We start from the raw sequence: 57671 nt of genomic DNA, 5'->3' as shown, positions 1-57671 counted from the left end.
CTCAAAAAAGCCATTCGATACATTATCTCTATCCATATTCCCATCATTTTAATCGTGCTTATTCCATTAGCTTTGGGATGGATGTATCCCAACATATTTTCACCGGTCCACATCATTTTCTTAGAAATGATTATGGGCCCAACCTGCTCTATCATTTATGAAAATGAACCAATGGAAGACAATCTGATGACACAAAAACCAAGACCACTGAGTACCACTTTTTTCAGTTGGAGAGAAATCACAATTAGTCTAATTCAAGGACTTTGGATTACCGCAGGATTGTTGTTTATTTACCAATTTGCCATAGCCAATCAGTATAATGAAAGTAGTACCCGAACTATGGTATTTTTAACCTTGATTCTGTCGAATGTGTTCTTGACTTTAGCCAATCGCTCCTTTTATTATTCTGTTTTAACCACTTGGAAATACAAGAATAATCTTGTAGTGCTCATCATCGGAATCACACTTTTCATTACAGCATTGCTGCTTTTTATTCCACCATTATCTAAATTTTTCTTATTCGAAAAAATCACTTTACTTCAAATTGGATGGTGTACTCTGGTAGCTGTAATTGCAGTCTTTTGGATTGAAATTTATAAATTTTTCAAAAGAAGAAAAAGCTAAAAAACACAAATTTCAAGAATAAAAAATCCCAAATTCCAACTATAACTTTGGAATTTGGGATTTACTATATAGGAATCAGGATTTGGGATTTGGGATTTGAACTATTTAATATTCTCCCTCTTTTTTCTCCGCAAAAATAAGATTAAGTCCTAATTGAAAAGAGGCACTTTGCGCCATGGCAACATCTCTAAGTTCTAACAAATTATCTGCCATCAAATAAAAATTGACAGGACCTATTTGTGTTGACAAACCCAAACCAATATTCTTACTCGAAAAAGAATCTACAGTATACGTGGCTTTGGCTTCTAAACCAGTAAAAATTTTCTTTCTATAAAAAGCCGTCAAAGCCATCATTGGAAGTCTTGGTGTAGACATAGCAAAATATTGTAATCCAACGGAATTATTGTACTTTGCTGTTGCATCACTGGATTTACAATTACAACTTTCTTCTTCAGTTTGCCCGAAAGAATATTGTGCAGAAGCATTAAATTTAACCGGTCTCCAAGATGTGTAACTTCCGTAAAGCGTGTCTCTTGGAAACGCTTTGTCAAATTCTTCAGTAACATTATTACCACCAGTACCAGAGAAAAAATCAGGAAGAATTCCTTGATAGTTATAGATGCCTTTAGCAGTGTAGCTTTCTACTTCTTTTGTATGACGAATAAAACCTACATCAAGAATACTAGCGGTAATTTGAATGTCTTTTTTGGGATAATAGGTGATTCCAGCATCAAAACCCAAACCTAGATTTCCACCTAAAAGCGCTCTTTTTTGTATATCTTTAGCAACATCCGAGTCGTCATCTTTGTCATCATATTTTGCAATTCCAGAGGTATTTAACAACATATCTGCCGAGATTACTTGTTCATACATAGTGTTTCCATTTGAAGGAATAGTGTACAAATAGCCTGAATTTTTGGTGGAGCGTGCATCGAAAATACTGGAATAAATCTTTCCTCTCACACCCCAAATCAATTTCTCATTTTCCCGCTTATTGTAGCCTACGTGAAAAACACTCAACATTTCGGCACGAGCATTCAAATCACTTAGATTAAAATATTTTCCTAGGTAATTTTGATTTCCGTCTAAAGCTAAAATTGCTAAATCCTTCGGAACATAACTCAATACATCAAATTCTTGATACATTCCAAAAGAAATATACGCGGTGTTATTCCAATCCCCTACTTTAAATCCTCCCTGAAAAACTTCCAATTGCTGATTCAAACTTACTTTGTCATTTCTTGAAGTAGAAAAAATAACATTACGTAATTTGGTATTAAAATTCACACCATCATCTGCAAATAAGTCATAAGCAGAAAAACCAGTCGAACCAATATTCGCAGAAATTCCAGATAACAAAGGAACACCAGTGTACCATCGATAGGTTACATCAGCCCCTGGGTTTAAAGATAAAGATTGAGGAATTGCCGTAAAATTATACAAAACGGCTTTATTTTGAGCCAAAAGTACACTTCCTAAAAAAAGTAGCACATAAGTAGTAATTTTTCTCATTGAATATCAAAATAGGCGGTTACACTTGAACGCAATTTCAAATTCCCAACACTGCTTGAAGTTAATGGTGGTCCAGGAAGTAAAGAAACAACAAATGCAATTTTTTTGGTTTGTTTCAATGCATCTAGCCTAGCACCTACAAAAGTTTGAGTATTAGTAGTAATATTAGTCGCTCCAGCATAAGCAGGGATATTCATTGGAATTGAAAATAGAGGAGCATTAGAATTATCGAGAAAAACAAGCTGTAAAAAAAAAGCCCTATTTATTGTATTGTCTACTTCAAAAAACAATTCAGCTTTGCTCAAATTATCTTTTAAAAAACTACCATTAAAAACACCAACATCTGGTGTGTCAATCGAAATGGTTTGTTCCGTTCCATTGTTTACAAACTTGTTGGCAGGAGCATCGAAACTTGATAAATTAGCCACAACCACGGGTTGCAACTGAAGGTCATTTACCTGATCAAAATCGAGATCGCTACTACACGACATCGCAAAGAACAATACAAAAAATCCGAGTAGGGTTTGGGTTGCTTTCATTGTTTTATCTTTATTACTACTATTCCAAACGAATAGAATATTACTTTAGTACATCATTCTAATGAAACTCTCCAAACAACTTTGAAGCCTCATTGTAGGCGCTTTCAAAACTCATAGCGCTCAAATTGGTATTTTCTTTTTTAGCAGTAAAATAAGAAAGTAATTTTTCAGTAGGCATATTTCCCGTCAAACGATCAGTAGCCATAGGACAACCACCAAAACCCTGAATCGCTCCATCAAATCGTCTGCAACCCGCATTATAAGCTGCATCAATTTTTTCAAACCATTTATCTGGAGTAGTATGCAAATGAGCTCCAAACTCAATATGAGGATATTTGGGAATCAAATTAGAAAACAAATGCGTAATAACTTCGGGGGTGGAACTTCCAACCGTATCAGACAATGAAAGAATCCTCACTCCCATTTGAGCCAATCGTTCTGTCCATTCGCTCACAATTTCTTCGTTCCAACGATCTCCATAAGGATTTCCAAATCCCATTGAGAGATAGGCTATCACTTCTTTATTCTGCTGGTCAGCAATTTCGAGAATCTCTTGTAGGGTAACCAAAGATTCTGCAATGGTTTTGTGCGTGTTTCGCATTTGAAAATTTTCAGATATTGAAAAGGGAAAACCCAAATATTGAATCGGTTGATGAGCAGCGGCATCTTTGGCTCCTTGCACATTGGCGATTATGGCTAATAGTTTACTCTCTGTTTTCGACAAATCCAGTTGTTCTAAAACCGCAGCCGTATCTTGCATTTGTGGAATTGCCTTTGGAGAAACAAAACTTCCAAAATCGATACTATCAAACCCTACTCGTAATAATGCTTGAATATACGATACTTTTCTAGCGGTAGGAATAAATGTTTTTATTCCTTGCATCGCATCACGTGGGCATTCGATAATTTTTATTGGCTCCATATAATTCAAAGATAAAAAAAGGAATCAAAGTACAAAGCCGAAATATAGAAACTATTTCTGTTTCAAAATAGCTTTATTGATTGCTTTTACCAAAGCAGGACCTTCATAAATAAAACCAGTATACAATTGGATTAGACTAGCACCAGCTTCTAATTTTTCAATAGCATCTTCGGCAGAATGAATACCTCCCACACCAATGATTGGGAAAGCGCGATTGCTTTTTTCGGACAAAAATCGAATCACTTCTGTCGAACGATTCTTCAACGGTTTACCTGACAAACCTCCCGTTTCTCCTTTAGCTTCAGACAAAAGTCCTTCGCGAGAAAGCGTAGTATTAGTCGCAATTAAACCCGCGATTTTAGTTTCTGCCATAATATCAATGATATCTAGTAATTGCTCATCTGTTAAGTCTGGCGCAATTTTTAGCAAAATCGGTTTAGGATTTACTTTAGCTATGTTTTTATTTTGAAGTGTTTGCAGCAATTGAGTTAATGGCTCTTTATCCTGCAATGCTCTTAAATTTGGAGTATTAGGCGAACTTACATTGACCACAAAATAATCCACATAATCGTATAAAGCATCAAAACAAATTTCATAATCCGAAGTAGCTTCTTCGTTGGGTGTCAATTTATTTTTACCAATATTACCACCAATAAGCACATTGGTATTTGACTTTAAACGCTCTACTGCTTCTAAAACACCTCCGTTATTAAATCCCATACGATTGATAATGGCTTGATCTGCCTTCAATCGGAACAAACGTTTTTTAGGATTTCCTTCTTGTCCTTTTGGTGTTAACGTACCAATTTCGATAAATCCATAACCAAAATTAGAAAGTTCTTTATAAAGAGTAGCATCTTTATCAAAACCAGCGGCTAAACCTACAGGATTTTTGAACGTTAAACCAAAAACTTCGGTCTCTAAACGTTTGTCATTTACCACATAAAGTGATCTGAAAATTGCCGTAAATCCTGGGATTTTAGACACTATTCTAATTAACGAAAAGGTGAAATAATGTACTTTTTCTGGGTCAAAACAAAAAAGTATCGGACGAATCAATAATTTATACATAAGTAGTGTAGTTGTGTGGCACAAAAGTAAAGAATTGATTTCAAAAACCAGCAAAAAAGTAAGCCCGAACACTTGCTTTCAGTATAAAAAAAACAACACAAAATGTTTACCTTTGTTCAAAAATAATACCATGCAACACATTATTGATCGTTTTATAAGTTATGTAACTGTTGATACAGAATCTGATCCAAATTCTGACACCACTCCTAGTAGCGCTAAGCAATGGGATCTTGCCCATAAACTAGTCGCGGAACTCCAACAAATTGGACTACAAGATGTGACCATTGATGACAAAGCCTATATTATGGCAACTTTGCCTAGTAACGTTGACAAAAAAGTGCCAACCATTGGTTTTATTGCTCATTTTGACACTACTCCAGATTTTACTGGTGCCAATGTAAAACCTCAAATTGTACCCAATTACGACGGAAAAGACATCGTACTCAACGAGGCACAAAACATCTTTCTGTCTCCAAAATATTTCAAAGATTTGTTGCAATACAAAGGACAAACCTTAATCACCACCGACGGAACTACGCTTCTTGGCGCCGATGATAAAGCCGGAATCACGGAGATTGTTTCGGCAATGGAATTTTTGATTCAAAATCCAGATATTCAACACGGAACCATTAAAGTTGGTTTTACTCCCGATGAAGAAATTGGCCGAGGTGCCCATCATTTTGACGTAGAAAAATTTGGTGCAGATTGGGCTTATACAATGGACGGAAGCCAAGTTGGCGAATTAGAATATGAAAATTTCAATGCCGCAGGAGCTAAAATTACCTTCAAAGGAAAAAGTGTGCATCCGGGTTATGCTAAGGGGAAAATGATCAATTCGATGCTAATCGCCAATGATTTTATTTCGGCTTTGCCAAAAGGGGAAACTCCACAAGAAACCAGAGGATATGAAGGTTTCTTTCACGTGCACCATTTAAAAGGTAGCATAGAAGAAACCGTTTTAGAATTAATCATCAGAGATCATTCAAAGACTAAATTTGAAAAAAGAAAAGAATTGATTGAAAAAATGGTTCAAAAAATCAATAAAAAGTTTGCCAAACAATTTGGTGAGCCTATTGCTACAGCTGAGATTAAAGACCAATACTACAATATGAAGGAAAAAGTGTTACCAGTAAAACACATCGTAGATATTGCAGAAGAAGCCATGAAACAAGTCGGAGTAAAACCGATAATCAAACCTATTCGTGGAGGAACCGATGGCTGTCAATTATCTTACAAAGGATTACCTTGTCCTAATATTTTTGCAGGTGGTCACAACTTTCACGGTAAATACGAATATGTTCCAGTAGAAAGCATGCAAAAAGCAGTGGACGTAATTGTAAAAATTGCTCAACTCACCGCAAGTACCGATTTTGAAAATCCAGCACCTAAATCAAGACGCAAAAGATAAATTAAAACATATCTGTCCAAGATAAAGTTTGTTTTCAAGATTAGACCTCCAAAAAGTTCAACGCCTTTTTGGAGGTTTTTTTATACTTAAATTCTATTTTGACCCAATTAAAAACTTAACATTGGAATTGATTCACGTTCACTACATTTGTTAATAATCAAGAAACAATTCGTTAACATTGATTATTTTATAAAAAATTCACAATATTCAAACTACCCATTAAATAGACCACATTATGATAGAGAAAAAAGATGACACTACCGTTACTGAATCTACACCTTCAGCAGCAACAGAAGCACCTAAAGTTGCAAAAACTGTTGCTCCAAAACGAAGAACTGCAAGAACTACGACTACAAAAACTACAACTGACAAACCTGAAGTAACTAAAACAGTAGTTACAACTCCAAAACCTAGACCAAGCAGAGCAAAAGTTACTACCCAAGAAAACACCAATACTTCCTTTCCAGCAGCCATTACTACTGAAGAAGTAAAAAAAGAAGAACTAGAAATGAGTTCTGAAGAAAAGGCAGAAGAAGAAACTACAGAAAAGTCAAAAGACAAGAAAAAGAAAAAGAAAAAAACCAAAGTAAAAATGAGCGAAAAGAAAAAAGAAAAAGCCAAAAAAGCTAAAGCAAAAGAGAAAGCCAAAGCAAAAGCCAAGAAAGCTAAAAAGGCTAAAAAAGACAAAGCCAAGAAGTCAAAAGTAAAAGCTAAGGCCAAAGAGAAAAAAGCAAAAGCAAAGGCAAAAAAAGCTAAGAAAAACAAAAAGAACAAAAAGAAATAAATCGATTGTTCCCAACAAAAATCCCAAATTCCGACTAATTAGGAATTTGGGATTTTTTTTATGAGTAATAAATGTTACTTTTCTGCAATACTTTCGTGATACTTTATTTGCAAATTTGATTTGTAATAAATCTAATTATATCAATAAAGCCATTTAATTTAATCAAGAACTCTTAACCGAGATTATGAATAGTTCTAAATTATTTATTTTGAAAAATTTCTCTACACTATGAAAAAAATTTTAATGATTGAAGACGACATTTCGATAGTAGGACTTGTTGCCATTCATTTGAAAGATATTTATTGTGATTTAACCAAATCTCATAATGGGCAAGAAGGATTACAACTAGCTGTAAACAATAGGTATGATTTGATAATTTTAGATGTAATGCTACCAGAAATTGACGGCATTGAAATTTGCAAAAGAATACGTGCAAATAAAAATTTCACACCAATTTTAATGCTCACCGCAAGAAATGAAGAAATTGACAAAATTATTGGATTAGAAACTGGTGCAGATGACTATTTAACAAAACCATTCAGTATCAGAGAATTCATTGCTAGAGTAAAAGCATTATTGCGCAGAGCAGAAATGGTAAAAACTGAAGCAACAACTACTCAAGAAACAATTCGTTATCAACAACTTATAATTGACCCCATCAAAAGAAAAGTGACTCGTAATGATGAAAAAATTGAGCTTACACCAAAAGAATTCGATCTTTTATATTTATTTATGTCTAACCCTGGCAAAAACTATTCAAGAGAAAATTTATTAAATCTAGTATGGGGTTACGAATTTTCAGGCTATGAGCATACTGTAAATTCACATATCAATCGTTTACGAACAAAAATAGAAGCTGACATTACAGCACCTAAATACATTTTAACGACATGGGGTATTGGCTATCGTTTCACAGATGAAAACAACTAACATGAAAAATAATTACAATAGTTTATTTTGGAAAATATCAGGTGTCTTTTTTATACTAATTACCATTATTGGCATAACGTACACCTATCTCTCCATTGATTTTTCTTCTAAATATTTAGATGAAATTGACCAAAGATTAAACAGAGATACAGCTAAAAATATAGTTGAAAACTCAGATCCTTTTTATGATGGTAAAGTAATACAACCCAAATTAAAAGAAATGTTTCATCACGTAATGGCCATTAATCCAAATTTGGAAGTATACCTGGTTGACCCAAAAGGAAAAATTATCGCTTGGTACCCTGAGAATAAGCAAATTAAAATCAATAGAGTCGATCTTAAACCCATTTTGTATTTTATCAATGATAAAAACAAAGAATATATTAAAGGAGACGATCCTTTAAACCCAAATATTAAGAAGGTATTTTCTGCATCACCTCTGACTATGAATAATATGCTTTATGCCTATATCTATGTAGTGCTGAATAGTGAACAAAAGCAAGCGGCATCAGCATCGGCATTTAATAGCTATTTTTTAGAAATAAGTGCAAGGACTATGGCAATAACACTACTATTTGCCTTAATTACCGGATTAATCATTATTAGAATCATTACCCGAAATTATTCAAAAATAGTTACGGTAATGGAAAAATTCAAAAAAGGAGATTTACAAGCAAGAGTAGTATGTAAATCAATGGGAGACGAGCAAAGACTCGGTGCAATGTTCAATGAAATGGCCGACATTTTAACTGATAATATTGACAAATTAAAAGAGGTAGAAAATTTACGAAGGGAGCTTATCGCTAATGTTTCTCATGATTTAAGAACTCCAATAGCAATTATAAGAGGTTACATAGAAACCCTACAAATGAAAGAAGATTTCATTACTCCTGAAGAGAGAAAAACCTATACAAACACCGTCAGAGATAGTGCTGAGAAACTGGAACGATTAGTAAATGAATTATTTGATTTATCTAAACTTGAAGCCAATCAAGTAGTGGCAAAAAAAGAAGCATTTATAGTTAGTGAATTAGTTAGCGATATTAGTAATAAATACAAATTAGTTGCGGAAAGCAAAAATATTGTTATTGAAGCCTCCTTATCTAAAGAATTGTCTCCTGTCTTCGCTGACATATCATTAATTGAACGTGTTTTGCAAAACCTCATAGACAATGCTCTTAAATTTACTCCCTCAGGAGGTAAAATTGAAATAAAAACAGAGAAAAGAAACAATAATACGATTGCCATATCCGTAACAGACAATGGGATTGGAATTCCTGAAGAAGAACGCGAGCAAATATTTTCACGTTATTATAAGGCGAATAATTTTACAGCCTTTCAAAACAGTACAGGTCTAGGTTTAGCAATTGCAAAAAAAATACTAGACTTACACCATTCAACTTTAGAACTCACCAGCAAAGAAAAATCGGGCAGTTCGTTTCTTTTTACCTTACAGTGCATATAATCAATTAATTATCAACTTAAAAAATAGCATTATGAAAAATTTTTCGATTCCAACAAGTATTGACGCTTCAAAAAAAATAAGCTTCATTTTAGTAGTATGTTTTTTAGCACTTTCTTTCAAAAGCTGTTCTGGTAGCGATGACGACAACAGTACAACACCACCAAGTTCACAAAATCCAGTAGTTGGCGCTAAAGCACCTGATTTCGCTCTTAACGGAGTAGATGGCAAACAGGTTAAATTGAGCGATTTTAACGGAAAAGTCGTTGTGCTTTTTTTCTTCGGAAACACTTGTCCATCGTGCAAAGCTGCTGCGCCATCCATCCAATCAAAACTTGCTACTCCCTATGCTAGCAATTCCAACTACCAAATTATTGGCTTAGACCAATGGGATGGAAATGTTGCATCAGTCAAATCCTTTCAATCAACTACAGGTGTTACCTTTCCGCTATTAATTAATGCATCAGGAACAGCTGCCGCTTACAAAACTACATATGACAGATTGGTTGTAATTGACAAAAATGGCAATATTGCTTTTTCAGGAACAAAAGGAGCTGCCTCAGATGCTGATACTGCTAGAGCAAAAGTGGATCAATTATTAAAATAAATCTAATTCCCGATCTTTAATAAACTAAAAAAAAAGGACTCATGAAAACGTCATTTAGCATTATCATATTCTTGTTTTTCTTCCATGTACAAGCCCAAAAAGTGGCAGATTTTAGACTGCAAGACAGTCAAAATACAATGAAGTCTTTTCTGGAATTAAAAGGAGAAAAGCTTACTGTAATTGATTTTTGGGCCACCTGGTGTAAACCATGTATTAAAGCAATCCCTGAGCTAAATACGGTATATGAGCAATATAAAAATAAGGGGGTTAATTTTATTAGTATTAATTGTGATGGCCCTAGGAGCATTGCCAAAGCTGTTCCAATGGGCAATTCCCTAAAAATAACCTATCCTCTATTACTTGACATCAATTCTGATGTTAAAAATCAGTTGAATCTAGCTGCCTTTCCAACATTAATAATTGTCAACGAGCAAGGCAAAATTGTCTGGATCCATGAAGGATATGCAGGTGGCTATGCCGAAGAAGTAACCGCAGCTATTGAGAAACACCTTAATGCCAATTAAAATGAGAATACTCCTTAAAATTACGGTAACCATACTTTTACTCTTAACCGGATTTATGGCAATGGCACAGTTTTCTGGAAACAATCTTTTGGAATACCAATATGGAAAAATTCCAACCGATAATTCTGAATTTTCATCCATTTACAATAGATCTTTACTCGCTTATACTTATGATAAATTCAAAGCTGGGCTAACAGTAGAGAACTATTATTCTCCGTTTAATGAAAGGAATTTCACCAAGGCAACACAAGCCTCGTTACAGTACAATTCCAAATGGCTTACGGTAAAATTGGGTAATTATCAGGAAACTATTGGTCGAGGCCTATTATTACGTTCCTTTGAAATTCCTGGCGCAATCCTTGAAGATGTGAGCTATCGCGCAAGAAATTATTTTCAGCGAGATATTTTGGGAGTGAATGCCACACTCAAGCTTAAAAACTCCACCACCAAGCTTATCTACGGTAAACCATTAAACAATGTTTTCCCACCAACCTTAGATCAGGATTTTAGACGCTCCGACGAAATTGTAGCTGTCTATTCGGATTATAATTTCAACAAACAGACAGTTGGTGCGGCTGTATTAAATGTTCGTAATGCATCTGGAGACCAATTGCTAGGAATGGCTACAATTTCAGGCAAACTGTCCCCACTCTTGTCCTACTACTTTGAAGGAGCAAAAGAGATCGATGACTCTAATTTTTCAGATTTTTCATCCACTTCAACACATGCAGTCTATGGGAACTTGAATTTAAATTTTGAAAATTTTGGTATCGCTATTGAAGGAAAACAATACAATGCTTTTTTAATCGGATCAGGAATTAACGAACCGCCTGCATTAATCAAAGAGCACACCTATAGAACTTTAAACAGAAGCACTCACGTGGCGCAACCTTTGAATGAATCTGGTTATCAAATTGAAGGTTTTTATACTTTTGAAAACGGCGGAGTACTAACCGTTAATCATGCCTTAGCAACAAATAAGCTTGCGGATCGAACCTTTTCGTTTCGCGAATATTTTGCAGAATACAGCACTACCCTTTTAGATAAACATGACTTAAAAATCTTTGGTGACTACTCTAACGATCCTCTGAAACAAGAAAAAAATAGGATTGCCATGGGAACTTATGTTGATTGGAAAGCGGACAAGAAGTCTAGCATTAAAACAGAACTGGAGTTTCAAACCTTTGATAGAAACGGAGTAAGTACACAAAATTATATTGCCGTGGCCGGTTACTCCTTCAAATCCAAATGGATTATCAATTTAGTATCAGAATTCAGTAATGATACGTTTTTAACCTCTAAATCGTTAAAATCTTGGCTGGGGACCAATGTAAAATATCAACTTAACAATGCCAACAGCCTAGTTCTTTTTGCGGGCCAACGCCGCGGCGGACCAGCCTGTAATGCTGGAATTTGTTATGAAGTACTAGACTTTCAAGGTGTTGAAGTCCGATGGAATTGTAGATTTTAAAGTAAATAATTTGTTCTAATGCTTGCATAAAAAATCCCAAATTCCGACTAATTAGGAATTTGGGATTTTTTTATTTGATTAGTGAACCTACTATTTCTTAGCCAAAGCAGCACTCATTTCCATAGATATCGCAGAACGCTCCATCTTTAATTTACCTGACATTGTTTCGATAATAACTGTAGTTTCAGACAATTCGGCAACTTTACCGTGTAATCCACTTTTTGTAACAATTTTATCCCCTACTTTCAAACTGCTTTCAAATTCTTTTTCGTTTTTAGCACGTTTTTGTTGTGGTCTAATCATAAAGAAATAAATCACCACAAACATCAATAAAAACGGTAAAAACTGTTGTAATTGTCCCATAATAAAAATCTTAATTTGTTATTTTTTTGTTTTGTTAAATTTAAATGTTGTGCATTATTGATTACATCAAACCGCGACCAACTTTTACCAACTTCTTGCTTTCAGTTAATTCTTTTACCAGGTTATCTAAAATTCCATTGATAAAAATACTACTTTTAGGCGTAGAATATTCTTTTGCAATTTCTAAATATTCATTCAAAGTTACCTTCACAGGAATTGATGGGAATTTCAAAAACTCACAAATAGCCATTTTTAATATAATGGTATCAACTTCAGCAATACGGTCACTGTCCCAATTTGGCGTTTTATCGTCATACGTTTTTGCCAATTCTTTTTCATTCAAAACAGTCTTGCGGAACAAATCCTTTACGAAATCCTTGTCTTCTGTGTCTTTGTATAATTTTGGTACTCTAAAATTATCTTCTTCAAGAGGCTTCAATGCTTTTAACTGTTTCAAAATTTGAGTATTCACCATCGGAATATCATCAATCCAAGTCAATTTATCGTCCTCAAGATATTCGTATAATTTGTCATTCGGAACGATAATTTCTTCAAAGATAGCTGCAATAAATTCTTTATCTTCTTCAAAAGTATTAACTGTATTGCTCATATATTTAGCATACAATTTACTTTCTTTTATCGCATTAAGCAAAATAATAATGTAATCATCGTTCAACGACCAATTATTGATTTTACGATTTTCCATCGCGATACTCAAAGAATTGTTTTCAGCCAAAATCTGAAAAACAGCATTTTTGATAAATTTTTCGTTGGGTTTGCGTTCTTGAGGAGTAGCAAGGTGTTTTTGACTTGATAAGTGTAAAAAAACTTGTTCTTTTTTACAAATTTCTAATAATGATGACACCATTGTAAGGTATAAATCTAGAATGTTATCAATACTGTAAAAAAGAAATCTTTCTTCTTTTTCTAGATTATCAGCACCATTTTGATGCATTGCATAAATGGATTGCATGACTTTAACGCGGATGTGTCTTCTGTTTACCACCTTGTAAGAACTTTTAAAAATTAGTCTGCAAAATTAAGGATTTCATCGCTTAAATGAAAATTTGAACAGTAATTTATTTAATAAATAAAAAAGTGTCCCAATTAATAAAAGATTCGAAAAAACCTTTCTATAATTGAGACGCTAAAAATTTATAAAGCTATTATTTACTATTTGCTAGTTTTCTTTCAGCAATACGTTGTTGCGCAATAGTCAATGCTGCTTGATGTGTCGTCATTTTGTTAGCAATTGCAAAATCAAAAATCTCCAAAGTAGTATTGTAGATATTTTCGGTTTTAGCCATAATTTCTGCTTTACCATAATGTGCTAATTCTGCATATACGTTAATGATTCCACCAGCATTAATCAAGAAATCTGGCGCATACAAAATGCCTCTTTCTTGCAAAATTGCACCGTGAACCACTTCATTAGCCAACTGATTATTAGCAGCTCCTGCAATTACTTTTGCTTTAATTTTATGAATAGTTGTATCATTAATAGTAGCTCCCATTGCACAAGGCGCATAGATATCTACTTCTTCTGCATATACATCTGTTCCAGTATAAACAGTTGCATTGTATTTTTGACCAACTTCATACAAACGCTCTTCATTAATATCAGAAATGGTAACCAAGGCACCTTCTTTAGTCAAATACTCAACCAAAGCTTCACCAACGTGACCAATTCCTTGTACTAAAACTTTTTTACCAGTTAAAACATCTGAACCAAATTGTTGTTTAGCAGCTGCTTTCATTCCCATATAAACTCCAAAAGCAGTTACAGGAGACGGATTTCCTGCTCCACCTCTTTCTTCTGAAATTCCAGTTACATAAGGAGTAACATCTCTCACGATGTCCATATCGGCAGTTTCCATTCCAACATCTTCAGCTGTAATATATCTTCCGCTTAAGGAGTGGACAAATTCACCAAACTTACGCATCAATTCTGGCGTTTTTTGTGTTTTAGCATCACCAATAATTACTGCTTTTCCTCCACCAATATTCAAACCGGTAATTGCTGATTTAAAAGTCATTCCGCGTGACAAACGCAAAACATCATTCAAAGCCTCCCATTCATTGCTATAATTGAACATTCTTGTCCCACCTAAAGCAGGTCCCATTACAGAATTATGAATACCAATTATTGCTTTTAATCCTGTATCTTTGTCGTTGCAAAATACAATTTGTTCGTGGTCATCAAATGACATTTGACCAAAAACAGGATCCATTTTTTGAATTTCCTTAGCGGTTGCTATTGTTGCATTCATAAGCGTGTTGTTTTTATTATTTTACAAAATTGATAAAATTTCAAGTCAAAAATATAAAATAATCAAACATAACCTAATTTTAAATCGTTATTTTGACAATATCATAAAATTTTATTAGACTCAAAAGAACATACACCTTACTTTTTTTAACAAAAAAGTAATAATAGAAAAAGAAACAAGTCCGAATCTCAAAAAAAAATGAAAGAATTACGTTATTTAGATAAATACTTTATAAAATACAAATTCAGTTTCTCTCTTGGTATTTTAATCACAATTATCGCACAAATATTCTCCTTATTTACTCCAAAATTAATTAGCAGTTCTCTCGAAGCTATCGAAAAATTCGACAAACTTTCTAGTGTAGAAAAATCATCTACAATGGTCATTGGTCAATATCGAGAAGAACTCATTCACAACGTTTTATTGATTATTGCTACAACAATTATTGCTGGATTTTTAACTTTTTTGATGCGACAAACATTGATTGTAATGTCCCGTCATATCGAATTTGATTTAAAAAATGAAGTGTTTCGTCAATACGAAAACTTATCGCAAAACTTCTACAAACAAAACCGCACAGGAGACTTAATGAACCGCATTAGCGAAGATGTTTCCAAAGTTCGAATGTACGTGGGACCAGCGGTGATGTATACCATCAACACCTTTATTCGATTTGCGATTGTAATTGCCTATATGTACAATGTGTCACCTAGATTAACCATCTACACTTTGCTTCCGCTACCGATACTATCCTATGCCATTTTCAAACTAAGTTCAGAAATCAACATTCGAAGTACTGTTTTCCAACAATATTTATCAAAAGTTTCAAGTTTTACCCAAGAAATCTTCTCTGGTATTCGTGTGATCAAGGCTTATTCATTAGAAAACCAACAACAAAACAACCTCATCTCACTTGCAGAAGAAAGCAAAAGCAAAAGCCTGAGTCTTGCCAGAGTACAATCTTTATTTGGCCCGTTGATGCTTGCGTTAATTGGAATTAGCAACTTAGTGGTTATCTATTTTGGTGGGATGCTGTACATCAACGGAACCATAAAAAGCATTGGTACCATCGCAGAATTTATTTTGTATGTCAATATGTTAACTTGGCCAGTAGCCTCATTAGGATGGGTTTCATCTATGGTACAAGAAGCAGAAGCGTCCCAAAAACGCTTGAACGAATTCTTAAAAATTGTCCCAGACATCCAAAACAATAACCCTGCATCAAGCAGTATAGATGGAACCATTAGTTTCGAAAATGTAAGCTACACCTACGAAGACACTAATATAGAAGCTCTCAAAAACGTATCTTTTACGGTGAAAAAAGGAGAAACATTGGCTATTCTTGGTAAAACGGGTTCAGGAAAATCAACGCTTTTATCACTCATTTCCAGAATGTATGATGTCACCGAAGGACAAGTAAAAATTGATGGAAAAGAAATCAGTCAATTGAACTTATTCGACTTAAGAAACAGTATCGGAATCGTGCCTCAAGATGCTTTCCTTTTCTCCGATAGCATCAAAAACAACATCAAGTTTGGCAAAGAAAACGCAACCGATGACGAGGTTATCGCCGCTGCCAAAAGCGCTGTGGTTCACGACAATATTGAAGGATTCAACAAAGGTTACGACACCATCTTAGGCGAACGTGGCATCACTTTGTCTGGTGGACAAAAACAACGTGTTTCTATTGCCAGAGCTATCATCAAAAAACCTGAGATTTTACTTTTTGACGACTGTTTATCAGCGGTAGACACAGAAACCGAAGAAGCAATTTTGAATAATCTATTCGAAATTTGTAAAGACAAAACCACCATCATTGTAAGCCATAGAGTTTCCTCTGCAAAAAATGCTGACAAAATCATAATCCTTGAAAATGGACAAATAATTCAGCAAGGCTCTCATAATCAATTAATAAACGAAAGCGGCTATTATTCCGCTCTTTATTTAAAACAACTTTCGGAAAAAGAATTACTATAAATGTTGTTTTATCAATAATTTTTTATGATTTTTGATTGCTATTTATAAAAGGATCGAAAGAATTATGAGAGAAAATGACATGCTAGAAAAAGAAGAAATTTACTCTAAAGTGCTTCGCGCTGGAAGAAGAACGTATTTCTTTGATGTTAGAGCCACAAAGGCGGACGATTACTACATTACCATTACCGAAAGCAAAAAATTTACCGAAGAAGATGGCTCTTTCCACTTTAAAAAACACAAGATTTACTTGTATAAAGAGGATTTTGCAGCTTTCGAAGAAATTTTAAGCGACATGACTTCTTACATTTTAAACCACAAAGGAGAAGAAGTAATCTCGGAAAGACACCAAAAAGATTTCAAAAGAGAATTCTCAAACGAAACAGTAGAAAGCGAAAATACCCCAAAAGTATCTAGCTTTACAGATATCGATTTTGATGACATCTAAAAACAATTAACACTTACATTAGCCCAAAAGTCAACTGATTTTTGGGCTTTTTTTTGGAGCAAAAATCCTTTTTATCCTTCACGCCTCGTCCTGCTGTACGCTATATCTTGCTGAGGCTCTAGAAAAAAAGAGCCCCAGCAAGGATGCCGCTTCCATCAGGGCTAAAAATGACGACTCTTTTTCATAACATGCACCAAATAAAAGTTGAAAAATCATATATTTATGGAATAAAAAACAATCCATGAAAACCACCTATTTTGCCCTTCTACTATTGCTCATAAGTCCTATTCTTTGGGGACAAAAAATAGAATATGTTCAAGAAAACAACATTCCTTATTACAACGAAGCTGTTGCATCAACCGACCCTTACATCAAAGAACGTTGCGTATTAGATATTTACTACCCCAAAAACAGCAAAGGATTTGCCACTATAATTTGGTTTCACGGAGGAGGATTATCAGGAGGAAACAAAGAAATTTTATCTGGATTAAAAGAAAAAGGTTTCGCCATTATTGGAGTAAACTACCGACTTTCGCCTAAGGCAAAAGTAAAAAACTGTATAGAAGATGCCGCTGCCGCAGTAGCATGGACCTTTAAGAACATCGCAAAATACGGAGGTGATTCCTCGTTGCTTTTTGTGTCTGGACATTCTGCTGGTGGCTATCTAGGAATGATGATTGGACTCGATAAAAAATGGCTACAACCTTATGCCGTCGATGCCAATACCATTGCAGGGCTTATCCCTTTGAGCGGACAAGCCATCACTCATTTCGAAATCAGAAAAGAAAGAGGCATTCCCGACACACAACCCATAATTGACGAATTCGCACCTTTGTTTCACGTTCGAGCTGATGCACCACCTTTATTATTAATCACTGGAGATCGCGAACTCGAACTTTTGGGACGCTACGAAGAAAATGCCTATTTGATGCGCATGATGAAAATCAAAGGCCACTCATCAACCACACTTTATGAATTAGAAGGATTTGACCACGGAATGGTAGAACCCGCACTTCCGCTATTGATCAAAGAAGTAAAAAGAATAACAGCATTAAAAAAGAAATTATAATGACACCAAAACTCCTTATTATTCCTGGATTAGGTGACTCAGGCGTGGGGCATTGGCAAAACTTTTGGTTAAATCATTTTCCAAATACCACCAAAGTAACCCAGGATAACTGGGACCAACCATTACTCAGAGACTGGCTCGAACGTTTAGAAGCAACCCTAAAAACCATACAAGAACCTACCATTTTGGTAGCGCATAGTTTAGCCACCATCTTAGTGGCTCATTGGGCAAAGACATCTGAAAATCCTTTTATTAAAGGAGCACTATTAGTAGCACCCGCTGATGTTGATTCCTCTGAACATACCCCAGAGTGCATTTGGAATTTTGCACCAATTCCTATGCAGCCACTGCCTTTTCCTTCCATCGTGGTTGGAAGCGAAAACGACCCTTACATGACTTTGGAAAGAGCCTATGAATTGTCCAAAAACTGGGGAAGTGATTTCATAAATATTGGAAGAAAAGGACACATCAATTCTGAAATGAATCTGGGTCTTTGGGAAGAAGGACAAGACATTTTGAAGCTTTTAATCCAAAAGACAAACTAAGCGACTCTTAATCCGTTTTCAATTTTAAAATCGGGAGACAACAAAACTACATCACCCTGCTTGCCAACAGCGCCAAGCACCAAGCATTCGCTCATAAATTTACCTATTTGCTTTTTAGAAAAATTAACTACTGCTACGATTTGTCGGTCTACTAATTCCTCTTTCGTATAATGCGAAGTTATCTGAGCCGAAGATTTACGAATACCTATAATAGTACCAAAATCAATAGTGAGTTGATACGCTGGTTTTCTGGCTTCAGGAAAATCATTCACTTGTAAAATGGTTCCTACTCGCATCTCTACTCTTTCAAATTGTTCCCAACTTAAAAAAGTCTCATTTTTTATACTCATAGAATTTCTATTTAGTTTCTATTCAATACTTCAAAAAAAATCCCAAAACAGTCAATTAGTCTGTTTTGGGATCTATTTATTGAGTAACGCTTTTTTTATTTTACATCCATTAATTCAACATCAAAAATCAAAGTAGCATGTGGTGGAATTACTCCTCCTGCTCCACTTGGACCATAAGCCAAATCAGATGGGATTACAAAACGGGCTTTATCTCCCACTTGCAACAAAGCAATACCTTCGTCCCAACCTTCAATCACTTGACCTTGTCCTAAACGAAATTCGATTGGTTTTTTTCTTGGGTAAGAAGAATCAAATACTTTTCCGTTTTCAAGAGAACCTTCATAATGTACAGCAACTGTTTTTCCGTTTTCTGCTTTTTTTCCAGAACCTCTTTGGATAAATTGGTAACGTAATCCGCTTTCTGTTTTTTCAAAACCAGCAGCCAATTGTTCCATTTTTGCTTCTGCTTCTGCTTTCAAAGCTGCTTCTCTTTTCATTCTAGCACCTCTTAAACCGATAAAAGCTTCGATAGCATTCCAGTTTTGCGCTTCTTCACCAACACGAATAATTTCTAAAGTCTCCAATTGGTCTCCTTGTGATACAGCATCTACAACCTCTTGTCCTTCGATTACGTTTCCGAAAACAGTGTGTTTGTTATCCAACCAGCTTGTTGGAACGTGAGTGATAAAAAACTGAGATCCATTAGTTCCAGGTCCAGCATTAGCCATAGACAAAACCCCTGGACGATCGTGTTTTAGAGAAGGATGAAACTCATCATCAAATTTGTATCCTGGATCTCCGGTTCCTGTTCCTTTTGGACATCCCCCTTGAATCATAAAATCAGGAATTACTCTGTGAAAAGATAAACCATCATAGTATTTTACACCTTGAGGCTTTACTTTGTTTTCCATATTTCCTTCAGCTAAAGCCACGAAATTCCCAACAGTTCCTGGAGTCAAATCGTGCGTCAATTTTACCAAAATCGATCCTTTAGAGGTATTGAATTTAGCATATATTCCGTTTTCCATGATAAATTATTTTTATTGAGGCGCAAATTTACGAAAATAAATGCGATATCGATTTTTGCTTATAATTAATTTTATTGACTCATAAAATCCTCACGCATGGGACTAAAAACATCAACCAGAAGTCCTGCCTCTAAACAAACTACACCATGAATAGCATGCGGCGGAATATAAAAACTATCTCCTGTTAGAAGAGTTTGGGTTTCACCATCAATAGTTACCTCAAAAATTCCTTCTGCTATATAAGTAACTTGAGTGTGATAGTGCTTATGAAGTACACCAACAGCACCTTTTTCAAATTTTACATTGACGAGCATTACCCGTTCGTCATAAGCCATTATCTGCCGCTGAATTCCCTCTCCTACATTTTCCCATTCTTGCTCTTTGGCTAAAAGAAATTTAGCGCTCGTTGTTGACTGCTTCATTTTTATTTTAAGATAAATTATTTCTGGGTTCTTGCTTTTCCATCGGCAGAAATCGCAAAACTAGAACTACGAGTAAGCGTTTTAATATAGGTCGTTTTTCTGAATCGTAGAGCGCTCCAATCTTCATCAACAGCGACCATACGAACGGGTTCAAAACCGAAATTCCCTAAAACTGCCCAGCCATTATCTCTATTGAATTCGCATTTGTATTTTTTGGAAGTTCCTTTTGGATAACAAAACCAAACAATAGCATCTCCGTTAATTTTTGGAAAAAGTGTCGTAATCGCTGTTTCTATTTCTTGCAATTGCGTGACAAAAACCATAACAAAATCAATAGTTGTTATTTCATTTTCGTTGTTGTAAAAAACAGTTTCGTTTGCCATTGCCTCCTTTTCTGAGACAAAAGATGTTGGGGCATTCAGAACTAAAATTGCTTTATGATTTTTAAAATTTAATTTTTTGAATAATGGCGTCATTTGAAAATATTCTGTTTTGAGCTATATTAATGTATCGAGTGAAAACCGATTGTATTGCCTTCGGTGTCAGAAGCTAATCCACAAAAACCGTGTTCACCAATGGCAAACTTTGGCGCAACGACTTTGCCTCCAGCTGCTTCCACTCTGCTTAACTCTTCTGCACAATCTCTGCAAGCAAAATAGACTAAAGTTCCTGCTGCACTTGGCTTCCTCGTTTCATCTTGTACAAGCGCTCCTGACGAATTAGTAGCCCCTTCTACCCAAGGAAAAGCCACCATTTGACCAGAAAACCCTTCAGGCATTGGCATTGGTATCATCACTTCTCCTAAAACAGTTTCATAAAATTTTCTAGCTCTATCCATATCGTCAACATAGATTTCGAACCAAGTTACTGCATTTACTGTTCTCATAGCATTATAATTTTAGATTAAAAATTCCTTTGAAACTTTATTATAATTTTCCTTTTGAGGCTAGGTAATTCTTGACAAACACTTCAAAATTGGGCAAGTTTTTATCTTCATAAACCAAAATAAATTGCTTGAATTGCATATAACCATAAGTATACGGATTTTGAGAAGCTTGCTGGTAATTAGCCTTAAAATAGGCTTCTATACTCATTCCTTCCGGTACTGGATTAGGTAGTTTTGCCCACATTTTTTTGGCATAGCGATAACATTGTTCCAGTTCTTTTTTCTTCCCTTGTTTTTTCCACCAAAGCATAGCAACAACATTTGCAAAATACTCACTTTCATAAGAGCCGAGCACATTCCCTTCTCTCCTATGTTGCAAGGCATGTCCTAGCTCATGCGGCAAATAAAATCCGTTAAAAAACAATCCGAAAACTTCCTTACCCTCTACTTCTCCCCCAGCAACTTCATAGAAAAAAGCTTTTTGTTCGGGAATTACTTGATCCCATAAAGGCAAATTGGCTGTTTTTTGTTTACCATCATCATCATAATAAATAAGATAAGGCGTGGTATTCAATCTGGTTTTCAGAGTTAACACCAATGTTGGTTTGACATTGGCAATGTCCTTAATAAACGTTGATGAGATCTGATTGGCTTGTTTGACCAAAGCAGTCGAATCAGAAAAAGTGGAAAACCATTCTTTTTGCGCGAAAGTTAGTTGAGACAAAAAGAGTAAAACGACAATTACAAATCCTTTTTTCATATTTTTATTTGTTAAAATTATAGTGATTAATAAGGGCTTAGAGTGTGTTATTCGCTTTTACAAATAAAACACAACCATTTAAAAAACAACAACTTAACAAAACTACAAAACAAAATTGATTTGGATTAATAAAGTAGTTTCAAATTAAAGCTAAGCAACACGCATTCGCTTAGGTCCATACCAAAGCCAAAAACCAGTTATGGTAAAAACCAAAAGAGCTAGTCCCATTACAGTGGTATAAATCAATTTAAAAATCCCATTGCCCGTTTCGAAATATGCATCTAGATAGGAACCATCGTGAATGTTTTCGACAAAATCAGCATTTCGACGTTCTAGATGAAGTAATGCTCCAGTAGCTCCATCCAATTGAACGCCCCAATAGTCTTCTTCAAAAACAAACTTCACCATTCCTTTATCAGGACGAATATCAATTCTATTCAATGCTAAAGAAACATTAGGTGAGACTTCCTTTTGCAAATAATAACAGGCTTTTTGTTTTAAACTATCCACAGGGAGCCATTGCCTCAAATCGGTTGTGGTTCCTTTGCGAGAATCAGCCAATAGTAAGCCACCGCTATTCTTTTTCCACCCTAAAAGCAATCCAGTGATGGATATAATGAAAAAGAAAATAAATAAAAAAGCACCCGTGGTTCGGTGCACTTTTCTAAATACTCTCAATGTTTTAGCCTGACTTTTTCTTTTATTACTTTCGCTCATACATTTAACTATTAAACAGATAATAACTACTTTAAAAATTTATTTGCTCTTTTTGATATAATTGGCAACCTCAACCATTGTGGCAACCCAAATATCTTTCTCTCTTTTTTTAAGATAGACCAATACTTTTTGATGCTCTTCCGCAGAGACATTAAGTCCGTGTTCCCCTCCAACACCGTGAAATAGAAGTACAGCAAACGAACCTGCCTTTTCTGCAGCTTCTATTTGCGCAATCATTTGCACAGCAGTAGATTCGCTTTGTCCAAAACAATTGATATTTGCCAAATCAACTTGTTGTTTTTGCAACAACCCCGATTCGACCCCTCTCGCCGCCACAAAATCTTCTTTTAGCAAATCATAATAATAAACATCTCCTATTTTACGATCCCCGCACGGATAAGCAAAAGTGCGCTCTTTTTTGCCGTCGATGGCCTCTAAAATCGTGTTGGTAACTTTGATCTCGTTAATCGCTCGAGCTACTGAAAATTTAGACAAATCGGCTTCGGGAGTGACGAAATCTCTTCCTGCAAAAGTCCCGTCACAAGGATGATTTAAGGTGTGATTACCTAGTTCATGCCCTTTTTTAGCAGCTACACGCCATTCGCTCAAACGTTTTGACACTACTGGCGATGATCCAACTAAATAAAAAGTCCCTTTAAACTTGAAAGCATCCAACGCTGGAATCACCTTATCTAAATGTACATTCAAGGCATCATCATAAGTTAGTACTACCGCACACTTTTTGCCATTCCATTGTCTTGATGTTGTTTGAGCCAAAGCCCCAAAAGAGAGAGCTAGAATACAACCCAACACCACTATTTTATAAAAATTCATAATGTTTTTTTTGAATAATAAATAGTTTCAACCAAGAAACTTGTTGAGTAAATGTATTCAAAATTCTTTTATTCAAAGAGAAAAAAAGTCAACATAGAAAGCATAAACAGAAAAAATGACATCCTTTCGAATGTCATTTTTAAGCCTTAGTAACACATTGTCAATCAACTATTTAGTCAATCCTGCATTTTTTAAATACGGTTCAATCTTCATATCGTGACCGATGAATTCTTTGAAAGCTTTGTTCAAATCTACACTGTTCCCTACAGACAAAATGTATTTCACAAAACGATCACAATTCTTTCTAGTCATTCCACCATTGGCTTCAAACCAATCGTAAGCATTATAATCTAAAGTTTTAGACCAAGTGTAAGCGTAATATCCTGCAGAGTAACCGCCTCCCCAAATGTGAGCAAAGTAAGGAGAATGATAACGAGTAGGTACTTCATTCACTAACAAACCATATTTTTTCAAAGCCTCTTTTTCAAAATCTAAAGTAGGTTTAAAATCCGACTCTTTTTCTACACTATGCCAAGCCATATCTAGTGTTGCGGCAGCCAACAATTCAGTTACCACATACCCTTTATTGAAAGTATCTGCTTTTTTGATTTTATCAATCAACTCTTGTGGAATTGCTTGTTTGGTTTGATAATGCACTGCGTAATTTTTCAAAACCGTTGGATCTAAAGCAGCGTGTTCGTTGATTTGCGAAGGAAACTCCACATAATCTCTCGGTACAGCCGTTCCAGAAAGTGTTACATATTTTTGGTTGGCAAACAATCCGTGTAAGGTGTGTCCAAACTCGTGAAATAATGTGGTTACATCATCAAAACTGATTAAAGATGGATTACCATTAACTGGTTTTGCAAAATTGTACACATTGACAATGACTGGTTTTTGGTTTAAATAATGCGATTGATTCACCAAATTACTCATCCAAGCGCCACCATTTTTATTGTCTCTCGCATAAAAATCCAAATAGTAAATCGCGATTGAAGCGCCTTTATCATTGAAAACCTCATACACTTTTACATCAGAATTGTACACTGGTAAATCATTTCTTTCTTTGAAAGTAAGTCCGTACATCTGTTTTGCTGCAAAAAAGACTCCTTTTTCTAGCACTGAACCAATTTCAAAATACGGTTTGATTTGACTTTCGTCCAAATCGTATTTGGCTTTACGCACTTGCTCAGAATAGAAATCCCAATCCCAAGGTTCTAATTTAAAACCACCATTTTGCGCATCAATTAAGGCTTGAATGTCTTTGGCTTCTTCATTGGCTTTGGCTACTGCTGGTTTTGCGATTTTGGCTAACAAATCCATTGCAGGTGCTGGAGTTTGTGCCATTTGATCTTGTAATTTCCACTCAGCAAAACTCTTTTTACCCATCAATTGTGCTTTTTGCAAACGCAATTTGGCCATTTTTTCAAGGGTTTCGCGAGTATCGCCTTCATCTCCTTTTTCTGCACGATACCAAGAAGCTTTGAAAACCTTCTCTCTAGACGCACGATTGGTCAAACTCATCAAAACAGGTTGCTGTGTGGTATTGATAATCGCAATCATATATTTCCCATCTTGTCCTGCTGCGGTAGCATTGGCTTTGGCAGCTGCAATTTCATCAGGCGTTAAACCCGCCAAATCTGAAGCTGCATCAAAAAACACGGCAGCATTTTTACGAGCAGTTAATAATTTATTGCTGTATAAAGTACTCAATGTAGCCAACTCTTCGTTGATCTTTTTCATTTTTTCTTTATCGGCTTCTGAAAGATTAGCTCCTGCTAATTCGAATTGTTGCAAGTAGTATTCGGTTAGTTTTTTATCTTCTCCTTTTAAACTCGACAATGGAATGCTTTTAATGCGGTTATACAATTTACTATTCAAGTAAATTTTGTCGTTATGCGCCGAAAAAATTGGTGCATATTCTGCTTCAATTGCCTGAAGTGTTGGATTAGTATTAGACCCCGAAAGATTATAAAAAACTCCAGTTGCTCTACCTAAATCTACACCACAAGTTTCTAGCGCTAAAACGGTATTCTCGAAAGTAGGTTTTGCCGTATTATTCGTGATTTTCTCGATTTCTTCGTCGTGCACTTTTAAACCATAGTCAAAAGCAGGTTTAAAATGTTCGTCTTTAATTTTATCAAAAGGTGGCGTTTGGTACTGTAAAGTACTTCGTTGCAAAAGAGGATTGTTCATAGGAGCAGTAGTATTTTGGGCATTAACGTTCTCTACTAGCAGCGTACTGAACAACAAAAGACAGCCCGCACTAGCTATTTTTGAAAAAGAATTCATATTGAAAAATTTACAAATTATTAGGTTTTAAAAGTACTAAAAAAAACAGTATCGCAGGCAAAAGTTCCTTTTATTGAGAAACCATCAACCCTACCAAATAATTCCTCAAAAAGTAATTGACTGAATGTAAAACAACTAAGTTTTAAGCGAAAGAATTATATTTGCTACAACCTAATACCAAAGAACTTATGCCTTCTATTTACACGACTTCCGACAATGCGATTTTGATTGAGAGAATTCAGAATTTAAACGCCAATTCTACTCCACTTTGGGGCAAAATGAGCGTGGACCAAATGTGTGAACACTGTATTGCTGCCATAAATGTAGCTTTTGGAAAACAAGATTTAACAATTAGTTTCCCTATGCGTTTGTTGGGACGGTTATTGAAAAACAAAGCCTTTAACAATGACTTTGGAAAAAATAGTCCCACGGCAAAAGAATTCCGTATCACTGCCCATTCTGATTTTGAAAAAAGCCAAGCACAACTTATAGCTTGTGTTCAAGAATTTGCCAAAGGAACTTCGGTAATTACGGTCATGCATCATCCGTTTTGGGGAAAGATGAGTTATGAAGATTGGGACAAATTGATGTACAGACACTTGGACCATCATTTGAGACAGTTTGGGGTATAACCGAAAAGTGTCTTGATTTGCAGGGATTGCGTGAGGGATAGGAGCGGTATCCTCTTGGGGCGGGGTTCGCCCCAAGAGATATAGCGGATAGCCCGACCCCGAGGAGCAGGGACTTTTGGTTGTGCAAAGTCGTGTACCTCGGGGTCACGCCCAAATAACTATAAGGATGTATCACTTGATTCGTGTCCTATCATTTAATTTGTACCTTTGCGCGATATAAAATACTACAATGAGAATTGATATTATTACCGTTTTACCTGAATTATTGAGAAGTCCTTTTGAGGCTTCGATTATGAAACGTGCTATCGACAAGGGGTTGGTGGAAGTGCATTTTCACAACTTGAGAGACTACACGACCAACAAACAAAAAAGTGTAGACGATTATCCTTTTGGCGGAGGCGCGGGTATGGTGATGACAGTACAACCGATTGATGCTTGCATCACGCATTTGAAGAGCGAGAGAACCTACGACGAGATCATTTATATGTCGCCCGACGGAGACACGCTGAACCAAAAAATGGCCAATACGATGTCGATGTATGAAAACATTATCATTTTGTGCGGACATTATAAAGGAGTGGATCAGCGGGTAAGAGATCATTTTATTACCAAAGAAATTTCTATAGGCGATTATGTTTTGTCTGGAGGCGAATTGGGCGCTTTGGTTTTGTGCGATGCCTTGATACGATTGATTCCTGGGGTTTTGAGTGACGAAACCTCAGCTTTGACCGATAGTTTTCAGGATGGATTGTTGTCGGGCCCAATTTATACGAGACCTGCCGACTACAAAGGCTGGAAAGTTCCTGATGTTTTGTTGAGTGGGCATTTTGCAAAAATTGACAAATGGAGAGAAGACATGGCTTATGAGCACACCAAAAACAGAAGACCAGATTTGTTGGAAGACAATTAAAAAAGATCCAGCACTTGTACTAATGGACTACCAAAAACGCATTTACAACGCAAGGCATTATATTGAGAAAAATTACAACAAAACTATTTCAATAAAATCTCTAGAAATGGTTTCATGTTATTCCTATAGAAATTTACAGCGTATCTTTTTCTCGCTTTTCAAGGAAACCATTGGCGCATATCAAACTAGATTAAAAGTTGAAAATGGATATAAAAAAATAGTCTATTCTAATGCTAAAATTTCAGATATAGCTTTGGAAATAGGTTTTTCTGATGTACAATCGTTTTCTAAAACATTCAAAAAACACTTTAATTGCTCTCCTTCACAAGCTCGTAATCAAAAAGAACTTCTGTTAAATGACAAAGAGATACAAAACTCAATACCATCAATTACAGCTCCTGAAATTCTTTACATCCCTGAGAAAACAGTCTACTACTTAAGTTGCAAAACTTCTTACATTAATCCCGAAATTGAGCAACTTTGGAAAACGATTTTAAAAAATGACTTTTCGGAGGTTAGTACACAATTTTATGGATTAATTGCCGATGATGTGGTTATCACAGAAAAATCAAAATGTACTTATGATGCTTGCCTAGAAACAAATTCAATTCTAACGAACCTACCCTCAAAATCTATTTTTGGCGGGAATTATGCTAAGTTTATACACCAAGGCTCCTACCAAGATTTAGAAAACACCTATCAACAAATTTTTGGGTCATGGATTTTAGAAAGCAAACAAGAATGCTCTCATACGCCTGTAATCGAACAATACCTCAAAAATGAATCAAACTGTACCCATGAAAATGAGTACTTAACCGCTCTTTTTATTCCTCTTCTATAGAATGTCAATTTTGGACAACAAATAATCAAACTATCGTGAATAGATTTGCCTTACCTAAGTACTAGTAAACAAGGCATTTTATAATTTAAATATTCAAACTAATTGTTATGAAAAAACTATTTACCATTGTCATATTATCTCCTCTTTTCCTTTCTTGTCAAGAGGAGTCAGAATTAACAACATCAGAAGAACCAATATCAACGGAAATCCTATACACTATGCCCGATGAATCAGAACCTCATGAAGGCACTTGGCTACAATGGCCCCATCAATACCAGTATGGAATAGAATATAGAAATGAGCTCGACGATACCTGGATAGCTATGACAAAATCATTAATAAAAAGTGAGAAAGTTCACATTATTGCATATGACGCTAATGAAAAATCAAGAATACTTTTTTTGCTTGAAAAAGCTGAGGTGTCAGTAGCAAACATAGACTTTACAATTCAAAAAACTGACGATGTATGGGTACGAGATAATGGACCTATCTATGTAAGAAACAAAAACAAAGAACTTGTAATTCAAGATTGGGGCTTTAATGGCTGGGGTAAAAAAACTGATTATAATAATTGTAACATTATACCCAATCGAATAGCAAAAGACCAGCAATTACAAATAATAGATTTAAATTCGGTTATGATAAACGAAGGTGGCGCAGTTGAAATTGACGGGCAAGGTACTTTAATGGCTACCAAAAGCGCTATATTAAACTCCAATAGAAACCCCGGAATGTCACAATCACAAGCTGAAGTCATTTTTACAAAATACCTTGGTGTTACTAACTTCATTTGGTTAGATGGAAAAGCTGGTAAAGATATTACTGATATGCACATTGATGGCTTTGCACGATTTGGAAACAAATCTACAATTGTAACTATGGCTGAGGATGACTTATTATATTGGGAAGTTCCAGAAAAAGACATTCAAACACTCTACAAGGCTGTCTCTAAAAATGGTAAAAACTATACTTTTCTAAAACTCCCATTAACAAAAAATGACGTAGTTACTGCAACAGGGAAAAAATTAAAATACAAAGGCTCTTATGTGAATTATTACATTGCAAATTCTGTGATTTTAGTTCCAAACTATAATGATCCTAATGATGCAATTGCAAATACCACAATTCAAACCCTTTACCCAAACCGAAAAGTTGTAGGGATTGATGTACGCAATTTGTATGCTAATGGAGGAATGGTTCATTGTGTAACACAACAACAACCTCGCAAAGAACAATAACTATGTAAAACACAGAAAACCAAGGCTTAGTCTTTTTTAAATAAGTAGTGCAAAAAAATATTTTTTAACCCTTCATAATTCATAATTATTTTTTACTTTTGCAGCCACATTAGACCAACCTCTGGCGAGAACCGTGAATGTTGCTCTATTTTAAACCATAATTAAACATTTATCATGGCAGATTTATTGAAATTCGTTCAAGACGAGTTTGTTACAAGAAAAGATTTCCCTGAATTCGGAGCTGGAGATACTATCACAGTTTACTACGAAATTAAAGAGGGTGAAAAAACAAGAACTCAGTTTTTTAAAGGAGTAGTGATTCAAAGAAGAGGTTCAGGAAACACTGAAACTTTTACTATTCGTAAAATGTCAGGAGCTATTGGAGTAGAGCGTATCTTCCCAGTTAACTTACCTGCTTTACAAAAAGTTGAAATCAACAAAAAAGGTGCAGTTCGTAGAGCTAGAATTTTCTACTTTAGAGAACTTACTGGTAAGAAAGCAAAAATCAAAGACAAAAGAAGATAATCTTTTTTCTTTCAAATATAAAAGTCCCGACCTGTCGGGACTTTTTTTTGGCAGTATATCACCAAAAAATTTATTATTTTAAAGGTTTACCCCCATTAAAAATAACGATTTCGTAATATCACAAGAAGCCCAAGAATTATGATATTTTTATAGTAAAATCAGGGAGTAATTACATCCGATTTCCATATATTTGTCCGCCTTATTTTTTGCACAATTCGCAAAGTAAGACACACATCCAAGTGATTTCGATTAAAAAAATAGAAAAATGACACAAAAATCAAAAATTTTTTACACCCTTACAGATGAAGCGCCATTGTTGGCTACTTACTCTTTTTTACCAATTGTTCAAGCATTTACTGCCACATCGGATATAGAAATTGAAACAAGAGATATTTCGCTGGCTGGAAGAATTTTAGCCAATTTTCCAGAATTTTTAAAAGAAGATCAAAAGACAAGTGATGCCTTACTAGAATTAGGCAAACTAGCTACTACACCAGAAGCCAATATTATTAAATTGCCAAACGTTTCTGCATCTGTTCCACAATTAAAAGCGGCTATTGCAGAACTTCAAGCACACGGTTACGCCGTACCTAATTTCCCAGAAGACCCACAAACTGAAGAAGAGAAAAATAACAAAGCTAAATACGCAAAAGTATTAGGTTCTGCTGTGAATCCTGTTTTACGTGAAGGGAACTCTGATCGTAGAGCTCCAAAAGCTGTAAAAAATTACGCTAAAGCTAATCCACATTCTATGGGAGCTTGGTCTTCTGAGTCTAAAACACACGTGGCTTCAATGGAACAAGGTGACTTTTACGGAAGTGAGCAATCGGTTACTGTTAGTGAAGGAACTGATGTAAAAATTGAATTCGTAGGAACAGACGGAACTACAACAGTTCTTAAAGCAAGCACTCCTTTGAAAGCAGGTGAAATCATCGACAGTTCTGTAATGAATATTGCTGCTTTAAAAAGCTTTGTAGCCAAAACAATAGAAGAAGCAAAAGCACAAAACATCTTATTATCTGTTCACTTAAAAGCTACAATGATGAAGGTGTCTGACCCTATCATTTTTGGAGCTATCGTTGAAGTATATTTTGCCACTGTTTTTGAAAAATATGCAACGTTATTCAATGAATTAAATATTGATACTCGTAACGGTTTAGGTGACGTTTACGCAAAAATAGCTGGACATCCACAACAAGCTGAAGTAGAAGCAGCTATTGATGCCGCAATTGCTAATGGACCTGCTTTGGCAATGGTGAATTCGGACAAAGGAATCACCAACCTTCACGTACCATCAGATGTAATTGTAGATGCTTCTATGCCTGCAATGATTCGTACTTCTGGACAAATGTGGAATAAAGAAGGAAAAGCACAAGATACTGTAGCCATCATTCCAGACCGTTCCTATGCTGGTGTTTATACTGCAACAATTGATTTTTGTAAAAAACACGGTGCTTTTGTACCGACTACAATGGGAAGTGTACCTAACGTAGGTCTTATGGCTCAAAAAGCAGAAGAATATGGTTCACACGATAAAACCTTCCAGATTCAAGGAGAAGGAGTGGTTCGCGTGGTAAATACAGAAGGCACCGTATTGATGGAACAAAAAGTGGCCAAAAATGATATTTTCAGAATGTGTCAAGCCAAAGATGCTCCAATTCAAGACTGGGTAAAACTAGCCGTAAACAGAGCACGTCTATCAGCTACTCCAGCGGTTTTCTGGTTGGACAACAACAGAGCGCACGACAGAGAATTGATTGTAAAAGTTGAAAAATATTTAAAAGATTACGATACGACAGGATTAGACATTCGTATTTTAAGCCCTATCGAAGCGACTAATTTCACCTTAGAGCGCATCATCAAAGGATTAGACACTATCTCTGTGACTGGAAATGTATTGCGTGATTACTTAACCGATTTATTCCCAATTTTAGAAGTTGGAACTTCAGCAAAAATGCTTTCTATCGTTCCATTGATGAATGGTGGTGGTTTATTTGAAACTGGCGCTGGAGGTTCTGCTCCAAAACACGTTGAGCAATTTATCGAAGAAGGCTATTTACGTTGGGATTCTCTTGGTGAATTCTTGGCTTTGGGTGCTTCCTTAGAACATTTAGGACAAACTTTAAACAATGCAAAAGCGATTGTTTTAGCCGAAGCCTTGGATGTAGCTACTGAAAAATTCTTAGCAAATGACAAATCGCCTTCAAGAAAAGTAGGCGGAATTGACAATAGAGGTTCTCATTTCTACTTAGCGATGTACTGGGCTGAAGCTTTAGCTGCTCAAGATAAAGATGCTGATTTAAAAGCAATTTTCTCACCTATTGCAGCTGAATTTATTGCTAATGAAACACAAATCAACAGCGAACTAATTGGTGCTCAAGGAAAACCTCAAACTATCGGCGGATACTACCAACCGAATCCAGAGTTGACGAGTAAAGCGATGCGACCAAGTACTACTTTCAATACGATTTTGGCTAAAATTGCATAGTTTTAAAAACAAGCATAGTAATAAAAAGACAACTGGAAACGGTTGTCTTTTTTTGTTAACCATACATTAACAGTTGTACACTAGTAATTAACCCAAAAAATCGTCTACTTTGTAGTATTAAAATCAATCTATGAAAAATTATTATTTTACGGTTTATACATTCTTTTTAATATTTGCTTCAACATTTTTCTATGCACAAGAGAACACCAATTCTAATTCAACTAGAGAAAAATTTACGTTAAGCGGAACCATTACTGACCAAAACAGTAATGAGACATTAATTGGAGTCAATATTTTTTTTCCTGAATTGAAAACAGGCGTAACTACCAACGAATATGGTTTTTATTCCATTACGTTACCCAAAGGAAAACACCAAGTTCAAATCTCTTATTTGGGCTACAAAACGGTTAATGAAACCATCGATCTAACGCAAAACACCAAATACAACTGGCCTTTGTCCAATGAAGACAATGTGCTCAAAGAAGTCATCATAACAGACGACAGAACCAAAACCGACATTAGAAAGCCCGAAATGAGTGTGAATAAACTCTCGATTTCTGCCATCAAAAAAATGCCAGTCGTTCTTGGTGAGGTTGATGTATTGAAGTCAATTTTATTACTCCCTGGAGTGACCAATGCTGGCGAAGGTGCTTCTGGATTTAACGTACGTGGTGGTGGAGCGGATCAAAACTTGATTCTGTTGGACGAAGCTACTATTTTTAACTCCTCTCACGTTTTTGGTTTTTTCTCTGTTTTTAATCCCGATGCTATAAAAGATATTCGACTCTACAAAGGCGGGATTCCTTCTCGCTTTGGAGGAAGAGCTTCCTCGGTTTTAGATATTTATCAAAAAGATGGAAGTAGCAAAAAATTCCATATGAATGGAGGTATTGGACTAATCTCAAGTAGGCTTTTAGTAGAAGGTCCATTGGTAAAAGATAAAGGTTCCTTCTTGATTGGTGGTCGTGGATCCTATGCCCATTTGTTTTTGAAATTATCTCCAGAACAAAAAGATAACGCCGCATATTTTTATGATCTAAATGCAAAATTCAGTTATAAATTAACCGAAAATGACAATTTATATCTTTCTGGATATTTTGGCCGAGACGTTTTTAGCCTAAACAAAAGTTTTACCAATACTTATGGTAATTCAACCCTAAACTTGCGTTGGAATCATTTGTATTCTGATAAATTGTTTTCTAATCTTTCCTTGATTTATAGCGATTACTATTATGGCTTAGATCTTGATTTTGTAGGATTCAAATGGGATTCGGGTATCAAAAACTACAATATCAAGTACGATTTTAAAAATTACTTAACGGACTCGTTCAAATTAAACTACGGACTGAACGCAATTTATTACGACTTCAATCCGGGCACCATTGTTCCATCTAATAGCACTTCTGGAATCAATTCCGATCAATTGGATAAGAAATATGCTTTTGAACCAGCAGTCTATATCAGTGCTGATCACGATTTAAGCAAAAAAGTGAGTATTTCCTATGGATTACGTTACAGTTTATTTTATCGCTTAGGACAATCTACCGTAAATATTTATGCGAATGACAATCCTGTTCTTTTCAATAATGACTTAAAATTGTATGAAAAAGCAACGCCAATAGATACAAAATTTTATGGTAAAAACGATGTGATTCAAAGTTTTGACAATTTAGAACCTCGCTTTTCTGCGGCTTATCAATTCAATGACACCCAATCGGTAAAAGCGAGTTACAACCGTATGGTGCAGTATTTACAGTTAATTTCAAATACCTCATCACCTACTCCACTCGATGTTTGGACGCCAAGTGATAATTTCATTAAACCTCAAATTGCTGACCAAGTAGCATTGGGATATTTCAAAAACTTCAATGACGGAATGTACTCATTAGAAGTAGAAACCTATTATAAAAAAATCAAAAATCGTATAGATTATATTGATGGTGCCGAATTAATTGCGAACAAAGCTTTGGAACAAGTCATTTTGAATGGACAAATGAGAGCCTACGGATTAGAAATTTTGCTAAAGAAAAACGAAGGCAAACTCAACGGATGGATTTCTTATACTTTATCAAGATCTGAACAACAAACCCCAGGCAGAACGCCACTAGAAACAGGAATTAATAATGGTCAATGGTATAAATCTGTTTACGATAAGTTGCATAATTTGGCCGTGACCAGTTCTTATACTTTGAACGACAAATGGAGCTTTGGAGCTAATTTTGCTTTACAAAGTGGTCAACCCGTAACCTACCCTGAAGGACAATATGAGTATTTAGGAATTACTGTTCCTAGCTATGGTTTGCGTAACGAAAATCGTTTACCCGCTTATCATCATTTAGATATTGCTGCTACGTTAACTCCAAGAAAAAACAACAATCGCAACTACAAAACCGAATGGGTTTTTAGTATTTACAATCTGTACAACAGAAGAAATGCTGCGTCAATCAACTTCAGACAAAACATTGACACAGGTAATAATGAAGCAGTAAGAACTTCAATATTTGGTATTGTTCCAGCTGTGAGTTATAATTTTAAATTTTAAGCATTATGCAAAAGATCACTTTCTTTTTCGTTTTTATACTAGCAACCTTATTCGTAGGATGTGAAGATGTAGTAGATGTAGACTTAAACACTGCTCCGCCAAAATTAGTTATTGAAGCCTCCATCAATTGGCAAAAAGGAACTTCAGGGAATCAGCAACGCATTAAATTAACTACAACAACTGATTATTTCAGTAGTACAATCCCTAAAGTTTCGGGAGCAATCGTAACCATTACCAATAGCACCAATACTGTTTTTAATTTTGTGGAAGTACCAAATACAGGCGAATATTTCTGCTCGAATTTTGTCCCTGTAATCAATGAAACGTATACGCTGACTGTGGTTAGCAAAGGACAAACTTATACCGCTACAGAATCTTTACAACCTGTGGCTCCCATTACCAAATTAGAACAAAAAAATGACGGTGGTATTACTGGTGACGAAATTGAAGTGAAAACTTTTTATAACGATCCAGCAAGTATACCTAATTATTATTTGTACAAATATGTATATTCCAATCAAGTAAAATCGAATCTTTATGTGGACAGAGACGAATTTTTTGATGGAAATGAGTTTTTTAGTATTTCTCAAAACGACGAACTTAAAAAAGGAGATAAAATTGAAATCACCCACTACGGCATCTCAAAAGCCTATTACAACTATATGAGTATTTTGGTAAGCATTGCTGGTAATAATGGCGGAGGTCCTTTTCAATCTCCACCAGCTACCGTTCGTGGAGACATTATCAACACTACAGACAAAGCCAATTATCCGTTGGGCTATTTTTCCTTAAGTGAAATTGATTTTAGAAGTTATACTATTCAATAATACTCTTTTCAAGTATCTTTTTATGCTAATTCAGACTTTACAAACACTTTTCAAAAGGGATTTGACTTCCTTAACAAGAGAAATAAATGCCTATCAGAACGAGGCTGTAATCTGGTCTAGTGACCAACAAATCAACAATTCGGCAGGCAATTTATGCTTGCATCTTATTGGCAATCTCAATACTTATATTGGGACTGAAATAGGGAAAACAAATTATGTTAGAAATAGAGACTTAGAATTTTCTGCAAAAAACATCTCCAAATCAGAATTGATTCAAAAAATCGATGAAACCATAGCAGTTGTTCATCAAGCACTTGACCAATTATCAGAAGAAGATTTAGAAACAGAATATCCATTATTGGTTTTGGACAAAAAGACCTCTTATGGTTTCTTCTTGGTGCATCTTGCTTCACATCTAGCCTATCATTTGGGACAAATTAGTTACCATCGCAGACTACTTGATGCATAAAGAAATGAACTAGCACAATAACTTTTGTACATTTGTTTCAAATAATCTTAAATCTAAATCCAAAAAATGTCCTCACATCACATCGTTCGCGACGACCAAGAACCTGCTTTAATTATCGCCAATGGAGCTTCTTGTCAGCCCGAATTATTGGGTCAATTATTAGAATGGTCACCTTTGGTTGTAGTACTAGATTCTGCTATAGAACGAGTGATTTCGTTAGACATAAAAGTAGATGTGCTTTTAGGCGACTTTGATCGTGATTTCGACCCAGAGGTATACAAAACCAAACAATATCCTCTTGAAATTGTGCACACTCCCGATCAAAACAAAACCGATTTAGAAAAGGCATTAGACTATTTAATCGAGCGAAAAATGCCAGCTGTCAATATTGTTTGGGCTACTGGAAAAAGAGCCGACCACACCATAACCAATCTCACAAATATCGTACGTTATCGCGATTTAATCAAAATTGTGATTTTAGATGACCATTCCAAAATATTTCTTCTACCCAATAAATTCGAAAAATGGTACACGGCAGGCACACCTATTTCGCTAATCCCAATTGGCGTGGTAAAAGGCATTCATTCGCAAAACTTAGTATATCCTCTAGCAAATGACACCTTGACTATTGGCTACAGAACCGGCAGTAGCAACGCTGTCGCTTCCGATGGATTGGTCACTATTGAACATTCTGAAGGGGATTTATTGCTGATGGAATGTATGGATTAATTACCAAAAAAGGAATGCCTATCTTTGCACCGAAATTTAGAAAATGAAACGTACAAAGCAGCCCGAGAAAAAAAACCTACATCCAAGAAATCAGCACCGTTTAGGATACGACTTTGATTCCTTAATAAAGATATTGCCTGAACTCAAAAATTTTGTAGGCATCAACGAACATCAAATTCAAACGCTAGATTTTAGTAATCCTGATGCCGTAAAAGCATTGAACAAAGCGTTATTACTAGCGTACTACGATATTCAATTTTGGGAGATTCCTTCTACATTTCTTTGCCCACCCATCCCAGGTAGAGTAGATTACATTCATTACTTAGCCGATTTGTTGGCCCAAAGTAATAATGGCGTTATCCCAAAAGGAGAAGCTGTTCAGGGCTTAGACATTGGCGTAGGTGCGAATTGTATTTATCCTATTTTAGGAAATGCGGTTTATGGTTGGAGTTTTGTAGGCACGGATATCGATGAAAAAGCGATTCAAAATTGCAAAAAAATTATCGAGAAAAATCCAAAACTAATCGATGCTATTAGCTTACAGCTACAGACAGAACCTCGCTTTATTTTCAAAAATATAATGGAATCTGAGGATAAATTCGCGTTTACCATTTGTAATCCTCCGTTTCATAATTCAAAAGAAGAAGCCACAAAAGTAGCTTTACGAAAAGTCAATAATTTAAGTACCAACAAAACCACTACACCAACTTTAAATTTTGGTGGACAAAACGCTGAGTTATGGTGTCCAGGAGGTGAATTGGGTTTTATCACTCAAATGATTTACGAAAGCGCCAAATATCCTATGCACTGTCTTTGGTACACTACTTTAGTATCCAAACAAGCGCATTTGAATAGCTTGTACAAGACCTTAAACAAAGTAAATGCCGCCAACATCACCACCATCGATATGGCACAAGGCCAAAAAACCAGTCGCATCTTGGCGTGGACTTTTTTGACCGAAAAGCAACAAAAAGAATGGAAGTTTGAATAAACTATTTGCATACAATTTAAATTTTTTCAACAAATAAGTACTTAACTAAATCAGACGAATCCAAAAGTAGCAGTCTCATTTCGCTAAAAAACATAGTATCTTTGAATTCAATCGTACAGCACTTTAGAATCTTCAACTAATGAAACTACAAATTGTATCAGATTACCAACCTACGGGTGACCAACCTCAAGCGATAGAAAAATTAGCGCAGGGCATTATTGCTGGTGAACCATTTCAAACGCTGCTTGGAGTTACTGGGTCTGGAAAAACATTTACGGTTGCCAACGTCATTCAAGAAGTTCAAAAACCAACGCTGATATTGGCGCACAACAAAACGTTGGCCGCGCAGTTGTACTCGGAATTCAAACAGTTTTTCCCAAACAACGCGGTGGAATATTTCGTGTCGTATTACGATTATTACCAACCCGAGGCGTTTATGCCTGTTACGGGAGTTTTTATAGAAAAAGATTTGTCAATCAATGAAGAGTTAGAAAAAATGCGTTTGAGCACGACATCCTCTTTATTGTCTGGACGAAGAGATATTATAGTAGTCGCCTCGGTTTCTTGCATTTATGGTATTGGAAATCCCGTAGAATTTCAAAAGAACGTAATTGCCATCGAAGTCAACCAAATGATTTCAAGAACTAAATTGCTACACAGTTTAGTACAAAGTTTGTATTCTAGAACCGAAGCCGAATTTACCCCAGGAAATTTCAGAATTAAAGGTGATACGGTTGAAGTCTATCCAAGTTATGCGGATGATGCGTTTCGAATTCATTTTTTTGGTGATGAAATCGAAGAAATAGAAAGCTTTGATACTAAAACCGCTCAAGTCATTGAACGCTTTGAAAAATTGACGATTTATCCCGCCAATATGTTTGTGACTTCGCCAGATGTGTTACAAAATGCCATTTGGGAAATCCAGCAAGATTTAGTAAAACAAGTGAATTACTTCAAAGAAATAGGCAAACATTTAGAAGCCAAACGTCTAGAAGAGCGCACCAACTTCGATTTAGAAATGATTCGGGAATTGGGCTATTGTTCGGGAATTGAAAATTATTCTCGTTACCTTGACGGAAGAGAAGCGGGCTCAAGGCCTTTCTGTTTATTGGATTACTTCCCCAATGATTTTTTATTGGTAGTCGATGAAAGTCACGTAACTTTGTCACAAGTACAAGCTATGTATGGTGGCGACCGTTCTAGAAAAGAAAACTTGGTAGAATATGGCTTCCGACTTCCCGCAGCTATGGACAATCGACCTTTGAAATTCGAGGAATTTGAAGCTATGCAAAATCAAGTCATTTATGTGTCGGCCACACCTGCGGATTATGAATTGCAAAAATGCGATGGTGTTTATGTAGAGCAAATCATTCGCCCAACAGGTTTACTAGACCCAATTATCGAAATTCGCCCAAGTCTGAATCAAATTGATGATTTAATCGAAGAAATACAAGTGCGTTGTGAGTTAGACGAACGTGTTTTGGTCACCACTTTAACCAAAAGAATGGCCGAAGAACTAGCTAAATACTTGACTAAAGTTTCCATTCGTTGTCGCTATATTCACTCCGATGTAGATACATTGGAACGCATCGAAATTATGCAAGATTTGAGAAAAGGCTTATTTGATGTCCTGATTGGAGTCAATTTATTGAGAGAAGGATTGGATTTACCTGAAGTGTCTTTGGTTGCTATTTTGGATGCGGACAAAGAAGGCTTTCTTAGAAGTCATCGTTCCCTTACTCAAACCATTGGTCGTGCAGCAAGAAACTTAAACGGAAAAGCGATTATGTATGCCGATAAGATTACAGCGAGTATGCAAAAAACGATTGATGAAACCAATTATCGCCGTACCAAACAAATCAATTACAACACCCAACACAATAAAGTCCCACAAGCTTTGGATAAAAAAATAGACAGTGCTTTTACTAAAAATCCATTGGTGGAATACGAATTAGGACACACTATTGCCAAAGCAGCTGAACCTGAAACCGCTTATTTATCAAAACCAGAATTGGAAAAATTAATTCGTGAAAAACGAAAAGCGATGGAAAAAGCCGCAAAAGATTTAGATTTTATGCAAGCTGCCAAGTTCCGCGATGAAATAAAAGCATTACAAGAAAAACTCTCTTAATTGTGTTGTTCCTGAAACATTCCTAACAATGCTTTAGCATCAATCATAGCGTTTGGAGATTCCTGCATCATCTGCAAAACTCGCTTCGTAGCCCCTGGATTTAATCCCATATCAATGGCTATTTGACGAATCGCAACGGACTCTTTTTCGTGTAAAATACCATCACAATGCATAATCAGCGCCAACCTATAGAACTGCTGAATACGCTGAAATTCTGATTTAATGGGCAAATGAGGTAACTCTTGATGAAACAAATCAGAATATTCTGCTCTGGTAAAACCCAATTCTTTGGCTACAATCCAAATAAAATCCAACTCGCGTTGATGTAATTTTCCGTCTACAATAGAAAAACTTATCATTTCTAAAAGTAAACTTCTTTTTTCTTCAAAACTATTCATCAATTTCTTATTTTTAGCTAAATTATTGTTTTTAAATGTATCCACAAAATTCAATTATGTCTAAAAAAACAATCCTCTTTTTTTGCTTCTTTTTTCTGGTGATGAAAGGATGGACACAGGAAAGCACTGCTTCTTCTCAAGTGAGTACTTTTAGTATTGTATCTCCCGAATTACAAACGACAAAAAAAATCTGGCTCTACTTACCCAAAAACTATAGCGCTTCCAAGAAGAAATATTCCGTGATTTATATGCCCGATGCTCAAAATTTATTCGATGCTAAAACTTCTTATAGTGGCGAATGGAATATTGATGAAAAATTAGACAGTCTACGCGCACAAGTAATCGTAGTAGGAATTGAACACGGAAACGAAAAACGGTTGGAAGAACTCACTCCCTATCCTCACGAAAAATATGGCGGAGGCAAGGCGAATCAATACCTAGATTTTATTGTCAACACTTTAAAACCGAGCATCGACAAAAAATACCGCACCAAAACCGACAAAACACATACGCTAATAATTGGCAGTTCCTTGGGTGGATTGACCGCATTTTACGCCACGCTTAAGTATCCCGAAGTTTTCGGCAAAGCAGGCGTTTTTTCTCCTGCCTTTTGGATTAACAGAAAGGATATTATCGCATTAACAGAACAAACCCAAAAGATAAAAGCAAAATACTATTTCCTTTGTGGAGACCAAGAAGGCGATGATGATAGTATGGTAAAAGACTTGAATACAATGGAAAACATCATCAATACCAAGCGTTGTTCCTGTAAACATTTGAATAAAAAGACCATAATAAAAGGCGGACAACACAACGAAAAATTATGGCGAGATGGTTTTGTAAAAGCCTTACTTTGGTTGGGCTACTAATCCTTTTTTAGAACAATAAAAATTTATGTTATGCAACTAATCCTTCGCGAATACAACCTCAAACTAAAACACACCTTCACCATTTCTAGAGAATCTATCGATTTTCAACCTTCGTTAATTGTAGAACTCCAAAGCGAAGGCTACTCAGGATTTGGCGAAGCAACCTCCAACCCTTATTATCACACCACGGTTCCAATGATGCGTGCGGATTTGGAAAACATTCGTTCATTGATAGAAAACACAACAACCGAAACCCCCGAAGAATTTTGGAACAAAGTATATCCTTTTTTGAAAGAGGATATGTTTGCGCTTTGTGCTTTAGACTTGGCTTATAATGATTTATATGCTCGCAAAAAAGGCGAAAAATTATACGAACTTTGGAATTTTACTACCGATAAAAATCCTTTAACTGATTACACCATCGGCATCGCTTCTATTGAAAAAATGGTTGCCAAAATGAAAGAACTCCCTTGGCCTATCTATAAAATTAAATTAGGCACCCAAGAAGACATCGAAATTGTAACTGAATTACGAAAACATACAGACGCCATTTTCAGAATCGATGCAAACTGCGGTTGGGGTGTTGAAGAAACCATTACTAACTCTGTAGCTTTAAAAAAACTCGGGGTGGAATTCTTAGAACAACCTATGAAAGCCGATAATTGGGAAGCACATAAAGAAGTTCACAAACACTCCGCTTTGCCCATCATTGCTGACGAAAGCTGCATTATCGAATCCGATGTAGCCAAATGCCATAACCATTTCCACGGTGTAAATGTCAAATTAGTAAAATGTGGCGGTCTAACTCCTGGCAAACGTATGTTAGAAGAAGCCAAAAAACTAGGACTAAAAACTATGGTAGGTTGTATGACAGAATCTACAGTAGGCATCTCAGCTATAGCACATCTGCTACCACTACTAGATTACGTAGATATGGACGGAGCGCTACTATTGGATAAAGATATTGCTACGGGAGTAACCATTACTTATGGTAAAATTGATTACCCAGACGGAAACGGAACTGGAGTAACACTTTTATAATTCGTATGAAAGTCAATCAATTTCCCAATCGCGTAATCGAAATCAACCAAGAAACGTTCCTTTATTTTGGAGGAACGGCTTATCTTGGTTTACCAACTTTACCCAAATTTCAAGAAATTATTTTCAAAAATATCCAACGTTGGGGCACCGCATACGGTAGTTCAAGAAACGCAAACATACAATTGAGCGCCTACGACACTGGCGAAACTCAACTTGCGCAATTCATTCAGGCCGATGCCGCAGTTACCGTTTCATCAGGAATGCTAGCTGGCAAGCTAACACTTGATTTTTTAAGCACAAGTACAGATGTATTTTACCATTTCCCAAATGCTCATCCCGCCATACAAAGAAAAGACAGTCTGCCTCTATTTATAAACAATCAATTAAACCCTAGAATTTTAGACAATAAAAAAGAAAAAATCACCATCGTTACAGATGCTGTTCCTTCATTTCAGACACAAGCCATAGACCTAAAAATTCTCGATAGCATTCCCTCCCATAAAGAAATCACTTTGGTTGTAGATGAATCCCACTCTATCGGAATCCTTGGCAAAAACGGGTCAGGAATTTATTCGAGTATCATCAATCCAAATATCAAACGCAAAATTTTGGTCGCCTCACTTGGCAAAGCATTGGGACTCACAGGAGGTGTGATAGCGAGCGCTTCGAGTTTTATTCAAGAAATCAAAAATTATGACACCTTTATTGCAGCCGCTGGGATGAATCCCGCCTATGTGCAAACCCTTGCCGAAACCGCTCATCTAGTGCAACAACAGCGTCAAAAATTACAAGACAACTTAGACTATCTCGCCCAACATTTACAACCCAATCCCAAAATCAATTTCACCGCAAACTACCCTTCCATTTACTTAGATTGGAACAAGAGCTACGATATATTGTTGCAAAACAAAATCGTAATCACCCATTTTAATTATCCCTCAGACCAAAAAACCTTGAACCGAATCGTCATTTCGGCCAATCATCAAAAAGAAGACCTTGACCAACTAATTAAAGTTTTAAATTCCTTTTTATAGATTTTAGGAGCAGGAAAAAAGGCTTTTTTGCCATCATAGAACCCGTCAACCGCTATATCTTTGCTTTTTTAAAGAAAAAAAGCAAAGGATGCCGCTACTACCGGGGCTAAAAGGAAACATCTTGCCTTCTTGTAAACATTAAATTCATAGCTTTAGTCTGAAATACTTAAAGACTCCAACCTTAAGACTTTTCAAATTAAAAAATCCATACCGATTCACCTGTGTTCCTTATATGCCCTTCTATTTTACTCCTATAAAACACGCCAAAAATTATAGAAACTTATATGCCTTATATGTTTTAAAAAAAAGCACTCAATTAATGACAATTGGAGCAATTCTTCATCATTTTTTTAGAGAGCACCCCGAATTCAGACTCGAATATAACGTCTCTCTATTTTTAAACTGTACCTTTGTAAAAAATTAAAAGAATATGACCAACAACGATATTTTCAAAAAATTACGCGTAGCCTTAATGTTGCGTGACGACCAAATCGTTGAAATCCTAGAATTAGTAGATTTCAGAATATCAAAATCAGAATTAGGTGCCTTTTTCCGCGACGAAAAACATCCCAACTATATGGAATGTGGTGACCAAGTATTGCGCAATTTCCTTAACGGATTGGTAATCCATTTACGTGGCACCAAAGAAAACCCAAAAATACCTACTGAAGTTTTAGCAAAACACAGAGCTGAAATCCCAGCAAAAGACGGAGCTGCAAAACGTCCAGAGTTCAAAGCCAAACCAAAAGATGCAGAACAAAGCCGCGGAGACAAAAAGCCAGCAAGCAAAAAACCTTTCAAAAAAAGCAATAAAGCGGCTGCACCAAAAATCCAAGTGGTTGAAAAAGTAAAATTCAACAACGGAAAGAATAAAAAATCATAATGAAAACGGCGCTAGTTATTGGCAGTACGGGACTTATTGGTTCGCAACTAGTAGATATACTTTTAGAAAGTGAACACTATCAAAAAGTTATCATTTTTGTAAAAAGAGAATCTGGAAAATCATACCCCAAACTAGAGCAACACATCATCAACTTTGATGCACCTGAAACCTATCAACATTTGGTGAAAGGCGATGATTTATTTTGCACCATCGGTACAACCATCAAAAAAGCAGGAAGCCAATCGGCCTTTCGAAAAGTAGATTACGAATATCCAATTGCATTTTCAAAAATTGCAAAGACGAATAACATAAAGCAATTCCTGATTGTTTCCTCTTTGGGCGCCAACAAAGACTCGAACAACTTCTATTTAAAAACCAAAGGAGAAATGGAAACTCAATTAGCCAAAGCTAATTTTGAAACCACTGTTATTGTTAGACCTTCCTTATTATTAGGTCAACGCTCAGAATTTAGATTAGGAGAAAAAATAGGTGCTTTTTTCTCAAAAGGATTTTCTTTCCTACTCCTAGGAAGCTTAAAAAAATACCGCCCAATAGAAAGCTATACAGTTGCTAAAGCCTTGTATCGTTTAGCACAATCCAACGTAAAAGGCTACACCATTTACGAATCGGATGAACTTCAAAACATCGGAAAATAAAAAAGCCTGTTCATAACGAACAGGCTTTTCAATATATAACTAGATTGTAAATTAAGACAATGCAACTTTAACTTGGTCGGCAGCTTCTTGAAACTCAACTGCAGAAAGAATTGGCATTCCAGAATTATCAATTAATTCTTTTGCAATAGCAGCATTAGTTCCTTGCAAACGTACAATGATTGGCACTTTTATAGCGTCACCCATATTTTTGTAAGCATCTACAACACCTTGTGCCACACGGTCACAACGAACAATTCCACCAAAAATATTGATCAAAATTGCTTTTACGTTTGGATCTTTTAAGATAATACGGAAAGCAGTTTCTACACGTTTTGCATCAGCAGTTCCTCCTACGTCTAAGAAATTAGCAGGCTCAAAACCAGCATACTTAATCAAATCCATAGTTGCCATAGCCAAACCAGCTCCGTTTACCATACATCCAACAGTTCCGTCAAGGTCTACATAATTCAAACCTACTTCTTTTGCTTCAACTTCGATTGGGTTCTCCTCACGAATGTCACGCATATCAGCATATTTAGCTTGTCTGTATAAAGCATTATCATCGATATTTACTTTAGCATCAACCGCCATAATTTTATTATCAGATGTTTTTAACACAGGGTTAATTTCGAACATCGAAGCATCTGAACCAATGTAAGCATTATATAAAGAATCGATGAATTTCACCATTTCTTTGAAAGCATTTCCAGAAAGCCCTAAGTTAAAAGCAATTCTTCTTGCTTGAAAACCTTGCAAACCAACAGCTGGATCTACTTCTTCAGTAAAAATTAAATGAGGAGTATGCTCAGCCACTTCTTCGATATCCATTCCACCTTCTGTAGAATACATAATCATATTACGGCCAGTAGCTCTGTTCAATAAAACAGAAACATAAAACTCAGAAGTTTCGCTTTCACCTGGATAATATACATCTTCAGCGATTAACACTTTGTGTACTTTTTTACCTTCGGCAGAAGTTTGAGGAGTAATCAATTGCATCCCGATGATTTCGCTAGCAATTCCTTCTACTTTGTCTAAGCCTTTGGCAAGTTTTACACCACCACCTTTTCCACGTCCACCGGCGTGAATTTGAGCTTTAACAACATACCAACTTGTACCTGTTTCGGCAGTTAATTGTTTTGCAGCAGCAACAGCTTCTACAGGGCTATTCGCTACAATTCCGCGTTGAATTCGTACGCCGTAGCTTGCTAAAATTTCTTTTCCTTGATATTCGTGTATGTTCATAAGTATATAAAATTTGACAGGACTCTGAAAACGTTCCAGAATAAAGTGCGACAAAAATAGAAAATTAAACTCAAATAGAATTATTTTTTTTTCTTAAAAAAAGACAAGTTTAACTTAAAAATAACCTTACAAAACAATATGCCTGCTTAAAAAAATTAAAGGTTATTCAAAAATTTGTGATATTTTTTTTTGGACAGGCGAAAATCACTAAAAAAGTCAGTTTTTGCAGGTAAATAAGACGTTTTCAATTTCAAATATTATGAAAATGTTAACAGAGGCGGGGCAAAATTTTGCAATTGTCATTTTTGCAAGCTGAATTTGGTTTTATAGCAAAAATAATAGCTAAAACCTGTATTTAGACAGATTATCTCATGAATTACATAATTTTGTAAAAAAAATAGCAAGCATGAAAGTTAAAGAACAAGGCCTTTACTTGCCCGAATTTGAACACGACAATTGTGGCGCAGGATTCATTTGTAATTTGAATGGAATAAAATCTAATGATATTATTCACAAGGCATTAGACATTTTAATTAAATTAGAGCATCGTGGCGCTGTTAGCTCTGATGGTAGAACTGGTGATGGAGCAGGAATCCTTTTTGATATTCCGCACACATTTTTTAAGAAAGTATGTGAATTTTCTATTCCTGAGCCTAGAGAATATGCTGTTGGTATGGTATTCATGCCTAAAAGTAGTAATCAAGTTGATTTTTGCAAAACTACTTTTGAAAAAGCAATTTTAGATCAAAAATTAGAAATCCTCGGATGGAGAGATGTTCCTGTTGATGTTAGCAATCTAGGACAAATCGCTGCCGAAAAAGAACCTACGGTAAAACAAGTTTTTGTTGGCAAAAATGGTTTGGACTTAACAGAACAACAATTCAACGCCAAAATGTTTGCCGCTAGAAAGATAGCAGAACATGCAGTTAGAGGTTCAAAAACTTCGGAAAGTCATATGTTTTACTTCTCAAGTTTTTCTACCACAACTATTATATATAAAGGACTGTTAATGCCAGAAGACATTAGCCGTTATTACACCGACTTATTAGACAGTGACTTAGTTACTCGATTGGCATTAGTACACCAACGATTCTCAACAAACACTTTCCCTTCATGGGATTTAGCACAACCTTTCCGCTATATGTGTCACAATGGTGAAATTAACACATTAAGAGGAAACGTGAGCCGAATGAGAGCTCGTGAAGAACTGATGAAAAGTGATGTTTTTGGCGAAGATTTAAAAAAATTATTCCCAATCATTTTAGAAGGCAAATCAGATTCTGCTTCTATGGATATGGTTGTAGAATTGTTACTAATGACGGGAAGAACTCTTCCTGAAGTCATGATGATGGTAGTTCCAGAAGCATGGGAAAAACATCAAACGATGAGTGCTGAGAAAAAAGCATTCTATGAGTACAATTCTTGTATTATGGAACCTTGGGACGGCCCAGCTTCTATTCCTTTTACTGACGGAAATGTTATTGGAGCGCTATTGGATAGAAATGGTCTACGCCCTTCAAGATATACTTTGACCAAAAGTGGTTTTGTAATTATGTCTTCAGAAATTGGTGTACTTGACATCAACCCAGAAGATGTCATTCAACATGGTCGATTAGAACCAGGAAAAATGTTCTTGGTTGATATGAACGAAGGGAGAATAATCGAAGATGACGAAGTAAAACATTCCATAGTTACTAAACGTCCTTACCAAAAATGGTTGGATGAAAATCTTTTACAATTAGCTTGTATTCCTTATACTGACAACCCTATTCCAGTTGAGAATCTTGATTTTGAAACCAGACAACGTATGTTTGGCTATACAATAGAGGATTTAAAAACAATAATTAATCCAATGGGCGGTAGCGGAAACGAGGCCATTAGCTCTATGGGTAATGATACTCCATTAGCAGTATTATCAGATCAACCACAATTATTGTATAACTATTTCAAACAATTATTTGCTCAAGTTACCAATCCTCCTTTGGATGGAATTCGTGAAGAAATCATCACAGATATTAGTTTAGCTATTGGTGGAGATTACAATATATTTGACATTGAAGCAAAACAATGCAAAAAATTAAAAATCCAAAACCCAATCATTTCTAATGAAGATTTGGATAAAATAAGAAACATTCAGCACGAAGATTTCAAATCAGTTACTATTTCTACGTTGTACAAAATAGAAAAAGGAGCTAATGGTTTAGAGCGTGCATTAGAGAAATGCGTACAAGCCACTTTCAAAGCTGTTTCTGAAGGAAGTAATATTGTTATCCTCTCTGATCGTGGAGTAAGCGAAACCCTAGCACCTATTCCTATGCTTTTGGCTTGTTCTTATATTCACCACACTTTAAACCAACTTAAAGTACGCTCTAAGTTTGGAATTGTTATTGAATCTGCCGAACCTCGTGAGCCGCATCATTTTGCTCTTTTATTTGGATATGGTGCTAGCGCAATTAATCCTTATATGGTAAATGAAATAATTCATAATCAAGTTAAAGAAGGTCACATCGCTGGAATAACTGCCGAATATGCTATTAAAAATTACAATAAAGCTATCGGAAAAGGGATTTTGAAAATTATGAATAAAATCGGAATCTCTACGCTACATTCGTATAGAGCTGCTCAGATTTTTGAAATTTTAGGTTTAAACAAATCATTCTCAACCAAATATTTCCCATACACTCCATCTAGAATTGAAGGTATTGGATTAATGGAAGTAGAAAAAGAAGTGAAAAAGCGTTTCCAAAAAGCATTCCCAAATTCAAAAGTAGCCAACTTGCTACCGCTCGAAATTGGTGGTATTTACAGATGGAGACGAAATGGTGAAAAACACATGTTTAATCCAACAACCATTTCAAAACTACAACAAGCCGTTCGTTTGAATAGCCCTGAAAGTTATGCCGAATATTCTAAAATGGTCAATGAGCAAAGCGCTAATTTGATGACTATTCGTGGATTATTTGAATTCAATAATTTGGATCCAATTTCAATTGACGAAGTAGAACCTTGGACTGAAATTGTAAAAAAATTCAAAACAGGTGCCATGTCATATGGTTCTATAAGTCAAGAAGCACACGAAAACTTAGCCATTGCAATGAACAGAATTGGTGGTAAAAGTAATTCTGGAGAAGGTGGTGAAGATTCAAGACGTTTCCAAAAAGAATTGAACGGTGACTCAAGAAATAGTGCTATAAAACAAGTAGCTTCAGGTCGATTCGGAGTGTCTATTAATTATTTGACCAATGCCAAAGAGATTCAAATAAAAATGGCTCAAGGAGCTAAACCTGGTGAAGGTGGACAATTACCAGGTGAAAAAGTAGTGCCTTGGATTGCTGCAACCAGAAATTCTACACCTTATGTTGGATTAATTTCTCCGCCTCCACATCACGATATTTATTCTATTGAAGATTTATCACAATTAATTTTCGATTTAAAAAATGCCAACCGTGAAGCTAGAGTAAATGTAAAATTAGTATCAGAAGTTGGAGTTGGAACTATAGCTGCGGGTGTTGCTAAGGCAAAAGCTGATGTAATCCTAATATCAGGTTATGATGGAGGAACAGGTGCTGCACCATTAACATCCTTAACTCATACTGGAATCCCATGGGAATTAGGTTTGGCTGAAGCCCAACAAACTTTAATCCTAAATGATTTAAGAAGCCGTGTTGTTTTAGAGTGTGATGGACAGTTAAAAACTGGTCGTGACGTTGCTATTGCCGCTTTACTTGGAGCTGAAGAGTTTGGTTTTGCAACTGCACCATTAGTAGCTTCAGGTTGTATTATGATGCGTGCTTGTCACTTAAATACTTGCCCTGTAGGTATTGCAACTCAAGATCCTGAGTTGCGTAAAAACTTCAAGGGTACACCAGAACATGTTATTAATTTTATGTACTTCATTGCAGAGGAATTAAGACAAATTATGGCACAACTTGGCTTTAGAACTTTAAAAGAAATGGTAGGACAATCTCAAAAATTGAACGTAAATAAAGCGATTCAACATTACAAAGCGATGGGATTAGATTTGTCAACTATTCTTTATAAACCAGAAAAAGCAAAAACAGTTCCTAACCACAATACAATGCCTCAAGATCATGAATTAGAGCATGTATTAGATTTTGATATTATCAAAGCTGCGATTCCTTCTATTTATAGAAAAGAAAGAACAAGAGTAACCTTTGATATCAAAAATACGGATCGTTCAGTTGGAGCAATTTTGAGTAACGAAATTTCAAAAATATACGGTGCACAAGGACTTCCAGAAGATACTATTTTAGTAGACTTTACAGGATCTGCAGGACAAAGTTTTGGAGCTTTTGCTACCAATGGATTATCATTTAAAATACACGGAAACTGTAACGACTATCTAGGTAAAGGACTTTCTGGAGGTAAATTAATTATTAAAGTACCACCAACAGCAACATTCAAACCAGAGGAAAATATAATTATTGGTAACGTAGCACTTTATGGAGCCATTACTGGTGAAGCGTATATTAATGGGATGGCTGGAGAACGTTTCTGTGTTAGAAACTCAGGAGCAACTGCAGTGGTTGAAGGTATTGGAGACCATGGTTGTGAATACATGACTGGAGGGACTGTAGTTGTACTGGGCAAAACCGGACGAAACTTCGCTGCAGGTATGAGTGGAGGTATCGCTTATGTTTATGACCCAAATAAGAAATTCGACCAAACACTTTGCAATATGGAAATGGTGGCTTTTGACCCATTAGAAGTAGAAGATATCGCAAAAATGAAACGTTTGATAAAAAATCATTCCTTATACACAAGTAGCCCGTTAGCTAAAAGAATTTTGGCAGATTGGGACAACCAAGTCAAGCATTTTGTAAAAGTAATGCCTACAGATTACAAAAAAGCATTACAACGTATTGCAGCAGAAAAGGAAGTTGAAGAATTAATAGCACAATAGTCATGGGAAAAATAGGAGGATTTAAAGAATTTAATAGAGCCGACGAAGGTAACATAGCTGTTGTTGAACGCGTTGCCAATTATAATGAATTCACAATTGCATTACCAAAAGATAAAATAAAAGAACAAGGTTCAAGATGTATGGATTGTGGCATCCCGTTTTGCCATAGCTCGTGTCCATTGGGGAATTTAATTCCTGATTTTAATGATATGGTACATCAAGAAGAATGGCAAAGTGCATTAGAAATATTGCAATCAACGAATAATTTTCCTGAATTCACAGGAAGATTATGCCCTGCACCATGTGAAAAATCATGCGTTCTAGGTATTATCAAAGAACCTGTTGCCATCGAAAATATCGAGAAAAACATTATAGAAAGAGGTTTTGCAGAAGGATGGATTAAACCACAACCGCCTGCAGTTCGAACTGGTAAAAAAGTTGCTGTTGTAGGTTCTGGACCAGCTGGTCTAGCGGCTGCACAACAACTCAATCGTGCTGGACATACTGTAACTGTTTTTGAAAGAGATAATGCTATTGGCGGATTGTTACGCTACGGAATTCCAAATTTCAAATTAGAGAAAGGAATAATCGATCGTCGTGTTGCTATTTTAGAAGCTGAAGGTATCGTTTTTAAAACCAATGTAAATGTTGGTGTAAACTTTTCAGTAGAAGAATTAAATGAATTTGATTCAATCGTTCTTTGTGGTGGAGCCACAGAAAGAAGAGGTTTACCTACAAAAGGAGCCGATAGCAAAGGCGTAGTTCAAGCTATGGATTTCCTAACACAACAAACTAAAGTTTTATACGGTGAAGAAGTTCCTAATCAAATCAAAGCTACAGGAAAAGATGTTATCGTAATAGGTGGTGGAGATACTGGATCTGACTGTATTGGAACTTCAAATAGACAAGGCGCAAAATCAGTTACCAATTTTGAGATTATGCCAAAACCTCCAGTGGGTCGAAGCGAATCTACTCCTTGGCCTTTTTGGCCACTACAACTAAAAACCTCTTCTTCACACGAAGAAGGTTGTAATAGAAATTGGTTAATCAACACCAAAGAATTTATTGCTAATGAAAAAGGAGAACTAACTGCACTAAAGACAGTAGAAGTTGCTTGGAAAATTGTTCCTGGACAACGTCCTGAACTAATTGAAAAGGAAGGTTCAGAGAAAATTTGGCCTTGTGATTTAGCATTACTAGCTCTTGGATTTACAGGACCTGAAAAAACTTTAGCAGAACAACTTGGTCTAGAATTGGATATGAGAAGTAACTTCAAAGCCAATAACTACCAAACTAATGTTCCTCATATTTTTACGGCTGGTGATATGAGAAGAGGGCAATCATTGATTGTTTGGGCTATTTCTGAAGGTCGTGAGGTTGCAAGAGAAGTTGATTTATTCTTAATGGGATACACCAACTTACCAACTAAAGGTAAAGGCGATTTGCCTTCATTATAAGAAACCATTTTTTTTAAATCCCTTGGCTATAACTTTTTAAGTCAAGGGATTTTTTATTGTTATAAAACTTAGATTTAGAAAACAAAATGTTTAAATTATAACTTTTTGTTATATTTTGTTATATTTTGTTTTTTATTTGGTCGACGGTATAAACTGTAATAAATTTGTAAAAAATTAAATCACAATGCAAGGAAAAGACTTACTTCAATTAGCAGAACAATTTGGCACGCCATTATATGTTTATGATGCTGAAAAAATTCAATCGCAATTTAACAGATTAACAAAAGCTTTTTCTAAGGTTGAAAAACTTCGTATTAATTATGCGATGAAAGCATTGTCAAACATATCAATCCTTCAACTCTTAAAAGATATGGGGTCTGGTTTAGATACTGTTTCTATTCAAGAAGTTCTACTTGGATTGCATGCAGGTTACGCTCCAGAAAAGATTTTTTATACTCCAAATGGTGTTTCTTTAGAAGAAATAGAAGAAGTAAATGCTTTGGGTGTTCAAATAAACATTGATAATTTATCCATTCTAGAACAATTTGGTACAAAACACCCAAATGTTCCTGTATGCATACGTATTAATCCACACGTAATGGCTGGTGGAAACACTAACATTTCTGTAGGTCATATTGATAGCAAGTTTGGAATATCTATACATCAATTACCACATTTGGTTCGAATAGTAGAAAACACCAAAATGAACATCGTCGGGATCCATATGCATACGGGTTCGGATATTTTAGATATCGAAGTATTTTTATATGCAGCAGAAATTCTTTTTGACGCTGCTAGAAACTTCAAAAACCTTGAATTTTTAGATTTTGGTAGTGGTTTCAAAGTACCCTATAAAAAAGACGATGTACAAACAGATATCGAAGAATTAGGTAAAAAATTATCAAAACGTTTTAATGCTTTCTGTGTTGAGTACGGAAAAGACTTAACATTGATTTTTGAACCAGGTAAATTCTTAGTCAGTGAAGCTGGTTACTTTTTAACAAAAGTAAATGTTGTAAAACAAACTACATCAACTGTTTTTGCTGGAATTGATAGCGGTTTTAACCATTTAATTCGACCAATGCTTTATGGCTCTCAACATCATATCGAAAATATTTCTAATCCAAAAGGAAAAGAACGTTTCTATTCTGTAGTAGGTTATATCTGTGAAACCGATACTTTTGCAAATAATAGAAGAATCGCAGAAATAAAAGAGGGAGATATCCTTTCTTTCCACAACGCTGGTGCTTATTGCTTCTCTATGTCGTCTAATTATAACTCTAGATATAAACCCGCTGAAGTACTATGGTATAATGGTAAAGGGCATTTGATTCGAGCTCATGAAAAATTTGAAGATTTGCTTCAAAATCAAATTCCACTTCAAATAGAAGCAACCGTTTAATAATAAAATCCCATTTGAAAAAATGGGATTTTTTCATTTATGTTTTATATATTTAAAAAAATCTTAACCTCAATCAAAAGTAAGCTTTCTTATATTTGATTTATTCTAAAAAACAATATATGAACAGACGGAATTTCTTCAAAAATGGTTCCCTTTTCGCTCTTGGAACAACTTTACTAAATCCATTCGAAAGTCCTGCAAACGAATTAGATTTATCCAATTTTCACAAAAATAAAAAAGCAAAAAACATTATAGTTATCGTAAGTGATGGGATGAGCATTGGCACACTTAACATGGCTGATCTTTATTTAACCAGAAAAACTGGTAAAGGCAGCAACTGGATGCAATTATATAAAGACAAAAAAGTTAGTCGTGCATTAATGGATATGGCTTCTGCCTCATCGATTGTAACCGATTCTGCTGCTGCGAGTTCCTCTTGGGGTAGTGGATTTCGCGTTAAAAATGGTTCCTTAAATATTGGAACTAAAGGAGAAGAGTATTTACCAATTTGGCAAAAGTTTCAAAAAGCTGGAAAAATGGCTGGTTGCGTTACAACAGTTCCAATTACGCATGCTACACCTGCTGGATTTTGCATTTCTTCTAAAAGCAGAAACAGTCAAGAAGGAATAGCCGAACTGTATCTAGATTTAAAATTTGATGTCATGCTGGGTGGTGGCGACAACTACTTTTCTGCTGATATTCGAAAAGACAAAAGAGATCTCTATAAAGATTTTAAAGATAAAGGTTTTACTGTAGTCAAAAACAAAACTGAAATGTGGTCTAACGACAATAGCAAACCAATATTAGGCGTTTTTGACAAAGAAGGACTTCCTTATTCAAAAGACAGAGAAAGCAGCAAAGAACTAACCAATAGCATCCCTACTCTTGCAGAAATGACACAAAGAGCTATTGATAAAATGAAAAATCATCCAAAAGGATTCGTTTTACAAGTAGAAGCAGGAAAGGTAGACTGGGCAGCTCATGGAAATGATGTAGCTGGGTTAATTTATGATCAAGTCGCACATGATGAAGCTATAAAAGTAGCTATAGATTTTGCCGAAAAAGATCAAAATACTCTAGTAATAATAACTTCTGATCATGGGAATGCTAATCCTGGTATAGTATATGGAAAAGATGCCAATGATAACTTTGATAGTATTCAAAAATATACCCAAACCAATGATTGGATTTTAAATGGTATCGGAAAAGAAACTAGTGTAGCGCAAGTAATAGAAAGAATTGAGTATGCTAATAAGATAATTTTAAAAGAAGAGGAAGCTAAGGAAATTTTAAGCTACTATACTAATATAAAACTTGAAGATGGACTTTACAATCCAAGGCACTTACCTCTTAAAGCGTTAGGAGATATTCAGAAAAAGCGCAACTCAGTAGGCTGGATTAGTACAGACCATTCAGCTGATTATACTGAACTAGCTATGTTTGGACCAGGAAGTCAACTTTTATCTCCATTTATAAAAAACACTGACCTTCATTATTTGATGCTTCAAGCTGCAGAAATAGAAAATATATTTTAACCAAAAAACTCCTGAAATTCAGGAGTTTTTTTTATTTCAAGTATAAAATTATTTATTTAGAAATCAAGAGTTCTTCCAAGACTTCAGCTTCAGTTCCATTTGGAAAAGTGATTTTAAGCATTTTTGACAAAGTTGGTGCTATTGATGTTATGTAAACTTTTTTATAAGATTCTCCTTTAGGAACATGCCAACCATAAAATAACAATGGAACATTAGTATCATAACTATTTGGAGTACCATGTGTAGTACCTGTTTCATTATATTCCAAAAAACCCGTTTTTTGAACCAATACTAAATCACCATTCTGTTTAGGATCAAATCCTTTAAAAATAAAATTTAAATAATAATCACCTCCTGATGACGCCAAAATTTCTTCATCAGTATACACCCTTTTAATGTGAGGCAAATCCAAAATAAAAGCCTTAAAAGCTTGTTTAACAACATTTAATTCTAATCCTTTGGTTTTAATTAAATCTCTATTTAAATAAATATTATAATTAGAATAATTTGATATTAAGTTTACCCCATAAGTCGCTATTGAAAACTTCTCAAGAGATTTGAAAGTCTCTTTTGATGGCACATTCGTAACATCATATTTACGATCTCTTAAAAAAATAGGGTTCTCAGCAGCAGCATGATCTGCAGTTAAAAAAAGCAAATAATTGTCCTTACCAACATTCTTATCAAGATAGTCTAACATTCTAGCTAAAGTTAAATCCAAACGCAAATAAGTATCTTGAATTTCCATCGACCTTGGGCCAAAAGTATGTCCTACATAGTCCGTTGAAGAAAAACTAACAGTTAAAAAGTCGGTATCATTATCTTTTCCTAAATTTTCACTTTCAATAGCCTGCAAAGCGATATCTGCTAACAAATCATTTCCAAAGGGTGTTGTTCTAAGAATATCAGCACCAGATTCTTTGTACAATTTATTCAAATCATAAGGAAAAACGGGAGCCTTTGATTTATCTATTTTCCCTTCGTATGGATTATCATCAGGAAGACTCTCATTATAATCAACAGTAGGTTTTAACAAACCCCATCCTTTCTGAATGTAATTCAAATAACGTTTTTCATTATTAAATTTAGTAACCCAATCAGGCATCTTATCACCATAAAAAGAACTTGAAATAAAATCTCCAGATTTACTAAACCAAAATGCCCAATTTGCAAAATGCCCTGCAGGCAAAATAGCTCCCCTATCTTTAATGCTCAAACCTATAACTTTTCCTTTAAAATTAGTTGCCATTCGCAACTCATCAGTAACAGTAGTTGAAAATAGATTTTTTGGTGACATCATTCCTTCTTTTTCAGTTCCAGCAACTAATGTAATTACAGAATCGTCATCTGTACAATACCTGTTTTTACCAGTTTCACGAATATACCAATCATTACCAATTATACCGTGAGTTGCAGGAGTAGTTCCTGTATAAATTGAAGCATGTCCTGGAGCAGTATAAGTAGGTACATAGTTATAATTCATATTATTAAATGCATAACCATTATTCATTAAACGCTTGAATCCGTTTTGTGAATAATCATCATAAAACCTATCTAAATATTCAGCTTTCATTTGATCCACAACTATTCCAATAACAAGTTTAGGACGTTGCTGACCAATGGAAAAACTGGAAACAAGCAAGAATACTAATACAAAAACTTTATTCATAAATAAATTTTTTACACAAATTTAAATTATATAATCAAGAAAACAGGAAAAAACAAAGATTTTAGTATACCCTTCCTAATGTTTAAAAAAAAAGGGCATAAAAAAACCCTTCATTTTAGATGAAGGGTTTTTAATAAAGAAAGGCGGCGACATACTCTCCCACAAATTGCAGTACCATCTGCGCAGGCGGGCTTAACTTCTCTGTTCGGAATGGGAAGAGGTGAGCCCCGCCGCAATAACCACCTTAAGGTCGTTTTGCAATGGGTAACCAGTTTTGACTGATTAACATTACACAATATCTTAACATACTGAGATAAAGAATATAAAAAGTTTCAACTTGCCTTGAGCGAAGTCGNTTTTAATAAAGAAAGGCGGCGACATACTCTCCCACAAATTGCAGTACCATCTGCGCAGGCGGGCTTA

The 57671-nt window shown here is 35.5% G+C and carries 52 protein-coding genes and 2 rRNA genes (2 of these 54 only partly in view); 33 read left to right on the top strand and 21 right to left on the bottom strand.

Annotated elements, in window-relative coordinates; all coding sequences use genetic code 11:
• Window positions 1-624: the final stretch of a cation-translocating P-type ATPase gene (locus FLAVO9AF_RS06205; RefSeq protein ID WP_159685815.1), read on the top strand. The gene continues 1878 nt to the left of window position 1, outside the view; 624 of the gene's 2502 nt are visible here — the last part of the coding sequence; its start codon lies beyond the left edge, outside the window; it ends in the stop codon at window positions 622-624.
• 105 nt (window positions 625-729) lie between these two features.
• On the opposite strand, the gene FLAVO9AF_RS06200 is transcribed toward FLAVO9AF_RS06205, so the two are convergent.
• From FLAVO9AF_RS06200 to FLAVO9AF_RS06185, 4 genes are read right to left on the bottom strand one after another with little or no spacing between them, the layout of a single operon-like run.
• A complete protein-coding gene (locus tag FLAVO9AF_RS06200; protein ID WP_159685812.1) occupies window positions 730-2136 on the bottom strand; it encodes a DUF5723 family protein in 1407 nt (468 codons plus the stop codon).
• Window positions 2133-2675 carry a hypothetical protein gene (locus FLAVO9AF_RS06195; protein ID WP_159685809.1) on the bottom strand — a complete coding sequence of 181 codons (543 nt, stop codon included), beginning with the start codon at window positions 2673-2675 and terminating at the stop codon, window positions 2133-2135. Before FLAVO9AF_RS06195 ends, FLAVO9AF_RS06200 begins: the two co-directional genes overlap by 4 nt.
• A 58-nt stretch (window positions 2676-2733) precedes the next feature.
• Window positions 2734-3597 (bottom strand): hydroxymethylglutaryl-CoA lyase, encoded by an 864-nt coding sequence (locus FLAVO9AF_RS06190; protein ID WP_159685806.1) that lies wholly within the window; start codon window positions 3595-3597, stop codon window positions 2734-2736.
• Window positions 3598-3648: 51 nt separating this feature from the next.
• A complete protein-coding gene (locus FLAVO9AF_RS06185; protein WP_159685803.1) occupies window positions 3649-4668 on the bottom strand; it encodes a quinone-dependent dihydroorotate dehydrogenase in 1020 nt (339 codons plus the stop codon).
• Window positions 4669-4798: 130 nt separating this feature from the next.
• Between FLAVO9AF_RS06185 and pepT the strand changes: the two genes are divergently transcribed.
• The 7 genes from pepT (at window position 4799) to FLAVO9AF_RS06150 (ending at window position 11854) form a co-directional block, all read left to right on the top strand.
• Entirely contained in the window at window positions 4799-6076 is a 1278-nt protein-coding gene (pepT, locus tag FLAVO9AF_RS06180; protein WP_159685800.1) for a peptidase T, read from the top strand.
• Window positions 6077-6311: 235 nt separating this feature from the next.
• Window positions 6312-6860, top strand: a complete 549-nt coding sequence (locus tag FLAVO9AF_RS06175; RefSeq protein WP_159685797.1) for a hypothetical protein — start codon at window positions 6312-6314, stop codon at window positions 6858-6860.
• A gap of 228 nt (window positions 6861-7088) precedes the next feature.
• Complete coding sequence (locus FLAVO9AF_RS06170; protein ID WP_159685794.1) at window positions 7089-7790, top strand: response regulator transcription factor; 702 nt, start codon at window positions 7089-7091, stop codon at window positions 7788-7790.
• A 1-nt stretch (window position 7791) separates the two neighbouring features.
• The gene (locus FLAVO9AF_RS06165) at window positions 7792-9255 is read left to right on the top strand and encodes a HAMP domain-containing sensor histidine kinase (protein WP_159685791.1); all 1464 of its coding nucleotides are present in this window, start codon (window positions 7792-7794) and stop codon (window positions 9253-9255) included.
• A gap of 31 nt (window positions 9256-9286) precedes the next feature.
• Window positions 9287-9859 (top strand): peroxiredoxin, encoded by a 573-nt coding sequence (locus FLAVO9AF_RS06160; RefSeq protein WP_159685788.1) that lies wholly within the window; start codon window positions 9287-9289, stop codon window positions 9857-9859.
• A gap of 41 nt (window positions 9860-9900) precedes the next feature.
• Entirely contained in the window at window positions 9901-10383 is a 483-nt protein-coding gene (locus tag FLAVO9AF_RS06155; protein ID WP_159685785.1) for a TlpA disulfide reductase family protein, read from the top strand.
• 1 nt (window position 10384) lies between these two features.
• Entirely contained in the window at window positions 10385-11854 is a 1470-nt protein-coding gene (locus FLAVO9AF_RS06150; RefSeq protein ID WP_159685782.1) for a DUF6029 family protein, read from the top strand.
• Between the two features lie 90 nt (window positions 11855-11944).
• Here the strand turns inward: FLAVO9AF_RS06150 and yajC are convergent, their stop codons facing one another.
• From yajC to FLAVO9AF_RS06135, 3 genes are all read right to left on the bottom strand, one after another.
• Window positions 11945-12217 carry a preprotein translocase subunit YajC gene (gene yajC / locus FLAVO9AF_RS06145; protein ID WP_159685779.1) on the bottom strand — a complete coding sequence of 91 codons (273 nt, stop codon included), beginning with the start codon at window positions 12215-12217 and terminating at the stop codon, window positions 11945-11947.
• Between the two features lie 61 nt (window positions 12218-12278).
• Window positions 12279-13190, bottom strand: a complete 912-nt coding sequence (gene nusB, locus FLAVO9AF_RS06140) for a transcription antitermination factor NusB (protein WP_159690923.1) — start codon at window positions 13188-13190, stop codon at window positions 12279-12281.
• 193 nt (window positions 13191-13383) lie between these two features.
• Window positions 13384-14487 carry a Glu/Leu/Phe/Val dehydrogenase gene (locus tag FLAVO9AF_RS06135; RefSeq protein ID WP_159685776.1) on the bottom strand — a complete coding sequence of 368 codons (1104 nt, stop codon included), beginning with the start codon at window positions 14485-14487 and terminating at the stop codon, window positions 13384-13386.
• Between the two features lie 198 nt (window positions 14488-14685).
• Between FLAVO9AF_RS06135 and FLAVO9AF_RS06130 the strand changes: the two genes are divergently transcribed.
• From FLAVO9AF_RS06130 to FLAVO9AF_RS06115, 4 genes are all read left to right on the top strand, one after another.
• A complete protein-coding gene (locus tag FLAVO9AF_RS06130) occupies window positions 14686-16464 on the top strand; it encodes an ABC transporter ATP-binding protein (RefSeq protein ID WP_159685773.1) in 1779 nt (592 codons plus the stop codon).
• A 64-nt stretch (window positions 16465-16528) separates the two neighbouring features.
• Window positions 16529-16909 carry a PUR family DNA/RNA-binding protein gene (locus tag FLAVO9AF_RS06125; protein WP_159685770.1) on the top strand — a complete coding sequence of 127 codons (381 nt, stop codon included), beginning with the start codon at window positions 16529-16531 and terminating at the stop codon, window positions 16907-16909.
• Between the two features lie 241 nt (window positions 16910-17150).
• On the top strand, window positions 17151-17978 hold the full coding sequence (locus tag FLAVO9AF_RS06120) for an alpha/beta hydrolase (protein WP_159685767.1): 828 nt from the start codon (window positions 17151-17153) through the stop codon (window positions 17976-17978).
• Window positions 17978-18523 carry an alpha/beta hydrolase gene (locus tag FLAVO9AF_RS06115; RefSeq protein ID WP_159685764.1) on the top strand — a complete coding sequence of 182 codons (546 nt, stop codon included), beginning with the start codon at window positions 17978-17980 and terminating at the stop codon, window positions 18521-18523. The genes FLAVO9AF_RS06120 and FLAVO9AF_RS06115 overlap by 1 nt, the downstream gene beginning before the upstream one ends.
• Here the strand turns inward: FLAVO9AF_RS06115 and FLAVO9AF_RS06110 are convergent.
• The 9 genes from FLAVO9AF_RS06110 to FLAVO9AF_RS06070 all read right to left on the bottom strand — a co-directional run bounded on the left by FLAVO9AF_RS06110 (window position 18520) and on the right by FLAVO9AF_RS06070 (window position 25812).
• Window positions 18520-18873 carry a tRNA-binding protein gene (locus FLAVO9AF_RS06110; protein ID WP_159685761.1) on the bottom strand — a complete coding sequence of 118 codons (354 nt, stop codon included), beginning with the start codon at window positions 18871-18873 and terminating at the stop codon, window positions 18520-18522. The two genes, FLAVO9AF_RS06115 and FLAVO9AF_RS06110, sit on opposite strands and share 4 nt — an antisense overlap.
• A gap of 95 nt (window positions 18874-18968) precedes the next feature.
• Window positions 18969-19901: a peptidylprolyl isomerase gene (locus FLAVO9AF_RS06105; RefSeq protein WP_159685758.1), complete on the bottom strand. Its 933-nt coding sequence runs from the start codon at window positions 19899-19901 to the stop codon at window positions 18969-18971.
• A 71-nt stretch (window positions 19902-19972) separates the two neighbouring features.
• The gene (locus tag FLAVO9AF_RS06100; protein WP_159685753.1) at window positions 19973-20323 is read right to left on the bottom strand and encodes a cupin domain-containing protein; all 351 of its coding nucleotides are present in this window, start codon (window positions 20321-20323) and stop codon (window positions 19973-19975) included.
• A 17-nt stretch (window positions 20324-20340) separates the two neighbouring features.
• On the bottom strand, window positions 20341-20706 hold the full coding sequence (locus FLAVO9AF_RS06095) for a hypothetical protein (RefSeq protein ID WP_201296281.1): 366 nt from the start codon (window positions 20704-20706) through the stop codon (window positions 20341-20343).
• Between the two features lie 119 nt (window positions 20707-20825).
• Window positions 20826-21209: a VOC family protein gene (locus tag FLAVO9AF_RS06090; protein WP_159685746.1), complete on the bottom strand. Its 384-nt coding sequence runs from the start codon at window positions 21207-21209 to the stop codon at window positions 20826-20828.
• A 40-nt stretch (window positions 21210-21249) separates the two neighbouring features.
• A complete protein-coding gene (locus tag FLAVO9AF_RS06085; protein WP_159685743.1) occupies window positions 21250-21969 on the bottom strand; it encodes a hypothetical protein in 720 nt (239 codons plus the stop codon).
• Window positions 21970-22119: 150 nt separating this feature from the next.
• The gene (locus FLAVO9AF_RS06080; RefSeq protein ID WP_159685740.1) at window positions 22120-22686 is read right to left on the bottom strand and encodes a PepSY domain-containing protein; all 567 of its coding nucleotides are present in this window, start codon (window positions 22684-22686) and stop codon (window positions 22120-22122) included.
• Between the two features lie 39 nt (window positions 22687-22725).
• Window positions 22726-23520 (bottom strand): polysaccharide deacetylase family protein, encoded by a 795-nt coding sequence (locus FLAVO9AF_RS06075; protein WP_159685737.1) that lies wholly within the window; start codon window positions 23518-23520, stop codon window positions 22726-22728.
• Between the two features lie 168 nt (window positions 23521-23688).
• Window positions 23689-25812, bottom strand: coding sequence for a M3 family metallopeptidase (locus tag FLAVO9AF_RS06070; RefSeq protein ID WP_159685734.1), 2124 nt, complete (start codon window positions 25810-25812; stop codon window positions 23689-23691).
• 161 nt (window positions 25813-25973) lie between these two features.
• On the opposite strand from FLAVO9AF_RS06070, the gene FLAVO9AF_RS06065 reads away from it, so the two are divergent.
• From FLAVO9AF_RS06065 to uvrB, 12 genes are all read left to right on the top strand, one after another.
• Window positions 25974-26444: a DUF1569 domain-containing protein gene (locus FLAVO9AF_RS06065; protein WP_159685731.1), complete on the top strand. Its 471-nt coding sequence runs from the start codon at window positions 25974-25976 to the stop codon at window positions 26442-26444.
• A gap of 229 nt (window positions 26445-26673) precedes the next feature.
• On the top strand, window positions 26674-27354 hold the full coding sequence (gene trmD / locus FLAVO9AF_RS06060; RefSeq protein ID WP_024982710.1) for a tRNA (guanosine(37)-N1)-methyltransferase TrmD: 681 nt from the start codon (window positions 26674-26676) through the stop codon (window positions 27352-27354).
• Entirely contained in the window at window positions 27308-28195 is an 888-nt protein-coding gene (locus tag FLAVO9AF_RS06055) for a GyrI-like domain-containing protein (protein ID WP_159685728.1), read from the top strand. Before trmD ends, FLAVO9AF_RS06055 begins: the two co-directional genes overlap by 47 nt.
• A 107-nt stretch (window positions 28196-28302) precedes the next feature.
• A complete protein-coding gene (locus tag FLAVO9AF_RS06050) occupies window positions 28303-29433 on the top strand; it encodes an agmatine/peptidylarginine deiminase (RefSeq protein ID WP_159685725.1) in 1131 nt (376 codons plus the stop codon).
• A gap of 174 nt (window positions 29434-29607) precedes the next feature.
• The gene (gene rplS / locus FLAVO9AF_RS06045; protein ID WP_064714046.1) at window positions 29608-29958 is read left to right on the top strand and encodes a 50S ribosomal protein L19; all 351 of its coding nucleotides are present in this window, start codon (window positions 29608-29610) and stop codon (window positions 29956-29958) included.
• A 265-nt stretch (window positions 29959-30223) separates the two neighbouring features.
• The gene (locus tag FLAVO9AF_RS06040; RefSeq protein WP_159685722.1) at window positions 30224-32446 is read left to right on the top strand and encodes an NADP-dependent isocitrate dehydrogenase; all 2223 of its coding nucleotides are present in this window, start codon (window positions 30224-30226) and stop codon (window positions 32444-32446) included.
• Between the two features lie 130 nt (window positions 32447-32576).
• Window positions 32577-34988: a TonB-dependent receptor gene (locus FLAVO9AF_RS06035; RefSeq protein ID WP_159685719.1), complete on the top strand. Its 2412-nt coding sequence runs from the start codon at window positions 32577-32579 to the stop codon at window positions 34986-34988.
• A gap of 5 nt (window positions 34989-34993) precedes the next feature.
• A complete protein-coding gene (locus tag FLAVO9AF_RS06030; protein ID WP_159685717.1) occupies window positions 34994-35815 on the top strand; it encodes a DUF4249 domain-containing protein in 822 nt (273 codons plus the stop codon).
• A gap of 22 nt (window positions 35816-35837) precedes the next feature.
• Complete coding sequence (locus tag FLAVO9AF_RS06025) at window positions 35838-36284, top strand: DinB family protein (RefSeq protein WP_159685714.1); 447 nt, start codon at window positions 35838-35840, stop codon at window positions 36282-36284.
• A 66-nt stretch (window positions 36285-36350) separates the two neighbouring features.
• The gene (locus FLAVO9AF_RS06020) at window positions 36351-37013 is read left to right on the top strand and encodes a thiamine diphosphokinase (protein ID WP_159685712.1); all 663 of its coding nucleotides are present in this window, start codon (window positions 36351-36353) and stop codon (window positions 37011-37013) included.
• Window positions 37014-37056: 43 nt separating this feature from the next.
• Window positions 37057-38004, top strand: a complete 948-nt coding sequence (rlmF, locus tag FLAVO9AF_RS06015; RefSeq protein WP_159685709.1) for a 23S rRNA (adenine(1618)-N(6))-methyltransferase RlmF — start codon at window positions 37057-37059, stop codon at window positions 38002-38004.
• A gap of 139 nt (window positions 38005-38143) precedes the next feature.
• Window positions 38144-40135, top strand: coding sequence for an excinuclease ABC subunit UvrB (gene uvrB, locus FLAVO9AF_RS06010; RefSeq protein WP_159685706.1), 1992 nt, complete (start codon window positions 38144-38146; stop codon window positions 40133-40135).
• Here uvrB and FLAVO9AF_RS06005 read toward each other — a convergent pair.
• Complete coding sequence (locus FLAVO9AF_RS06005; RefSeq protein ID WP_370516450.1) at window positions 40132-40578, bottom strand: excinuclease ABC subunit B; 447 nt, start codon at window positions 40576-40578, stop codon at window positions 40132-40134. The genes uvrB and FLAVO9AF_RS06005 overlap by 4 nt on opposite strands.
• 11 nt (window positions 40579-40589) lie before the next feature.
• On the opposite strand from FLAVO9AF_RS06005, the gene FLAVO9AF_RS06000 reads away from it, so the two are divergent.
• The 5 genes from FLAVO9AF_RS06000 to FLAVO9AF_RS05980 all read left to right on the top strand — a co-directional run bounded on the left by FLAVO9AF_RS06000 (window position 40590) and on the right by FLAVO9AF_RS05980 (window position 45016).
• Window positions 40590-41402 carry an alpha/beta hydrolase gene (locus FLAVO9AF_RS06000; RefSeq protein ID WP_159685704.1) on the top strand — a complete coding sequence of 271 codons (813 nt, stop codon included), beginning with the start codon at window positions 40590-40592 and terminating at the stop codon, window positions 41400-41402.
• Window positions 41403-41432: 30 nt separating this feature from the next.
• A complete protein-coding gene (locus FLAVO9AF_RS05995) occupies window positions 41433-42443 on the top strand; it encodes a dipeptide epimerase (protein ID WP_159685701.1) in 1011 nt (336 codons plus the stop codon).
• A gap of 5 nt (window positions 42444-42448) precedes the next feature.
• The gene (locus tag FLAVO9AF_RS05990; RefSeq protein WP_159685698.1) at window positions 42449-43477 is read left to right on the top strand and encodes an aminotransferase class I/II-fold pyridoxal phosphate-dependent enzyme; all 1029 of its coding nucleotides are present in this window, start codon (window positions 42449-42451) and stop codon (window positions 43475-43477) included.
• Between the two features lie 430 nt (window positions 43478-43907).
• A complete protein-coding gene (locus FLAVO9AF_RS05985; protein WP_159685696.1) occupies window positions 43908-44360 on the top strand; it encodes a DUF1456 family protein in 453 nt (150 codons plus the stop codon).
• Window positions 44360-45016 carry an oxidoreductase gene (locus FLAVO9AF_RS05980; RefSeq protein ID WP_201296280.1) on the top strand — a complete coding sequence of 219 codons (657 nt, stop codon included), beginning with the start codon at window positions 44360-44362 and terminating at the stop codon, window positions 45014-45016. The genes FLAVO9AF_RS05985 and FLAVO9AF_RS05980 overlap by 1 nt, the downstream gene beginning before the upstream one ends.
• A 51-nt stretch (window positions 45017-45067) precedes the next feature.
• Here the strand turns inward: FLAVO9AF_RS05980 and sucC are convergent, their stop codons facing one another.
• Window positions 45068-46261: an ADP-forming succinate--CoA ligase subunit beta gene (gene sucC, locus FLAVO9AF_RS05975; RefSeq protein ID WP_159685693.1), complete on the bottom strand. Its 1194-nt coding sequence runs from the start codon at window positions 46259-46261 to the stop codon at window positions 45068-45070.
• Between the two features lie 406 nt (window positions 46262-46667).
• On the opposite strand from sucC, the gene gltB reads away from it, so the two are divergent.
• The 4 genes from gltB to FLAVO9AF_RS05955 all read left to right on the top strand — a co-directional run bounded on the left by gltB (window position 46668) and on the right by FLAVO9AF_RS05955 (window position 55579).
• Complete coding sequence (gltB, locus tag FLAVO9AF_RS05970; protein WP_159685691.1) at window positions 46668-51185, top strand: glutamate synthase large subunit; 4518 nt, start codon at window positions 46668-46670, stop codon at window positions 51183-51185.
• A 2-nt stretch (window positions 51186-51187) separates the two neighbouring features.
• Window positions 51188-52642, top strand: a complete 1455-nt coding sequence (locus FLAVO9AF_RS05965) for a glutamate synthase subunit beta (protein ID WP_159685689.1) — start codon at window positions 51188-51190, stop codon at window positions 52640-52642.
• 184 nt (window positions 52643-52826) lie between these two features.
• Window positions 52827-54044, top strand: a complete 1218-nt coding sequence (gene lysA / locus FLAVO9AF_RS05960; protein ID WP_159685687.1) for a diaminopimelate decarboxylase — start codon at window positions 52827-52829, stop codon at window positions 54042-54044.
• A gap of 119 nt (window positions 54045-54163) precedes the next feature.
• The gene (locus FLAVO9AF_RS05955; RefSeq protein ID WP_159685685.1) at window positions 54164-55579 is read left to right on the top strand and encodes an alkaline phosphatase; all 1416 of its coding nucleotides are present in this window, start codon (window positions 54164-54166) and stop codon (window positions 55577-55579) included.
• 52 nt (window positions 55580-55631) lie between these two features.
• On the opposite strand, the gene pafA is transcribed toward FLAVO9AF_RS05955, so the two are convergent.
• The 3 genes from pafA to rrf (FLAVO9AF_RS05940) all read right to left on the bottom strand — a co-directional run.
• Window positions 55632-57248, bottom strand: coding sequence for an alkaline phosphatase PafA (gene pafA / locus FLAVO9AF_RS05950; protein WP_159685683.1), 1617 nt, complete (start codon window positions 57246-57248; stop codon window positions 55632-55634).
• A 138-nt stretch (window positions 57249-57386) separates the two neighbouring features.
• Window positions 57387-57495: ribosomal RNA gene (gene rrf, locus FLAVO9AF_RS05945) — 5S ribosomal RNA — on the bottom strand.
• 119 nt (window positions 57496-57614) lie between these two features.
• A 5S ribosomal RNA gene (gene rrf, locus FLAVO9AF_RS05940) occupies window positions 57615-57671 on the bottom strand; it runs 52 nt beyond the window's last position.

Source organism: Flavobacterium sp. 9R, assembly GCF_902506345.1.
Taxonomy (GTDB): Bacteria; Bacteroidota; Bacteroidia; order Flavobacteriales; family Flavobacteriaceae; genus Flavobacterium.
The sequence above is the reverse complement of the archived record's forward strand: the minus strand, read 5'-3'. Positions and strand labels throughout refer to the sequence as shown.

Bases quoted from the DNA above. Each gene is read 5' to 3' on its own strand.
- FLAVO9AF_RS06155 (WP_159685785.1), top strand. From the start codon at position 9,901: ATGAAAACGTCATTTAGCATTATCATATTCTTGTTTTTCTTCCATGTA.
- FLAVO9AF_RS06110 (WP_159685761.1), bottom strand. From the start codon at position 18,873: ATGAGTATAAAAAATGAGACTTTTTTAAGTTGGGAACAATTTGAAAGA.
- sucC (WP_159685693.1), bottom strand. From the start codon at position 46,261: ATGAACATACACGAATATCAAGGAAAAGAAATTTTAGCAAGCTACGGC.
- FLAVO9AF_RS05980 (WP_201296280.1), top strand. From the start codon at position 44,360: ATGAAAACGGCGCTAGTTATTGGCAGTACGGGACTTATTGGTTCGCAA.
- pepT (WP_159685800.1), top strand. From the start codon at position 4,799: ATGCAACACATTATTGATCGTTTTATAAGTTATGTAACTGTTGATACA.
- FLAVO9AF_RS05965 (WP_159685689.1), top strand. From the start codon at position 51,188: ATGGGAAAAATAGGAGGATTTAAAGAATTTAATAGAGCCGACGAAGGT.
- yajC (WP_159685779.1), bottom strand. From the start codon at position 12,217: ATGGGACAATTACAACAGTTTTTACCGTTTTTATTGATGTTTGTGGTG.
- FLAVO9AF_RS06120 (WP_159685767.1), top strand. From the start codon at position 17,151: ATGAAAACCACCTATTTTGCCCTTCTACTATTGCTCATAAGTCCTATT.
- FLAVO9AF_RS05995 (WP_159685701.1), top strand. From the start codon at position 41,433: ATGCAACTAATCCTTCGCGAATACAACCTCAAACTAAAACACACCTTC.
- FLAVO9AF_RS06025 (WP_159685714.1), top strand. From the start codon at position 35,838: ATGCTAATTCAGACTTTACAAACACTTTTCAAAAGGGATTTGACTTCC.
- FLAVO9AF_RS06020 (WP_159685712.1), top strand. From the start codon at position 36,351: ATGTCCTCACATCACATCGTTCGCGACGACCAAGAACCTGCTTTAATT.
- FLAVO9AF_RS05985 (WP_159685696.1), top strand. From the start codon at position 43,908: ATGACCAACAACGATATTTTCAAAAAATTACGCGTAGCCTTAATGTTG.
- FLAVO9AF_RS06160 (WP_159685788.1), top strand. From the start codon at position 9,287: ATGAAAAATTTTTCGATTCCAACAAGTATTGACGCTTCAAAAAAAATA.
- FLAVO9AF_RS06085 (WP_159685743.1), bottom strand. From the start codon at position 21,969: ATGAAAAAAGGATTTGTAATTGTCGTTTTACTCTTTTTGTCTCAACTA.
- FLAVO9AF_RS06170 (WP_159685794.1), top strand. From the start codon at position 7,089: ATGAAAAAAATTTTAATGATTGAAGACGACATTTCGATAGTAGGACTT.
- FLAVO9AF_RS06190 (WP_159685806.1), bottom strand. From the start codon at position 3,597: ATGGAGCCAATAAAAATTATCGAATGCCCACGTGATGCGATGCAAGGA.
- FLAVO9AF_RS06195 (WP_159685809.1), bottom strand. From the start codon at position 2,675: ATGAAAGCAACCCAAACCCTACTCGGATTTTTTGTATTGTTCTTTGCG.
- FLAVO9AF_RS06040 (WP_159685722.1), top strand. From the start codon at position 30,224: ATGACACAAAAATCAAAAATTTTTTACACCCTTACAGATGAAGCGCCA.
- lysA (WP_159685687.1), top strand. From the start codon at position 52,827: ATGCAAGGAAAAGACTTACTTCAATTAGCAGAACAATTTGGCACGCCA.
- pafA (WP_159685683.1), bottom strand. From the start codon at position 57,248: ATGAATAAAGTTTTTGTATTAGTATTCTTGCTTGTTTCCAGTTTTTCC.
- FLAVO9AF_RS06165 (WP_159685791.1), top strand. From the start codon at position 7,792: ATGAAAAATAATTACAATAGTTTATTTTGGAAAATATCAGGTGTCTTT.
- rplS (WP_064714046.1), top strand. From the start codon at position 29,608: ATGGCAGATTTATTGAAATTCGTTCAAGACGAGTTTGTTACAAGAAAA.
- FLAVO9AF_RS06150 (WP_159685782.1), top strand. From the start codon at position 10,385: ATGAGAATACTCCTTAAAATTACGGTAACCATACTTTTACTCTTAACC.
- trmD (WP_024982710.1), top strand. From the start codon at position 26,674: ATGAGAATTGATATTATTACCGTTTTACCTGAATTATTGAGAAGTCCT.
- FLAVO9AF_RS06115 (WP_159685764.1), top strand. From the start codon at position 17,978: ATGACACCAAAACTCCTTATTATTCCTGGATTAGGTGACTCAGGCGTG.
- FLAVO9AF_RS06100 (WP_159685753.1), bottom strand. From the start codon at position 20,323: ATGAAGCAGTCAACAACGAGCGCTAAATTTCTTTTAGCCAAAGAGCAA.
- FLAVO9AF_RS06000 (WP_159685704.1), top strand. From the start codon at position 40,590: ATGTCTAAAAAAACAATCCTCTTTTTTTGCTTCTTTTTTCTGGTGATG.
- FLAVO9AF_RS06035 (WP_159685719.1), top strand. From the start codon at position 32,577: ATGAAAAATTATTATTTTACGGTTTATACATTCTTTTTAATATTTGCT.
- FLAVO9AF_RS06130 (WP_159685773.1), top strand. From the start codon at position 14,686: ATGAAAGAATTACGTTATTTAGATAAATACTTTATAAAATACAAATTC.
- FLAVO9AF_RS06095 (WP_201296281.1), bottom strand. From the start codon at position 20,706: ATGGCAAACGAAACTGTTTTTTACAACAACGAAAATGAAATAACAACT.
- FLAVO9AF_RS06070 (WP_159685734.1), bottom strand. From the start codon at position 25,812: ATGAATTCTTTTTCAAAAATAGCTAGTGCGGGCTGTCTTTTGTTGTTC.
- FLAVO9AF_RS06080 (WP_159685740.1), bottom strand. From the start codon at position 22,686: ATGAGCGAAAGTAATAAAAGAAAAAGTCAGGCTAAAACATTGAGAGTA.
- nusB (WP_159690923.1), bottom strand. From the start codon at position 13,190: ATGCAATCCATTTATGCAATGCATCAAAATGGTGCTGATAATCTAGAA.
- FLAVO9AF_RS06030 (WP_159685717.1), top strand. From the start codon at position 34,994: ATGCAAAAGATCACTTTCTTTTTCGTTTTTATACTAGCAACCTTATTC.
- FLAVO9AF_RS06055 (WP_159685728.1), top strand. From the start codon at position 27,308: ATGAGCACACCAAAAACAGAAGACCAGATTTGTTGGAAGACAATTAAA.
- uvrB (WP_159685706.1), top strand. From the start codon at position 38,144: ATGAAACTACAAATTGTATCAGATTACCAACCTACGGGTGACCAACCT.
- FLAVO9AF_RS06090 (WP_159685746.1), bottom strand. From the start codon at position 21,209: ATGAGAACAGTAAATGCAGTAACTTGGTTCGAAATCTATGTTGACGAT.
- FLAVO9AF_RS06105 (WP_159685758.1), bottom strand. From the start codon at position 19,901: ATGGAAAACGGAATATATGCTAAATTCAATACCTCTAAAGGATCGATT.
- FLAVO9AF_RS06185 (WP_159685803.1), bottom strand. From the start codon at position 4,668: ATGTATAAATTATTGATTCGTCCGATACTTTTTTGTTTTGACCCAGAA.
- FLAVO9AF_RS06135 (WP_159685776.1), bottom strand. From the start codon at position 14,487: ATGAATGCAACAATAGCAACCGCTAAGGAAATTCAAAAAATGGATCCT.
- rlmF (WP_159685709.1), top strand. From the start codon at position 37,057: ATGAAACGTACAAAGCAGCCCGAGAAAAAAAACCTACATCCAAGAAAT.
- gltB (WP_159685691.1), top strand. From the start codon at position 46,668: ATGAAAGTTAAAGAACAAGGCCTTTACTTGCCCGAATTTGAACACGAC.
- FLAVO9AF_RS06200 (WP_159685812.1), bottom strand. From the start codon at position 2,136: ATGAGAAAAATTACTACTTATGTGCTACTTTTTTTAGGAAGTGTACTT.
- FLAVO9AF_RS06125 (WP_159685770.1), top strand. From the start codon at position 16,529: ATGAGAGAAAATGACATGCTAGAAAAAGAAGAAATTTACTCTAAAGTG.
- FLAVO9AF_RS06050 (WP_159685725.1), top strand. From the start codon at position 28,303: ATGAAAAAACTATTTACCATTGTCATATTATCTCCTCTTTTCCTTTCT.
- FLAVO9AF_RS05990 (WP_159685698.1), top strand. From the start codon at position 42,449: ATGAAAGTCAATCAATTTCCCAATCGCGTAATCGAAATCAACCAAGAA.
- FLAVO9AF_RS06075 (WP_159685737.1), bottom strand. From the start codon at position 23,520: ATGAATTTTTATAAAATAGTGGTGTTGGGTTGTATTCTAGCTCTCTCT.
- FLAVO9AF_RS05955 (WP_159685685.1), top strand. From the start codon at position 54,164: ATGAACAGACGGAATTTCTTCAAAAATGGTTCCCTTTTCGCTCTTGGA.
- FLAVO9AF_RS06175 (WP_159685797.1), top strand. From the start codon at position 6,312: ATGATAGAGAAAAAAGATGACACTACCGTTACTGAATCTACACCTTCA.